Here is a 55,660-nt window from a genome sequence, read left to right as displayed (position 1 = left end):
GCTGCCGCCGACGCCGAACGGGCTGACGCGCACCTACGAGCAGTTCGTCGGCTTCACCGCGCTCAACTTCCTCTACCACCTGATGAACATGATCGCCGAGGGCGTCTTCGAGCGTTGGCCCACATGCAAGTTCGTCTGGGCGGACGGGGCCGCCGACATGCTGACGCCGTTCATCTGGCGGATGGACTGCTTCGGCAGGCCGCACCTGGAGCAGACGCCGTGGGCGCCCAAGATCCCCAGCGACTACCTTCCCGACCACGTGTTCTTCGTCCAGGGCGCCCTGGACGGACCCGGTGATGTCGAGTTCGCCGGTGAATGGGCCGGTTTCACCGGCAAGGACGACATGGTGATGTACGGCTCGAGTTATCCGCACTGGCAGCTCAACGAGTTGTCGGTGCCCAGTGCGTACACCGCCGAGCAGCGCGACAAGTTGTGCTGGCGCAATGCCGCCGAGCTCTACGGGATTCATTTACCGGTCAACACGTCCGCTGCTGCGGCACAGTAGAGGGAACCAGGAGGCTCTTCCATGACCGTCACCGCCAATCCACGAGTGCCCGCCGCCGAACGCATCGCCGTCCGGTGCGTCGACTCCGACGTCCATCCCGCTCCCCGAAGCGGTGAGCTCGGGCAGTACATCCCGGAACCGTGGCGCAGCAAGTACTTCGGCAACCACAAGGTCGGCGACCAGATCTACTACGACGCTCCCGACTACGCGCATTCGTTCGCGATGCGCGTCGACGCGTTTCCCCCGGATGGCGAGTTCGCCTGCAGCGACCCCGATCTGGCGTTCAAGCAGCTGATCATGGAGGCGGGCGCGGACGTCTGCATCCTGGAGCCCGCCGCGTATCCGGCGCGGATTCCCGAGGCCGAGCAGGCCATGGCGACCGCCCTCAACCACTGGCAGGCCAACCACTGGCTGGACAGCCGCAACAACTGGCACGGGCGCTGGCGGGGTTCCATCTGCGCGGCGATCCAAACCCCCGAGCTCGCCGTGGCCGAGATCGAGGACTGGGCCGGACATCCCTTCATGTCGCAGATCCTGATCAAGGCGGAGCCGCGACCCTCCTGGGGTAACCCGAAATACGACCCGATCTGGGCGGCGGCGACCAAGCACGACATACCGGTGAGCTGCCACCTGTCCCGCAGCCACTACGACGAGCTGCCCATGCCGCCGGTCGGGTTGCCCAGCTACAACCACGATTTCATGGTCACGTACTCGCTACTCGCTGCCAATCAGGTGATGAGCCTGATCTTCGACGGCACGTTCGACCGGCATCCGACGCTCAAGATCGTGTTCGTCGAGCACGCATTCACCTGGATCCTGCCGCTGATGTGGCGGATGGACGCGCTGTACGAGGACCGCAAGTCGTGGGTCGACATCAAGCGCAAGCCCAGCGAGTACGTCAAGGATCACATCAAGTTCACCACTCAACCGCTCGACTACCCCGAGGACAAGACCGAACTGACAAGGGCTTTCGAGTGGATGGAGTGCGAGAAGATCCTGCTGTTCAGCAGCGACTACCCGCACTGGACCTTCGATGATCCGCGCTGGCTCGTCAAGCACCTGCCCGAGCACGCCCGTGAGCCCATCATGTTCCGCAACGGGATGGCCACCTACCGCAACGTGCCGGAGACCGTGCCGGCACTCGAGGGTCAGGTCCGGGTCTTTTGATCGGCGGGCAGGAGCGCAGCGACTCGGGATTCGTCGACGAATGACCGAACCGAAGACGCCCCGGCTGGCGCAGGGGCGTGAGCATGTCGTCGCCACCGTCGACGAGATCCCGCCGGGCACACACAAGTTGGTTCCGATCGGGCGTCACGGCGTGGGTGTGTACAACGTCAACGGCACGTTCTACGCCATCGCGAACTACTGTCCGCACGAGGGCGGTCCGCTGTGCTCGGGACGCACCCGCGGCCTGAACGTCGTCGACGAGAACGTGCCAGGCGACTCGGTGATGGTCCGTGACAAGGAGTTCATCTTCTGCCCATGGCACCAGTGGGGTTTCGAGCTCGCCACGGGGACCACCGCGGTCAAGCCGGAGTGGAGCATCCGCACCTATCCCGTGCGGGTCGTCGGCGACGACGTACTCGTACAGGCCTAGACCCAACTTCGAGCCAGGGGAGCACTGTTGCCCAACAAGACCATCGAGATCAACGGCGGGAACGTCGTCTACGAGATCCTCGGTGCAAAGAACACAGCGGATGAGTACATCGTGCTGACCCCCGGCGGGCGGTTCAGCAAGGACATTCCAGGGCTGAAGCCACTCGCGCGCGCCTTGGTCAAGGGTGGTTACCGGGTGCTGCTGTGGGACCGACCGAACTGCGGCAAGTCCGACGTGCAGTTCTACGGACAGAGCGAATCCCACATGCGCGCAGAGACATTGGCGAAGCTCATCACCGAACTCGGCATCGGACCGTGCATCATCGCGGGGGGTTCCGGCGGAGCCAGGGACTCGATGATCACCACGATGCTCTACCCCGAACTGGTGACCAAGCTGGTGGTGTGGAACATCGTCGGCGGCGTCTACGGCTCGTTCGTGCTCGGCGGCCACTACATCACGCCGAGCATCCTGGCCGCCCGCGGAATGGGCATCAAGGGCCTGCTTCACGTGGCCGAGTGGAAGCAGCGCATCGAGGAGAATCCGGCGAACCGCGACCGCATTCTGGCGCTCGACCTCGACGACTTCCTCAAGGTCATGCTGCGGTGGCTCAACGCGTTCGTCTCGAAGCCCGGCCAGACCATTCCCGGCGTCCCGGACGAGATGTTCGACGAGATCAAGGTGCCCACGCTGATCATCCGGGGCGGTGAGAACGACTGGGACCACCCGAAGCGGACCTCGCTCGAGGTGAGCTGTCTGATCAAGGGTTCCACGCTGATCGACCCACCGTGGCCCGAGGACGCGTGGGAGCGTGCCGGCGAGAGGTTCGCCGCGAGCGGTGGGACGAAGTTCTGTCTGTTCGACACCTGGGTCCAGGCGGCGCCCGCGATTCTCGACTTCGTGAAGTCGTGACCGCCGTGCGCGCTCAGACCGAACGGATGTGGACCTCGCAGTTGAGCGAGGCCTCGAGCGCGGTGTGCACCCGACTCTCGGGCACCCGCCGCAGGTCCGAGGCGGGCAGCGTCACGGTGATCACGTCCCAGCCGTCGTCGCCTGCGACGCGTTCGATCTCGCCGCGCAGGCCGAGGCCGGCCAGCACTCCGTGTGCGTCGTCGTCGGTGCCGCGGCTCACGTACGTCAGCACGCCTGCCGCCGGCGTGCTTCCGAAGGTTCCGAAAGCCTTGGCGCACAATCCGACCGCCGTGCGCATGAGCTCATCGGGATCGTCGCCGGCGATCAGCACCTCGACCTGCCTGCGATTGGCCGGCATGGCGGCGAGATCGGCGGCCACGACGTCGAACCCGGCCTCGACCGCGAGCGCGCCCAGCGTCGCCATCCCGTCGCGTAACTGTGCGGGCTCCAGCAGCCCGGTCGGGTCGACGTCGACGCGCACCACCGCGGTTCTCATGTCCGTCAGCCTATCCGGGGGCAGGAGGGGTCAGTCATGACCGATAACGGCTTGGCCACCAGGGTGAGAGTCGCCGTCTGGCCGGGGCTCGAGCCCCGCCTGCTGCTCGCCTCGGACGAGCGCGAGGACCATGCGGCCTACGTATCGGCGGGCGGGTACCGGGATCTGGACGATCCCGCGGCCTTCCTCGACGACGTCGACCGCAGCGGCCTGCTGGGCCGCGGCGGCGCGGCCTTCCCCCTCGCCGTGAAGCTCCGTGCGGTGCGGGCCGCTCACGACGCCGGGCACCGAACCGTGGTGTTGGCCAACGGCGAAGAGGGTGAACCCGCCTCGGTCAAGGACAGGTGGTTGCTTCGTCATCGGCCGCATCTGGTGCTCGACGGGGTGCGCCTCGCGGCACGCGTCGTCGGAGCCGACCGCGCCTACGTGTACGTGTCCGACGTCGACGCCGCACAGGCGGTGAACGCCGCGCTGGCGGACGTCGGGGACGGTGGCGTCACCGTGAGCGTCGTGACCGTCGACCCCGGCTACGTGGCAGGCGAGGAGACGGCGGCCGTTCGCGCGGTCAACGGTGGACCGGCCAAGCCGACGGACAAGCCTCCGCGCCCGTTCGAGCAGGGCGTCAACGGGCTCCCCACCCTGGTGAGCAACGTCGAGACGCTGGCGAACCTGCCGTTCATCCTCCGCCGGGGCAGCGACGAGTACCGGGCACAGGGCACGTCGGCGTCGCCCGGCACCTTCCTCGCGACCGTGACAGTCGGGGGCCGACCACCCGCGCTGTACGAGTTGCCACACGGCACGCCGATGACCGAACTGCTTGACCACCACCGCATTTCCCGCGACGAGGTCACGGGGGTGCTGATGGGCGGCTACTTCGCGGGTCTGCTGAATCGTGAGGTGCTCGACGCCACGCTCGACCACGAGAGCATGCGTCGGCTCGGCAGCGGGCTCGGGTGCGGTGCCGTTGCTCTGATCACCGACGAGTGCCCCGTCGCCGTCGCGGCGTCGGTGCTGAGCTACTTCGACCGCGAGAACGCGGGCCAGTGCGGATCGTGTTTCAACGGCACGGCCGCGATGGCGGCGGTCGCCGGCGCCCTGCGCGACGGCATCGCGACGTCCGAGGATCTCGGCCGGCTCGAGCGGTGGTCGGTGGTGCTCCGCGGACGTGGCGCCTGCGCGACGCTCGACGCGGCGACCAACGTGGCGGCCAGCCTGCTGCGGGCGTTTCCGCAGGATGTTGCCCGACACCTGACCGGCGCGTGCGAACCGTGCCGGGCGGGCGCCTACTCGGCGAGCCGGCCCTACGAAGTGGAGATGGTGTCGTGAGTGACTCGATGCGAATCAGGCTCGACCGCACCATGTGCGACGGATTCGGCGCCTGCGCCAAGCACGCCCCCGAGTACTTCTCACTCGACGACTGGGGCTACGCGTCGCTGATCGGCGACGGCACCGTGCCCGAGTCGGACCGTCCCGCGGTGCTGCGTGCGCTGCTGGACTGCCCGGTGCACGCGATCATCGAGATGGGCGGGCATCCTCCGCTACCCGAGCGCAGCCACCCCGTTCCACACGAGGCCGCCGAACCCGATCTGTCGACGGCGGACAGCGAGGCGATGTCGGAGTTCGTCCGGTGACACGCCCTCTCCCCCAGCTCACCGTCCTCAACGAGTTCTTCTGGACCGCAGGCGCCGACGGCGAACTGCGCATCCAGGAGTGCACGAGCTGCCAGTCGCTGATCCACCCGCCCGCACCCGTCTGCCGGTACTGCAGGCAGACCAAGATGGGCGTGCGCGCGGTGTCGGGAAGGGGCACGCTCGCGGGGTTCTCGGTCAACCACCGCTTCGGCTTCCCCGACCTGCCGCCGCCGTACGTGGTGGCCGAGGTCGCGCTCATCGAGGACCCGCGAGTTCGGTTGACCACCAACATCGTCGACGCGGACCCCGACTCGCTGGCGATCGGCCAGCCCGTCGAGGTGACGTTCCAGCAGATCGACGACGTGTGGCTGCCGCTGTTCGTTCCCGCCGAAGACCCGGACGCGCCCACCGCGATGCCCGAGGATCTGATCCCGCCCGAGCGCTTCGCCGAGCACGTCCGTCCGATGCTCACCGCCGAGAAGTTCGAAAAGCACTCCGCCATCACCGGAATCGGCATGTCGACCATCGGGCGCAGGCTCATGGTGCCGCCGCTGTCGCTGACGATCGAGGCGGCCGAGAAGGCCGTCGCCGACGCGGGTCTGACGTTCGACGACATCGACGGCCTGTCGACCTATCCCGGACTCGACATGATGGGGATGGGCGAGGGCGGCGTCAGCGTGCTCGAGGGTGCGCTCGGTCTGCGACCCACCTGGATCAACGGCGGCATGGACACGTTCGGCCCCGGCGGTTCCGTGATCGCGGCGATGATGGCGATCGCGACCGGGATGGCCCGCCACGTGCTCTGCTTTCGCACGCTGTGGGAGGCGACGTTCCAGCAGCTGATGAAGGAGGGCAGGATGGCGCCCCCGATGGGCGCCCGCACCTCCAGCTTCCAGCATCCTTTCGGGGCGACGTCAGCCGCACACGTGTTGGCGCAGAACGCGAGTCGGCACTTCCACCGCTACGGCACGACGCGCGAGACACTCGGCTGGATCGCCCTGAACCAGCGGGCCAACGCCGCGCTGAACCCGACCGCTATCTACCGCGACCCGATGACGATGGACGACTACCTGTCGGCGCGGCCGATCACGACGCCGTTCGGCCTCTACGACTGCGACGTGCCATGCGACGGCGCGGTGGCGGTGATCGTCTCGGCGGCCGAGGCCGCCAAGGACGCGCCGAAGAAGCCGGTGTACTTCGAAGCCGTCGGTACCCAGATCATCGAGCGGCTCGACTGGGACCAGACCACGCTCACCCACGAACCCCAGGTGCTGGGCCAGAGCGCACACCTGTGGTCGCGAACGTCGTTGCGCCCCGGTGATGTCGACGTCGCCGAGCTCTACGACGGGTTCACCTTCAACTGCCTGTCCTGGCTGGAGGGATTGGGCTTCTGCGGGATCGGCGAGGCCAAGGACTTTCTCGACGGCGGCAGGGCCATTGCCCGCGACGGCGTCATCCCGCTCAACACGCACGGCGGCCAGCTGTCGCACGGCCGCACCCACGGCATGGGCCTGATCCACGAGGCCGTCACCCAGTTGCGCGGCGAGGCGGGCGAACGGCAGGTCGCCGGTGCGAAGGTCGCCGTCGCGAGCAGCGGTGGGCTCACCCCCAGCGGTGTGATGCTGATGCGGACCGACGCGTGACACCCGTTCCACAGCCGCGCATCGTCCTCGTCGACGGCGTGCCGATGTCGGCGCTCGTAACGACCGCACCGGAGCCGCGCGGGGTCATCGTCGCCGTGCACGGCGGGGCCACCATGGGAGCCTACTTCGACTGCCCCGGCAATCCGCGACTGTCGCTGGTGCGGGCTGCGGCGGCACACGGTTTCACCGCAATCGCCTTGGACAGGCCGGGTTACGGCTCGTCGGCGCTGTACGCCGAGGAGTTCGACGACCCCGATCGTCGCGTGAGCTTCGCCTACGGCGCCGTCGACACGATCCTCGGGAACACCGCTCGCGGCGCGGGCGTGTTCCTGATGGGACACTCCGCGGGGTGCGAACTCGCGCTGCGCATGTCCGTCGAGCGCGACGTCGTCGGGATCGAACTCGCGGGCACCGGACTGCGCTATCACGCGGACGCGCGGGCGGTCATCAAGCAGGCCACCTTGACGACGCGACCCGGACTGCGGGATCTGTTGTGGCAACCGACATCGCTGTACCCGCAGGAGGTGCTGACGAGCGTATTGTCAGCGCCCGGCGTGGCATACGAAATGGAGGTCACGACGCAGTGGGCGCGGCGGGATCTCCCCGAACTCGCGGCGCGGGTGACCGCACCGGTGCAGTTCAGCGTCGCCGATCACGAGGCGGTGTGGGACTCGACCCCCGAGGCGATCGCGTCGATCGTCGCCCTGTTCTCCGCGGCGCCCGGCGTCACCGTCAACGAGGTGGCCGACGCCGGACACAACATCAGCGTCGGACTCTCGGCCGACGAGTATCACCGGCGGGTGCTGGCATTCGCCGACGAGTGCTTTGCACGGATGGGAGCAGAGGCGGGCCGATGAGCGTGTGCGCGAAGAGGAGAACAGCATGAGAGTCGGATTCATCGGGTTGGGCAGCCAGGGCGGCCCCATGGCGCGTCGAATCGTCGAGGGCGGTTTCGATCTCACGCTCTGGGCGCGCCGAGCGGCGTCGCTCGAGCCGTACTCCGACACCGCCGCGAAGACCGCCGCGACACCGGCCGAACTCGGTGCGGCCAGCGACCTGGTGTGCCTCTGCGTCGTCGGCGACGACGACGTGCGGCAGGTGTTGCACGGTGACGAGGGCGTGCTGGCTGGGCTGCAACCCGGCGGCATCGTCGCAATCCACAGCACGATTCACCCCGACACGTGTCGTGAACTCGCGGAAGCCGCCGCCAAGCAGGGCGTTACGGTCATCGACGCCCCGGTTTCCGGCGGTGCGCCGGCCGTCGAGGAGGGCACGCTGATGGTGATGGTCGGCGGTGCTGACGACGTCATCGAGACGGTGCGTCCGGTGTTCGCCACGTACTCTGACGCCATCGTCCACCTCGGCGGATTGGGCGCCGGGCAGGTCGCCAAGATCCTGAACAACCTGCAGTTCACCGCGAACCTCGGCAGCGCGTTGAGCACGCTGGAGTTGGGCGACGCGCTCGGACTGGAACGGCAGCGGCTGTGCGAGGTACTCAACCGCGGCTCGGCGACCAGCAAGGCGATCAGCAGCATCACGATGTTCGGCGGCACGGTCGAGGGCCTCGCTCCGATCGCAGGCGGGTTGCTGCAGAAGGACGTTCGGCACGCGGCGAGCCTGGCCGCGGAGGCCGGCGCATCGGAGGGCACGGTGTTCACGGTCGCCGACACGGCACTGGAGAACATGGACCACGCTCGCTGATGAGCGCGTGCGCGAAGAGGAGACTGTTCTGATGGACGTGGGCTTCGTCGGAGCCGGGCGCATGGGCGCTCCGATGATCTCGCGACTCGTCGCCGCGGGACACTCGGTGCGCGCGGTCGGCCGTACCGACGAGAAGCGTGCCGCGGCAGCACAACTCGGCGCGACCCCGGTGTCGGAGATCGCCGAGGCGGTGACCGGTGCCGACGCCGTCATCGTGTGCGTTTTCACCGACGACCAGGTCAGGGAGCTATGCCTCGACGGGCCGCTCGTCGAGGCGATGGCGCCGGGCGCCGCGCTGGTCCTGCACACCACGGGTAGCCCGCGCACCGCCCAGGCCATCGCCGCCCGGTTCGGCCACGTCGACGTCGTCGACGCACCGGTCAGCGGCGGGCCGCACGACATCGCCGCGGGCTCGGTCACCCTGTTCGTCGGGGGTTCGGACGATGCGGTGGCGCGGCTGACTCCCCTGCTCGGCGCGTACGCGGACCCGGTCCTGCACGCTGGCGAGACCGGTGCGGGGCAACTGGTCAAGCTGGTCAACAACACGCTGTTCGCTGCGCAGATCGGCCTGGTCGCGGAGGGCACTCGCCTCGGCACCCGGTTCGGCATCTCGGAGGGACCGCTGCTGAACGCGCTGACCCACGGCAGCGCGCAGAGTCGGGTGCTCAGCATGATCGCCTCGGCGGGCTCGGCTGACGCGTTCATCGCGGCGGTCGGCGAGTTCATCGGCAAAGACGTGGCGGTCGTGCGCAAGACCGTCGCCGAACTGGGCGGCGACCTCGGCCCGCTGGACGCCGTGGTCAGAGCCGGGGCGCCGTCGTGAGCCGGTCCGAGCGGCTCGGCGATTCGGCTGACTTTCAAGACCGTATGTCGCATAATGGGTGCGTTACAGTCGCACAGCCTTTCGTAACGTATTCGGCCCTAACCACGGGTCCGAGGAGGACGCAGTGACAAAGCCCCAGGTCGTTTTCAGCCCGGTGTCGCAGGAGTACTTCGAGAACCCCTACGAGGTGTACAAGCGGATGCGCGACGAGGCGCCGCTGTACTACGACGAGGCCGAGGACTTCTACGCCCTGACCCGGCACGAGGACGTGGCGGCGGCGTTCAAGGACCACGAGTCGTTCTCGTCGGCACGGGGTTGCGATCTGGGCATGGTGCGCTCCGGCGAGGTTCCGCAGAAGTCGATCATCTTCATGGATCCGCCCGACCACCGGCACATGCGCAGCCTGCTCAACAAGGCGTTCACGCCTCGTGCCATCCAGTCGCAGCGCGAGACCGTCGTCGAACTCATCGAGCACTACCTCGGCAAGGCCGACCCGGACCACTTCGACGTCGTTCAGGACTTCTCCGGCCCGTTCCCGGTGGAGGTCATCACCCGGATGGCGGGCGTGCCCGAGGAGTTCCGTCAGCAGGTCCGGCACTGGATCGACAAGAGCCTGCACCGCAAGCCGGGTCAGATCGACCTCGACGACGACAACATGCAGGCCAACATCGACTCGGGCATGTACTACTACGGGCTGGTGCTGGAGCGCCGGGAGAACCCGCAGGACGACATGATCAGCCGCCTGATCGCCGCGGAGATCCCCGGCCCGGACGGCACGATGCGCAAGCTCGACGACATCGAGATCACCGGCTTCACCACGCTGCTCGGCGGCGCGGGCGCGGAGACGGTCACGAAGCTCGTCGGCAGCGCCGTGGTCGAGTTCGCCAAGCATCCCGAGCAGTGGCAGAAGCTGCTCGACGACCGCAGCAAGATCCCGGCCGCCGTCGAGGAACTGCTGCGCTGGGTCGGCCCGGTGCAGTACAACGTCCGCTACAGCGTGAAGGACGTCGAGGTGCCCAGCGGCGTCATCCCCGTCAACAAGCCGGTGTTCCTGATGGGCGCCGCCGCCAACCGCGACCCCCGCGCCTTCGACGACGGCGAGACGTTCGACATCGATCGCGACCGGAGCCAGGCGCAGAACCTCGGCCTCGGCTACGGCATCCACAGCTGCCTCGGCGCGGCGCTCGCCCGCATGGAGACCGCGATCGCCCTGGAGTACCTGCTGGACTTCATGCCGCGCTACGAGGTCGACTTCAACGGCCTCGAGCGGGTCAACATGCAGAACGTCGCGGGGTACCACCACGTCCCGGTGAAGGTGTTGAGGTGACGCAGAAGATCGAGGTCGACTTCGGCCTGTGTGAGAGCAACGGCGTGTGCATGGGCATCATCCCCGAGGTGTTCGACCTCGACGACAAGGACTACCTGCACGTGCTGCAGGACGAGGTCACGCCCGAGAACGAGCAGCAGGTCAAGGAGTCCGTGCGGCAGTGCCCACGGCAGGCGATCGCCATCGTCGACAAGTAACTCCGCCGGAATAGCATTCCTGGCTGTCACGTCAAGCTGTTGACAACTACGACGTCGGATTCGGCGAACGCGTCATCCTGCCCGCATGGGCATCGTCTTTCTGGGCAGTGAGGCACTCGACGGCGGAACGACGTGGGCTCAGCTGAGGACGCGGTCGCAGTACCGCAGGCTGTTCCCCGACGTCTACATGCCGCGCGTCACCGAGGAGTCGCTGTACTACAACACCGTCGGCGCGTGGCTGTGGTCCCGCCGTCGAGGGCCGATCACCGGACGCGCCGCAGCCGAGTTGCACGGCGCACAGTGGGTGGACCCGAAGGCGCCGATCGACCTGCTGTGGAACAACAATCGGCCACCGCCGGGAATCATCACGCACAGTGACCACTTCCTGGTCGAGGACATCCAGGAGATCGACGGCATGGCCGTCGCCACCGTTGCGCGCACCGCATACGACATGGGCAGGTACCTCCCCCGCGGTGCCGCGGTGGCGCACCTCGACGCTCTCGCGCGAGCCACCGGACTCAGGGCCGAACACGTTGCGCCGCTTATCGATCGGTACAAGGGAGCACATCACATCAGGCGATTGCGTACCGCTGTCGACCTGATGGACGGCGGCGCGCAGTCGCCGAAGGAGACGTGGTTGCGGCTGCTGTTGGTCGACGCCGGCTATCCACGCCCGACCACGCAGATCCCCGTATACGACGAGTTCGGGCACGCGTTCGCCCACCTCGACATGGGGTGGGAGCACGTCAAGATCGCGGTCGAGTACGACGGGGAGCACCACGGCACCGACGCCGATCAGTGGAAGTGGGACGTGAAGCGGCTACGACGAGTGCACGACCGCAACTGGTTGCACATCAAGGTGATCGGTGACGATCGCCCGAACGACATCCTCCCGCGGGTCGCCCGAGCATGGGCGCGCCGAAACAGTAGCCACAGCGGTTAAGCGGCCGTGCTGACGACCAGGATTACTATTCCGGCGGAAGGGGGGCGAGGCGTCAGAAGCCGGTGAGGATGGCGCCGTTGCAGTCGGCCGCGGCCTGGCGCAGCTTCAACGCCTCCTGGTAGGCGTCGGAGTAGTACCACTCCTTGGCCGCCTCAACGGATTCGAACTCCAGGAGCACGGTCTGGGTGCCGTGCCACTCGCCCTCGATCGTCTCCACCGGGGGGCCGAACGCCAGCACCGTCGCGGTCGCCATGGTCTGGCTGGCCAGCTTGGCGTACTCGCCCATCGCGGCCTGATCCTTGATGTCCTCGGTGATGATCACGTAACCCTTAGCCACTACTGCATCTCCTTTGATGTCAATCGATTTCGCGGATCGCCCGCTCGGGACAGTTGTCGATGGCCTCGCGGGCCGCATCCTCATACTCGGCGGGGACCTCTTCGGGGTCGGCCACCGCCCAGCCGTCGTCGTTCAACTCGAAGACCTCCGGGCACAGCGTCAGGCACATGCCGTGCCCCGCGCAGCGGTCCTCGTCGACGGTGACCCTCATTCGCGACCCCTCACTTGCTGTCGAACTCGATGTGCAACTGAGTCAGTCCGCGCAGGATGTAGGTCGGGATGTACTGGTAGTTCCTGGCACCGGCCGGCCCGTGATGCTTCTCGCTGATCCGCAGCTCGGTGGTCCGGTCGAGCAACCTCTCCAGCCCGACGCGCGTCTCGGCCCGCGCCAGCGGAGCGCCGGGGCAGCTGTGGATACCGCGACCGAACGCGAGGTGCTGTCGGGCGTTCTTGCGATCGGGGTCGAAGGTGTCGGGGTCCTCGAACCGGCGCGGGTCACGGTTGGCGGCGCCGTTGATGACCATCAAAGTCTTTCCCGCGCCGATGGATTGGTCGCCGATGGTCGTCGGCACCCGCGACAGTCGGAAGTCACCCTTGACGGGGCTCTCGATGCGCAGGCACTCCTCGATGAAGTTGCCGAGCAGGCTGCGGTCGTCGCGCAACCGCTGCTGGATCTCGGGCTGGTCACCCATCACCTTCATCGCGGTGCTCAGCAGCCTCACCGTGGTCTCCTGGCCCGCCGAGAACACGTTGGTGGCCACCCGGACGACGTCGCCGACCTCCGGCATGGTGCCGTCCGGGAAGGTCGCCGTCGCGAGTCCGGTCAGAACGTCGTCGCGCGGCTCGCGCCGCCGGTCCTCCACGTACTCCGCGAAGATGTCGTACAGGTACTCCAGCGGCGTCTTCGTCAGCGCCTTGTCGGCGTCGCCCAGCCCACCGCCGTGGGTGCCCTTCGCCAGCCGCTCCAGCAGCTCGGGGCGGTCGCCCTCCGGAACACCGAGCAGGTCGGCGATGACGCGCAGTGTGAACGGCGCGGCGAATCCGGCGATGAAGTCACCCTCACCGGGAGCCATGAAGTCGTCGAGGACGTCGTCGGCGATCTGCCACATCGCGTCCTCGTTCTCCTTGAGGCGCTTCGGCGTGATGAGGCGCATCAGCAGCGCCCTGTGGTTGGTGTGCGTCGGCGGATCGAGCGTCGGCAACTGGTCGCTGAACGGTATCTCGTCGCGGTGCTCGATGATCGTCTGAGTGACGTCGTCGCCCTCGAGGGGCACCGGGAAACCGGGGAACGGCCCCGTCACCGAGATGCACGACGAGAAGCTGTCCGCGTCGTTGTAGACGTCGACGGCCTCCTGCCAGCCGGTGACCATCGTGACGCCGTAGTGGTCCTCCCGTGTCACGGGGCACTTGTCGCGCAGTGCCGCGTAGAACCGGTACGGGTCGTCGGTCAGCCGACTGTCCCTGAAGAAGTCGGCGGTGGTCAGGTCTTCGGCCATGCTCGCTCCGTTTCGACGATCTCCGATCAAGAGAACGTGATTCTCATCTGCGGGTATTACATTTCCACAGCTCCTGGCCGTCGTCAACGCGCCTCGACGGTCAGTGCTCCTCGGGTTGGATTCCGAGGGCGTTCACCGTGACGGCCAGCACCTGGTAGCAGCCGATCGTGAAGATCAGATCCAGCACCTGCCGCTCGTCGAGGTGCTCGCGCACCAGAGCCCACGTCGCATCGGTCAGCGTCTTCGACTCGGCCAGCTCGTCGACCGCGCGCACGACGGCCGCGTCGACCCCGTCGGCCGCGGCGCCCACCCGCACGCCCTCGATGTCGTCGTCGGTGAGCCCGGCACGCTGTGCCAGCGGAACGTGGTGGTCCCACAGGTAATCCGACCGGCTCACCAGGGCCGCCCGGAGGATCGCGACCTCGCGCAGCCGTGCCGATAGCGTCGACTCGCGCAGCAGGTGGGCGTTGAACGTCAGGTACGCGTGCGTGAGCGGCTGATGTCGGACCAGGGTGCCCAGGATGTTGCCCGCGAAGTCGGGGGTGGCGTGCGACGCGGGCAGGAGCGGGCTCAGCGCGTGTCGCACCCCGTCGTCCCACTCGTCGGCGGGCAGCGGCGTCAACCTCGGTTCGGTGCTCACTGAATCGGCTCGTCGCCCAGCACCGTGGTGCGCAACATCAGCCGTTCCGAGTCGGCGGCGTAGCGCCCGGCCCGGTGCAGCACGCCGTTGTTGTCCCAGATGACCGTGTCACCCACCGTCCACCGGTGGCTGTAGACGAGTTCGGGGCGGGTCGCGCGCTCGAGCAGTTCGTCGAGCAGCGCGCGTCCCTCGTCGCGGTCCATCCCGACGACGTAGTCGGCCGACGCCCCCAGCACCAGCGACTTGCGGCCGCTGCGATGCGTCCACACCAGCGGATGCTCGTGGGTGGGACGAGCGCGCCAGCGGGCCAGTTCCTCGGACGACGGATCCGGGTTCACGCGACGCTGCGACGCCTCCAGGGAGTGCACGACCCTCAGCGCGCCGAAGCGCTGTTTCTCCTCATCGCTGAAATCCTCGTGTGCGGCATAGGAATTGGCGAACTGGGTGTCCCCACCGCTCGAGGCGACCTGCTTCGCCGAGAGCACGGTCGCCTTCTGCGGGCACTCGTCGTTCAGCGGGGTGCATCCGTCGATGTGCCAGTCGAACGTGGCGCGAAGATACGCCGCCGACGCGTTCTTGGACGTGTCCAGGGTCACCGGGTAGATGCCCGCGATCTCGTGGTGGCCGTCCGACGAGTGGTCGATCTCGCCGAGCCGTCGGCAGAACGCCACCTGCGCTTCGGGATCGAGGCCGAGGCCGGGGAACACCAGCACTCCACTGTCCTCCAGCGCATCGAGGATCGCGGCGCCCAGCGTGTCGTCGTTCGCGAGGCGGTCGGCGTCGATTGCGGTCACCTCGGCGCCCACCGACTCGGTGAGCTTGTTGATGGTCAGCACGGACATGGTCACGACCTTCCTCAGGGCACCGGTGCGCTGACGCGGTCGATGACGGCGTCGGCGGAATCGGCGGGCTTCTGGGTGCCGAAGACCTCAACGGCCATCGACACCATGATCATCGAGTAGACGAGGTGCAGCAGATTCAGCACGTCGTCCGGCAGCTCCTCGAGCGGAAACTTGTCGCAGTAGTCGATCGCCTCTTCGAAGCGCGGCGTGAACGCGTCGTAGAACTCGCGGATCTCCCGCATCGGTGTGCCCAGTCGCGCCTCCCAACGCTCGGGTTCGGTTGCCAGGCACCATTTCTCGGCGTACTTCTCGTACTCTGCGAAGGAGCTCGGCAGCATGCTCACACCTCCACCGCCTGCTCGGCCCGGTACCGCTCGACCCAGTCGACCGAGACCTTGTGCAGGTGCCGGACGAGGATCTCCTGATCGTTGAGCGGGTAGTCGTCGACGATCGGTTCGTCCAGCCCGTACTCCAGCGCCGCCTGCGTGCCGCCGAGCATGCCGGCATCCTGCAGTGCGAACTCCTTGAGTACCACCGAGGCGACCTCGTGCTCGATGCGCTCGCGCACGGTCGTCGCCGGGTGGAAGGCGTTGTAGGCCTCGAACCTGTGCGTGTTGTGCGATGTCGGCCAGTAGCGGTACAGCAGGTACCAGCCGTGGTAGATCAGGATCTCCAGGTTCGGGAAGATCTGGAAGTTCGTGATCCCCCACGGCTCGATGTTGCCGGGGTTGAGACCTGCGGACTGATGCGTCTCCGGTGTCCGCCACGGCCCGACGAGCCCACTGCGCGTTGCCCGTTCGACGGGATACATGAACTCCGGTGCGAGCAGCCACCGTCGCGTGCCCGCGGTGGAGACCAGACGATGAGGCCCGTCGAGCTGGAAATGCCCGCACTCGAAGGTCGCGTTCGGCTGCCGCACCTCGGCCGGCACCTGCTGCGAATGGAGCGACGGCACGTGGTAGTACTCCTGGAAGGCGTCGGCGAAGATCTTCCAGTTGCTGTTGTTGTGCGCGACGAAATCGTAACGCTCGGTCATCATCTCGAACGGGTAGTCATCGAGCGCGGTGATCATCGGGCCGAGGAACTCGCGCAGCGTCTGACGCGGCTCCTTATCGAAGTTGATGAAGACGAACCCGTTCCACACGTCGCACGCGACCGGCGCGAGGCCGTACTCGTCCTGCACCAGATCGAAGAACTCCCCCGGCTGCTGCACGAATTTCAGCTCGCCGCTCAGACCGTAGCGCCACCCGTGGTACTTGCAGGTGAACTGGCGGCAGGTGCCGCGCGTCTCCCGAACCGGGTAGTCGTTCCACACCAACTTGTTTCCGCGGTGCCTACAGATGTTGTGGAACGCGCGGATCTCACCGTCGCGGCCCTTCACCACGATCACCGAGGATTTGGCGACCTCGATCTCCTTGGTGAGGTAGCTCCCGGTGCGGGGAAGTTCCTCGACGCGAGCGACGTTGAGCCACGCCCGCTTGAAGACGGCCTCGCGCTCGAGTTCGTAGAACTCCGGCGAGGTGGAATCGCGGAACGACACCGGTCCGGTGCCGAGCTCCGGATAGTGCTCGGTCCAGCTGCCCTCTGCGGGCTTCGGCCACTTGGCCATGACTCACATCACCGACCCTCCGTTGACACCCAGCGTTTGGCCGGTGATGAAACCGGCCTCCTCCGAACACAGGAACCCGACCGCCGCCGCGATGTCCTCACCAGTGCCCAGATGGCCGAGCGGGATGCTGGCGGCCATCTGCTCGTTGGGGGGCAGGTTCCCGGCCGCCTGCCCCTGGTGCTGCATGGGTGTCTCGATGCCCGACGGCGGAATGTTGTTGACGGTGATGCCGATCGGGCCGTACTCGCGGGCGAAGGACTTCGTGAGCGAGATCAGGGCGCCCTTGGAGGCGGCGTAGTGGGCCATCCCCGGCGAACCGCGCTGCGCGCTGGACGACGAGATCATCACGATGCGACCCCATCCGGCGTCGATCATGTCCGGCAGAGCCGCCTGCGCGCAGAAGAACGTGCCCGTCAAGTTGACGTCGATGACCCGCTGCCAGGCCTGCGGGGTCAGCTCCACCGACGGTGCCCAGCCGACGATGCCCGCGCTCGTCACCAGCACGTGCACCGGCCCGAGTTCCGTCCGCACCTTGGCGAACGCCTCCGCCACCGCGGCGTGATCGCTGACGTCGACGCCGACGGCCAGCGCCGTTATGCCGTCTGTGCGCAGCTCCTCGGCAACCCGTTGCGCCGCTTCGCCGTTGAGGTCCAGCACCGCGACCTTGTGCCCTCGCCTGCCGAGCTCGTGACAGCTCGCCTCGCCCATCCCGGACGCGCCGCCGGTCACGACCGCGACCCGACCCGTCGTCGAGCTACTCATAGTTGATCCGGACCTTCCGACTGGTGGGCAGCGACTGACACGTCAGCACCCAGCCCTCTTCGACTTCGTCGTCATCGAGCGCGTCGTTGTTGAGCATGTGCGCGCTACCCTCCACCACGCGTGCCATACACGTTCCGCAGGAACCGGTTTCACAGGAGGCCGGTGCGCGCAGACCCGCCGATCGGACCGTCTGCAGCAGCGTGTCGCCCTTCCGGTAGGACGCGGTCGTGGACTGGCGGTCGAGTTCGATGACCACTTCCTCGGCGACACCCGACTGGTCGATCGCGCTCGGTGCCGCGGCGGCGACCGTGAACCGCTCGAGGTGCACTCGCGATTCCTTCACCCCCGCCGCCAGAAGCGTCCTCTCCACCGTGTCCATGAACGGGCCGGGCCCGCACACGTAGTAGTGCGCGTCGCCCGCCGGCGCGATGAACGCCTCAATGGCCGCGGACGCGACGACACCGTCGTCCTCGTCGAAGTGCTTGTGCAGCAGCACCCGGTCCCCGTGCTCGGCGACGAGCCGGTCCAGCGGGTCGGCGAAGATCACCGAGTCGCGTGCCCGGTTGGCGTAGAACAGTCGCACCCGACGGTCCGGGTCGTCGACCGCCGCGCGGGCCAGCGACATGATGGGCGTGATGCCGCTCCCGCCGGCGAACGCCACCACTTCCGTTGCGCCGCTGAGGTCTCCACGCAGGACGAACCGGCCCTCGGGCGGCGCCGCGTGGATCTGGTCGCCTTCGGCCGCGGTGTCGTTGATCCAGTTGGACACCAGGCCGCCGGGGTCGCGCTTGACCGTGATGCGGAGTTCGCCCTCGACCGGTGCCGACGACATCGAGTAGCAGCGCCGAACGTCCTGCCCGCCGACGTTGACGCGCAGTGTCAGGAACTGCCCCGCCTGATAGCGGAAGCGCCGCGAACTCCGCTCGGGTACGTCGAGTACGAGGGACACCGCGTCCGCCGTCTCGCGGACCACGCGCTTGATCCGCAGCGGTGCGAACCCGTCGACGTCGGCATCTCCAGTCATGATGGGTCGACAATATCAAGTAGTTGACATTATCGGCAATACCCTAGTAGCCCACCCTGCTCACGGAGGGAAGTGTGGGCTACTCGGGCGAGCCGATGCGGTCGCAGTCCACCAGATGACCGGTGCCCTGCTCGATGACGCGGCTCAGCAGCTCGCACAGCGTGGCCTGCTCCGCCGCGCTCAGCACGCCGAACACCTTGTGATGCGCGTCGATCGCGTCGCCCACGACCGATTCGGCGACCTCGCTCCCCTGCTCGGTCAGGTACGCCTGCAGGATGCGGCCGTGCTCCGGATCCTGCTTGCGCTCCACCAACTCACGCCGTTCCAGTTCTTTGAGCGCGAGCTGCGCACCCTGCGGACTGATCAGCAGCCGTCGCGCCAGCTCCGCACCCGAGAGCCCCGGCTCGTTAGCGAGCTGCCGCAGCATGCCGATCTGAGCGGTGCTGACACCGTGCTCGCTGACGGCGTCGTTGACCGTCGTCAGGGCGTAGTACCAGGCCTGCTTGAGCAGTGACAGGATGTTGTCGTTTTGTTCCATGCCGGCCCTTCCATTCCCCCGTCGCTCCGCTCGCCCCGTGGACCGTTCCCCGTCAGCGCTTGAACACCCGGCCATTCTTCATCACGAAGCGCACGTCCAGGGTGGTGGCTATGTCGCGGGACGGATCACCGGGGACGGCGATGACGTCGGCGAGGTAGCCGGGAGCCAGTCTGCCGAGTTCGTCTTCGGCGGCGATGAGTTCCGCGCTGGTGATCGTCGCGGCCCGCAGCGCCTGCATCGGCGTCATGCCGCGGGACACCAGCGCCACCAACTCCTTGGCGTTCTGCCCGTGCGGAATCGCGGGCGCATCGGTGCCGCACGCGATGCGCACACCCGCGGCGATCGCCTTCGGCAGCATCGCCTGCGCCTGCGGAAACACCACCTCGGCCTTCTTCCGCAGTTCCGGCGCGATGCGGTCGATCGCCATCGCCTCGGTGAGATACGTCGTCGACACCAGGAAGGTGCCCGTGTCGGCCATCAGCGCGATGGTGTCGTCGGTCGCGAGGAAGCCGTGCTCGATGCAGTCGATTCCGGCCCGAATGCAGGCGCGGATGGCGCTGTCCCCCACCGCATGCGCGGCGACGCGCACCCCGGCGCGGTGAGCCTCGTCTGCGATCGCGGCGAACTCGTCGTCCGAATACTGTTGCGCCCCCGGCGCGGTGCTGTGCGACATCACGCCACCGGACGCCGACACCTTGATCAGCTTGGCGCCGTGGCGGACCTGGTAACGCACGCACGCCCGCACCTCGTCGACGCCGTTGGCGATGCCCTCGGCGACCGACAGCGGCATGATTCCCGGAGCCAGTCGCTGGAAGACCGTCGGATCCAGGTGCCCGCCGTAGGGCGTCACCGCGTGACCGGCCGGATAGATTCGCGGCCCGACGTGCCAGCCCTGGTCGATCGCGCGCATCAGCGCGACGTCCAGCAGGTAGCCACCCGTCTTGACCATCAGGCCGAGGTTGCGCACAGTGGTGAAACCGGCCTCGAGGGTGGACCGCGCGTTCACCGCACCGCGCAGCGTCCGGTAGACGGGATCGTCCTGCACGCCGTGCATCGGGCTCGGCAGCCCCTCGGGTCCTCCCGGCCCGCCGATGAGCAGGTTCAGCTCCATGTCCATCAGACCGGGCAGCAGCGTGACGTCGCCGAGGTCGATCACCTCATCCGGATCATTCGGCTCCTCAACGGGATTCACCGCGGTGATCCGGTCGTCCTCGATCACCAGCACCGCGGGCGAGTGCACCTCACCGGATGCGACGTCGGCCCACCGCGCCGCCCGCAAGACGGTGGTCGTCACGGCACGGGCTCGGCGTCGCAGTCCAGCGACGTGGCACCGGAGTCGGGGACGCGCGGCTGCTTCCAGCACTCGACGGGAAACGACACCATGATCATCGAGTACAGCAGGTGCATCAGGTTCAGCACGTCCTCGGGCATGTCGTCGAGGGGGAACTTGTCGCAGTAGGAGATCGCCTCCTCCGCGCGCGGAGTGATCGCGTCGTAGAACGCCTGCATGTCGCGCATCGTGCTGCCGAGCCGTTTGGCGTACCGCTCCTTCTCCGAACCGAGACACCAGTCGGCGAAGGGTTCCAGATCGGCGAATTCCGTTGGCAACATGCTCGTCCGGGTCGTGGTCACGTCACACCTCCGCCGTCTTGCTGCGGTAGTCCTCGACCCAGGCGGCCGTCTCCTGGTGCAGATGCCGGATCAGCACCTCCTGGTCGCAGAGCAGGAAGTCGTCGAGCACTCGCGACTCGATCATGCTCTGGGTCGCCTCGAGGGTGTTGGCGTCCTGCAGTCCGTACTCCTTGAACGACACCGCGGCCAGCTCCTGCGCGATGCGCTCGCGCGGCGTGCGCGGCTGCGGGAAGTAGACGGTGCCCTCGAAGACGTGGGTGTTGTACGACGTCGGCCAGTAGTGGTAGGTCAGGTACCAGCCCTGCCCCCAGAACAGGATGACGAAGTTCGGGAACAGCTGGAACGAATCGAGCCCCCACGGGTCGCACTTGGCCGGGTTCAGCCCCTCGGGCATCTCGCCGAGGTCCGGCCCGTCCCACGGCCCGAAAAGTCCGCTCTGGCAGATGTCCTCGATCGGCTTGCGCATCTCGTCGGCCATCTCCCAGGCCCGGATACCCGATGTGCTGACCAACCGGTGCGGCCCCTCGATGCGGTAGTGCGGCGCCTCGAAGCCGGCCTCCGCGGCGGCTTTCGAGTAGGCGGTCGGCGACTGGTTCGCATGCAGTACGGGTGCGTGATAGAACTCCTGGAACGCATCCATGTAGAGCTTCCAGTTCGCCTTGACCTCGGACTGGTAGTGCCACCGCGACGTCATCCTGTCGAACGGGTAGCCCTCCAGATTCGTGATCATGGGCCCGAGGAAGTCGCGCAGCGTCTGCTCGGGCGCTAAAGCGAAGTTGACGAAGATGAAGCCCTCCCAGACGTCGCAGTGCACGCCCACCAGGCCGTAGCGACTCTTGTCCAGATCGAAGAACTCCCCCTCCTGCTGGACGAAGGCCAGGTTGCCGTCGAGGTCGTAGCGCCAGGCGTGGTACTTGCAGGTGAACTGCCTGCACACGCCGCTGGTCTCCGCCAGCGGCATGTCGTTCCACACCAGCTTGTTGCCGCGGTGCCTGCAGATGTTGTGGTACGCCTTCACCTCACCGGATCCGGTGCGCACCACGATGATCGACGTGTTGGCGACCTTCAGTTCCTTCGTGAAGTAGCTGCCCTTGCGCGGAATCCGTTCCACGCGACCCACGTTCAGCCACGCGCGCTTGAACACCGCCTTGCGCTCGACCTCGTAGTGCTCGGGGTCGATGGAGTCCTCGTAGGAGACCGGCGCGGTACCCAGTTGCGGGTAGTGCTCGGTCCAGCTGCCCTCGGGAGGTTTGGGAAATCGAGCCATGGACTGCTCCTGTCGACTCGGGCTGGGTCTTCGGAATTCCTGATCGGACGGTATATGCTCAGCGCAGTCAATCGCAAGTAGTTGATATTGGCGCAGTGTCGCGCTCGAGGAGATCTGACGTGCACCAGGACAAGCTGTTCATCGGCGGCGCGTGGTCGCCGGCCAGCACCGGCGAGCGCATCGAGGTCATCTCACCGTCGGCCGTGACGCCCGTGGCGCGCGTGGCCGCGGCGGCACCGGCCGATGTGGACGCCGCGGTAGCCGCGGCCAGGACCGCGTTCGACACTGGACCCTGGCCCCGGCTGGACCCGACCGAGCGCATCGCCGCCGTCCGCAGGCTCGCCGAACGCTACGGCGAACGCCGCACGGAGATGGCCGAATTGATCACCTCCGAGCTGGGTGCTCCGATCAGCTTCGCTCAGCGCGCGCAGGTCGCGATGCCGTGGAGCATGATCACCGCGTTCTGCGATCTCGCGGAGTCGTACCCGTGGCGGGAGGCCAGGCCCGGCAGGTACGGCTCCGACATTCAGGTCCTTCGCGAACCCGTCGGCGTCGCCGCGGCCGTCGTGCCGTGGAACATGCCGCAGTTCCTGATCGTCACCAAACTGGTTCCCGCCCTGCTGGCGGGCTGCTCGGTGATCGTCAAGCCCGCACCGGAGACGCCGCTCAACGCCCTGCTGCTCGCCGAGCTCATCGAGGAGGCGGAGTTACCGCCCGGTGTCGTCAGCGTTCTGCCGGGCGGCCGCGAGCTCAGCGAGTACCTGGTGCGACACCCCGGCGTCGACAAGGTCTCGTTCACCGGGTCGACGGGTGCGGGTAAGGCCGTCGCCGCCGCATGCGCCACCGATCTTCGCCGGGTGAGCCTCGAACTGGGCGGGAAGTCCGCGGCGATCGTCCTGGACGACGCGGACCCCGCCGCCGTCGCGACCGCGGTCCGGTCGGCGAGCCTGTCCAACAGCGGCCAGATCTGCAACGCCCTCACCCGGATCCTGGTGCCCGCCGGCCGGGCCACCGAGCACATCGACGCGCTGGCCGCGGAGATGAGCAGCCTCGTCGTCGGCGATCCGTACGATGCGGCCACCCAGGTGGGACCGTTGGTGGCGCAGCGCCAGCAGGACAGGGTCCGCGGCTACATCGACACCGGGATATCCGAGGGCGCCAGGGCCGTCATCGGTGGCACCGCCATGCCCGTCGGCGTCGACCGCGGCTGGTACGTCCAACCCACGCTGTTCGCCGACGCCGACAACTCCATGCGGATCGCGCGCGAGGAGATCTTCGGCCCGGTGCTCACCGTGATCGCCTACCGGGACGAGGACGACGCCTTGGCGATCGCCAACGACTCGGACTACGGCCTCGCGGGCTCGGTGTTCACCGACGACACCGACCGCGGCGTCGGCATCGCCGAACGCATCCGCACCGGGACGTTCGGGGTGAACCAGGGGTACACCATGGACCCCTTCGCTCCGTTCGGCGGTGTGAAGGCCAGCGGCTACGGCCGCGAGCTCGGCCGCGAGGGTATCGACGGCTACACCGACACGAAATCCATTGCCGTGGCGAAGAAGAAGGGGGCCTGACGAATGACGACGACCCAGCCCAGGGAGACGAACTTCGCTCGGCCGGTGGCACCGCATCGCGGCCGCATCTACCTGTACACCGGCCTGTTCACGTTCGCCGTCTTCCTCCTGATGACGATCGGCGTTCAACTCGGCGTCATCCCACCGACGTTCACCACCGACGTCATCGTCAACCTGATCTTCGGCGTGCCCGTCCTGCTCCTCCCCCTGGTCATCCTGTGGGATGCGCCCGGCGAGAACAGAACCCGACTCGACCGGGCCGCCGAACTCACCCTGTTCTACCTCCCGTACACGGCCGGCAGCCAGATCGGCTACGAGTTGATGTTCCTGATCGGCCATCCGCTGGGGCTGTGGACGCCGACCGACGACCCCGGCTGGAAGTGGCTGTGGTGGCAGTACGGACTGGCTGATACCCGCTACGTCAGCGGCAACCCGTGGATCTTCGCCCTCGAGGTCGTCGGCGTGCTCACCGGGACGACGGTGTTCGTCATGTGGACGCGACTGATCCGCCCGCAGTTGCCGACCGAGTCGCGGATCCGGTGCCTGTGGGTGACCTTCGCGGGCGTGGCGATTCTGATGAGCAGCACCGCCGTCTACTTCCTCTCGGAGGTCGGCGCCGGGTTCAGCAACATCGGGCAGGGCGCCTTCGGTCTCGGATTCAAGTTCATCGCCGAGAACATCCCGTTCATCGTGCTGCCGCCGCTGGTGCTCTACGCCACCTACCTGCAGATCGACCATCTCACCCGCCGGGCGGCCCGAGAGTCCGCTGCGCCATGACGCTGCGCGGCGAGAAGATCCTCATCACCGGAGCGACCGGCAAGATCGCCTTCCCCATCGCCCGCGCGCTGGCCGCCGACAACGAGGTGTGGGGCGCGGCCCGACTGCGTGACCCTGTGGACCGCGACCGCCTCGCCGCCGCAGGTGTCACGCCACTCGCCCTCGATCTCAGCGGCCGCGATTTCGGCACTCTGCCAAGTGATTTCACCTACGTCTTTCACGCCGCGGTCGATCCCGGTACCGACGACTGGGCCCGCTGCGTCGAGACCAACGCCCAGCGCTCGGGCGATCTGCTGCACCACTGCCGCACCGCGAAGGGCTTCGTGCTGTGCTCGACCGGGTCGATCTACGAATACCAGGGGCGACGCCCACTGACCGAGGACGACCCGCCCGGTGTGCCGCTGCGGGCCAACTACAGCTTCTCGAAGGTCGCCGCCGAGCAGGTCTGCACGTGGATCGCGGGTCGGTTCGACATCCCGCTGACGATCATTCGGATCTGCTCCACGTACGGTCCCGAGGGCGGCAGTGCGGCCGACCGGCTCGAGGCGATCCTGGCGGGTGAGCCGATCCGACTGCACCCCGACGCGCCCAACAACTACCACCCGATCTACGAGGACGACTACGTCGAACTCGGGATCCGGGCCATGGAGGTCGCCGATGTCCCGCCGGTGGTGGTGAACTGGGCGGGTAGCGAGACCGTGAGCGTCGAGGACTACTGCCGCTACCTCGGCGATCTGGTCGGGATCGAGCCGATCTTCGAGTACTCCGAGGACGCCCACACGCCGCTGTGGCCGGACGTCACCCGCATGCACGACGTTCTCGGTCGAACGAAAGTTCCGTGGCGTGAGGGCTTTCGGCGGATGGTCGCCGCCCGCCACCCCGAACTGGAGCTGTCGTGACGGAGCTGCCCGGAATCCCCTCCGATGAGGTCGCGGGCGTCCTCACCACCGGCCGCGGGGACGTCGGCACCCTGTTCGTATCGATGGCGCGTCGGCACCCCGAGGGCACCGATGCCGAGTACCTGCGCTGGCACACCCTCGATCACCGTCCCGAACAGCATCGCCTGTCCGCGGTGCGCGCGTCGCTGCGGTTGGTGTCGACACCGGAGTGCCGGGATGCACGGCTGTCCGGTGACGAGCGGTTCGACGCCGTCGACCACGTGATGACGTACTTCTTCACCGACCCCGGCGGCATGGCGGGTTTCCTCGACCTGTCGCGCGCACTGGGTAACGCGGGCCGCAAGCTTCCGCTGCTGCCACCGGTCGAGCGCGGCGTGTACGACGTTCGCGAGAAGCGCGCAGCGCCCCGCGTGAAGGTCGGCGCCGACGTCCTGCCGTGGTGGCCGGTGCGTGGGGCGTTCCTCATCGTCGAACGCGAATCATGGTCTCCTGAGCCCCTTCTCGACGTCGAGGGGGTGGCCGGGGTGTGGTCGACGACGGCGCTCGACGTCGGGCCGGAACTCGCCAGCGCCGCCGCGGGCCAGCACCTGACCTACTGCTTCCTCGACGACGACCCGGTGGCCACCGCGCACCGGCTACATCCGATCCTGGCGCCACGCGAACCGCGGTTCGCCGCGCCGTTTCATCCGGTGGTCCCCCATCAGTGGGACCGCCATGTGCCGTAGGAGGTGGGCATGCGCATCGGCCTGATGGTGGGCTCCGACAAGGAGCGCTCACGCGCCGATCGGCTGCCGGGATTGATCGACGACGGCACCCGCGCCGAAGTCGCCGGCTTCAGCTCGTTCTGGTTCCCGCAGGTACCCGGCTATGTCGATGCCATGACCGCCATGGCGCTGCTCGGCCGGGCCACGTCGACCATCGAACTGGGCACGGCGGTGGTGCCGATTCAGACCCGTCACCCGATGATCATGGCGCAGCAGGCCCTCACCACCGCGGCTGCCGCGGAGGGCCGCTTCACGCTCGGAATCGGGCCGTCGCACGACTGGATCATCGACGGCCAGTTGGGAATTCCCTACGACCGCCCGGTGCGCCTGCTGCGCGACTACCTCGAGGTGCTGTCGGCCGCGTTCGCGGCGCCCGGTGCCGTCGACGTCGAGAACGACACCTTCCGTGTGCACAGTCCCGTCGACGTCACCGACGTCGGCCCGGTGCCGGTGCTCCTCGCGGCGCTGGGCCCGACCATGCTGCGCATCGCCGGCGAACGGGCCGACGGCACCGTGCTCTGGATGGCCGACGAGCGGGCCATCGGCGAACACGTCGCACCGCGCATCACCGAGGCCGCGACCGCAGCCGGACGCCCGGCGCCCCGCGTGGTCGCCGGAGTACCCGTGGCCATGTGCGCCGATGCCGAGGCCGACGAGGCTCGCGCGCTGGCAAGCGAGGTCCTCGGCCACGCCCACTTCTCGCCCAACTACGTCCGACTGCTCGAACACGGCGACGCCGACGACGTCGGGGACACGATGGCGGCGGGCAGCGAGGCGACCGTGCTGGCCAGGTTGCAGCGTTACCGCGACGCCGGGGTGACCGATCTCGCCGCTCGCGTGGTGCCCGTCGGCGCGGATCCGGTAGCGCGGCAGGCGTCCCGGCAGCGCACCACGGAATTCCTGGCGTCGCTGAGCGGGAGCCTATAGGCTCGACTTTACACTTGATCGTGATCGTGTAACCCCAAGTGTGCCCGTGAGCAGCCAGCCCTCAGGAGATCGCCGATGACCGCCCCCACGGATTCCGAGCTCTACTACGACCCGTACAGCATCGACCTCAACATGAATCCGCACGCGGTCTTCGCACGGATCAGGGAGGAGGCCCCGCTCTACTACAACGAGGCGCACGACTTCTACGCGCTGAGCCGCTACGACGACGTCAACAAAGCCGTCATCGACCACGAGACGTTCATCTCCGGCCGCGGCGCCGTCTTGGAGATCATCAAGTCCGGCATGGAGATCCCGCCGGGCACACTGATTTTCGAGGATCCACCCATTCACAACATCCACCGCAACCTGCTGTCCCGGATGTTCACCCCGCGCAAGGTGCTCGCGCTGGAACCGCAGATCCGTGAGTTCACCGCCCGGTGCCTCGACCCCGTGGTCGGATCCGGCCGCTTCGACTTCGTCAACGACCTCGGCGAGCAGATGCCGATGCGCGTCATCGGCATGCTGCTGGGTATTCCGGAGGATCAGCAGCAGCAGATCACCGCGCACGGCGAGGCCGCCCTCGAGGGACAGACGGTCGACGCCCTCGCCACCGGGGAGGTGTTCTCCGAGTTCATCGACTGGCGCATCGCGCATCCTTCCGACGACATCATGACCGACCTCCTCAACGCGGAGTTCGAGGATGAAACCGGCACGCGGCGCAAGCTGGGCCGAGAGGAACTGCTGCTGTACTTGATCGTCATCGCCACCGCCGGTTCGGAGACCACCACGCGACTGATCGGCTGGGCGGGCAAGACCCTGGCCGACTACCCGGATCAGCGCCGTGCCCTAGCGGAGGACCACGGGCTGATTCCCCAGGCGATCGAGGAGATCCTGCGATGGGAGCCACCGGCGCTGCAGATCGCCCGCTACGTCACCCGCGACGTCGAGTACTACGGCCGAACGGTGCCGGAGGGTTCGGCGATGCTGATGCTCGTCGGCGCGGCCAACCGCGACCACCGCCGCTTCCCGCCCGACGGCGACGTCTTCGACATCCACCGGGAACCGCACTCCCACATGAGCTTCGGCGCCGGCACGCACTTCTGCATGGGTAACGCCCTGGCCCGACTCGAGGGGCGTATCGCACTGGAGGAGATCCTCAAACGCTTCCCGGAGTGGGAGGTCGACTGGGCGGGAGCCAGAGCATCGGAGACCGCCGCCGTGCGCGGTTGGGCCGCGATGCCGACCTTCGTCTCCTGACCGGCGCGGCATCCGAGGTCGCGGACCACCTCACCGACTTCTGGGCGGGCGCGTGGTGGTTCAGGACGTCCATTCGGGCCGGGCGGGTGTGAACCTTCGACATTCACACCGACGACCTCCCGGCCGAGGCGGACCCCTCGGGAAGGGAGTTCTGCGTGGTCTACGCGCTCAATCCCCAGCGTCCGCAGAGCGATCGCGACGACTTCGTGCGGAAAGCGAAGCCGATCAACTGAACTCCGCGGCGTTCAGTTCGACCAGGGCGTGCAGTTGCTCGAGGTAGTGGTCCAGCGAGCGGTGGACGAACCGGGCCGACAACGTCGTGGTGCCACCTGCTGCCAGCGTCCGCAGCACATCCCGCGTGATCTCGGGCTCTCCCACCGGATCCAGCGACTGCTCGGCGGGCATGACCACCTCGAAATCGTCGGGCACATCGAAGGACTGCAACCAGTCGGCGGCCTGCTCGATGGACACGTAGTACGGGCACCAGCCGTCGGCGAGGGTGACCGCCCTGCGCAGCGAGCGCTTGGTGCGCCCACCGATCCAGATCGGCAAGTGAGGTTGCACCGCGCACGGATCGACGGTGAGTCCGCCGAAGGAGTAGTACTCGCCGTCATAGGACGGCGTGTTGCACGGGAGCGCAGCACGTAACGCCCGTAGCGCGTCGTCACCACGGGCGCCACGGTCGTCGAACGGCGCGCCCAGCAGGTCGAACTCCTCCTTCAGCGAGCCGACTCCGACACCCAGGATCACCCGGCCACCTGTGACGTGATCGAGGGTGCCGTACCGCTTCACGATGGCCAGTGGATGGTGGTATCCCAGCACCAGCGTCATCGTCGCGAACCGGATCCTCGTGGTGCGGGCGGCGGCGTAGCCGAATGTCGCCAGCGGGTCCCAGTAGCGGGCGCCGCGCCGGCCGGTTTCGGTCGACGGCAGCCCGATGTGCTCGCTGCACGTCATGTGGTGGTAGCCCAACCGGTCGGCCGTTTCGGCGACCCGGCCGATCTCCTCGATGCCCGCGTCGCGCTCCCACTCCAGCGGTGCCCCTGCGACATTGGTGACGACGGGAGTCGCAATGCCGAGTTTCACTGCAGCGGTTCTTCACCCGCGAGGATCGTGCGGTGCATCAGCCGGCCGCTGTCCGCCGCATAGGGCATCGCCCGGTGCATGGTCCCGGTGTTGTCCCAGATGATGAGGTCGCCGACCTCCCACTGGTGACGGTAGACGTACTGCGGCTGCGTGGACCAGTCGCGGAGCCGTGCGAGCAGCGCTCGGCTCTCCTCGACCGGGTACCCGACCACGTAATCGGCGGTCGCGCCGAGCAGCAACGACTTTCGGCCCGACTGATGCGTCCACACGATCGGGCACGCCTTCGTCGGGGATTGCTGCCAGAACGCCACCTCGTCGTAGCTCATCTCCGGTTCGACGTAGTACTGCGAATGCTCCGCGCTGTGGACGACCCGCAGGTCGGCGATCAGGTCCTTGTCCGACTGCGGAAGGTCGTCGTAGGCCGCGTAGGTGTTGCAGAACTCGGTGTCGCCGCCGGTGTCGGACAGCTGCACCGCCTTCAACAGCGTGGCGAGGTTGGGGTACGGCTGCAGCGATCCGTCGAAGTGCCAGAACAGCGAGCCCTTGAGGTACTTGGCGCGCTGGTTGACTGAGGCGTCGAGCGAGATCTTGTAAATCCCCTCGTCACCCTCGTTGCCGACGATGGTGCCGAGCGTCCTGGCGATGGCGACCTGGTGCTCGTCGCTGATCTGCAGGCCGCGGAAGTAGACCACGCCGCGCTGTTCGAGGATCGCGCGGATGTTCGCGGCTTCGCGGCCGCTGAGGAGCGTATCGAGGTCGGTGACGAGCTCGCTGCCGATTCTCGGGGTGAGGTCGCGGACCTCCACCTGAGCGGAGGAAAGCGTCATGTGATCAACCCACTCTCGTCAAAACGGTGGTGGCGGAGTGCTTTACCCGTGGCTGCTTCCACAGCTCCACCGCCAGCGACACGGTGATCAGTGAGTAGAGCAGGTCGCGCAGGTTCGCGACGTCGTCCGGCAGCGGTTCCGCGTAGTCGAACTCGTCGACGTAGGCGACGGCCTCCTCGGCATACGGGAAGACCGCGTCGTAGAAGGCCTGGATCTCCTCCATCGTGCTGTTGACCCTCTTCGCGTAGCGCTCGTTCCCGTCCTCGATTGCCCACTCGGCGACGAGGTACTCGAGCTCCGAGAACTCCTGCGGCAGTGCACCGGTCATCGCGCAGCCTCTCCCGCGGCGACGTAGTCCCCGACCACCTTGTGCAGGTGCCGCAGCAGGATCTCCTCGTCGTTCATCGTGAAGTGCGTGAGCGCGCCGCTGTTCAGCATCGCCTGCAGCCCTTCGGACGGGCTGGCGTCCTCCAGGATGATGTCGTTGAGGTACGTCACCGTCAGTTCCTGCCCCAAGCGCTCCTTGTGGGTCCGCGGGGGCTGGTAGAACATCTCGGTTTCGAAGAGGTGCGAGTGCGGTCCGGTGGGCCAGTGCGTGTGCACCGTGAAGCCCGAGGCACCGAAGATCAGCACGAAGTTCGGGAAGAACTGGTACGAGTCGAAGCCGTACTTGTCCGAGCGCGTCGGGTTCATCCCCGGTGGCATCGGGCCGCGATCGGTGCGCTTCGTCCACGGGCCGGCCGCGCTGGCCTCCATCACGCATTCGATCGGCTTGGAGTACGGCGTCTTTCGGGACGGCTCCCCGGCGAAGGAGTACATCCGGTGCGGACCCTTCAACTGATAGCCCAGCGCGTCGGTGAAGGGATTGGGTTTGTTGAGCGCCTCCCGAGCCTCGGCGGTGACGCTGCCGAACGACGACGCATGCAGGTAGGGCCCGTGGTAGCTCTCGGCGAAGCCGTCGAGGAAGATCTTCCAGTTGCACTGCAATTCGGCACTGAACTTGTACACCTGATGCGGCCCCTCGAAGCGGTACCCCTCGAGCCCGTGGGCCAGTTCGCCGAGGTAGTCGCGCACGGATTCGGTGTTGTGCGGGTTGAGGTTGACGAAGATGAAGCCCTCCCACACCTCGCACTGGATGGCGGGCACCCGGCAGCTGTCGGCGTCGAAGTCCAGCAGTAGATCCTCTCGGGTCGCCGAATGCAGCGAGCCGTCGAGGTGATACCGCCAACCGTGGAATCGGCAGTACAGCAGCGGTGCTCGACCCTGCACCTCCTTGAAGGGATCGTCCTCCCACAGCATCTTGTTGCCGCGGTGCGGGCAGACGTTGTGCAGAGCCCGGATGACACCGTCCTTGCCGCGCACGACGATGATCGACGTGTTCAGGAACGCCAGCTCGCGGGTGAAGTAACTGCCGGAGCGCGGTGCCTGCTCCACCCGGCCCATGTAGAGCCACGTCTTCTTGAAGACGTGTTCGATCTCCTTGCGATAGAAGTCCTCGGACACGCAGTCCTCGAGGGACACTTGGCCGCGGCCCAGTTCCGGATACGCATCGGTCCAGTGTCCGCTCGCGGGCTTGGTGAGAACGGCTTCGTCGGTCATCGGCCTGAACGTACCGCCGCGGATGTGCCGGAAACAGATGCGCTCACGCAACACCGTGTTGCATATTTGGAACACCATGAAGTCCACCCCGAGTTTCGACCTCGACGCGCTGCTGGTGTTTGGCAAGGTCGTCGAGGTGCACAGCCTGTCGAAGGCGGCCGCCCTGCTCGGCATGCCGAAGTCCACCGTCAGCCGCAAGCTGAGCAAGCTGGAAGCGGACCTCGGTATCAAGCTGCTGCGCCGCAACACCCATCAACTGACCGTCACCGATCTCGGCGAGCAGGTGCACGCCCACGCGCTCGCGGTTCTCCACGAGGCGAACGCCGTCCGCGCGCTCGCCGAGGGCAGCAGACAGGAACCGCATGGAGAACTGCGCGTTGCGATTCCGGTGTTCGTCGGGATCGATTACGCGTCGCGGGTTGGTGCGACGTTCCTGCGGCGGTATCCGCATTCGCGGTTGGACATCCGCCTCGTCGACAACATGGTCGATCCCGTGCGGGACGGCTTCGACGTCGTGTTCGGCACCGGGCCGCTGCAGGATTCCACCCTGATCGCGCGCAAGGTGTTCGATCTGGACCTGTTCCTCTGCGCATCAGCGGACTTCGCGCGCGCGTGGACGCACCCCCTCACGAAGCCGAGCGAGTTGGCCGATGTGCCCTTCATCGACTTCGGGTTCTGCGGCCCCCGCAGGCTGGTGGTCCGCCGCGGCGGTCGGAGCATCGAGTTGTCGCCCCCGGTGCGTGCCCGCGCCAACAACTTTCAGGTCTGCAAGCAGTACATCCAGCAGGGCCTCGGATTCGGCGCCATGCCCACGCAGATCATCTGCACCGCGGAACTTCGCGAGGGCAGCATGGTGCCGATACTGCCGGACTGGACACCGGAGCCACTGGAAGTGCACATGATCTATCCGCACCTGCTGTCCTTCTCCACGTTGATCAGCGCGTTCTACGAAACCGCATGCGAGGTCATCGTCGAGAACATCGCGCGAGCCTGACCGAGGAAGCAAATCAGGGCAGCTTGATCGCCGACGTGTACATGTCCACGATCGGCCGGTAGAGGTCGATGCCGTCGAGCTCGCTACTCAGTACGATGGCGTCGCTCGTGGCGATGAGCACCTGCGCGAACGAGGTCGCCGGAATCGTCAGGGTGCCACCTAGTCGGTCGACCCCTTCGACTATGAACGCCGCCAGGCGGTCGACGACCTCCGATCGTTTACCGGCGACCCGCTCGCGGGCGTCCGGGTTCCGCAGTAGGTAGAGCGTGAACTCGTGGCCCAGCGCCGCGTGCTCGGCGCCGCGGTCGTGGCTGAGTTGTCGCCACCGGGCTGCTATCTCGTCGCGCTCGCGCGCTCCGACCTGGTCCGCCGCGGCCATCACTTCAGCGAAGTTGTCGAAGTATCGCCGCCAGTAGCGGTCACTGACAGCCAGGAACAGCTCTTCCTTGGTCGCGAAGTGTTTGTAGATCGCACCCTTCGTGTAGCCGGCAGCGTGCGCGATGTCATCGAGAGTCGCCGGAGCGAAACCTTTTTCGGCGAACACGTCCTCCGCCGCATCGAGCAGCAGCGAGCGCGTGTGCTCAAGACGACGCTCCCTCGTCCACCGCTCCGGCATGCCCGTAGTGTGCCACAGGGATCTGAGAAACTGATTGGCATCCTGGATACCGACTGGTATCTTTCGGCGGGTGAGCGATCTCTCGAATCGGAGGAAAACGCCGATCACCGAATCGGTGGGCAGCACCGCAGGACTCGGCACTGCGACGCCGCGAGCGTCGAGTGCCGTCAAGATCTGGGCGACTGTCGGTGCCGTCTTCCTGGCGTACACGCTGTACGTGTTCGTCCGGTGGGTCAGCGGACCGTACTTCGAGCCGGTGGCGGGAGGCCCCAGCGAGCCGCCGATGTACATGCAGATCCCGCTGATGGTCAATGCCATCGTGCTCTGGATCGGCCTGCCGTTCGCACTCTGGTTCTTCCTCATCCGGCCCTGGGTGCGGGAAAAGCGCATCACGCTCGACGGCATGCTGCTGGTGTCGATGGGCCTGATGATGTTCCAGGATCCGATGCTGAACTACTACAGCACCTGGTGCACCTACAACGCCTGGCTGTGGAACCGGGGCTCCTGGGCACCGCACATCCCCGGCTGGGTGGCGCACGAGGAACCGGGCCATACGGTGCCCGAACCCTTGCTGACCAACATCCCCGGCTACATGTACGGCGTGCTGCTGCTCACCATCGTCGGGTGTTGGATCATGCGACGGATCAAGAACCGTTGGCCCGCAATCAGCAATCTGAGACTGATCCTCGTCACCTACGCGATCGCATTCGTGTTCGACTTCATCATGGAGGCGTTGATCATGCTGCCGATCGGCTTCTACTCCTACCCCGGTGCCATCCAGTCCCTGTCGTTCAACGCCGGCACGTACTACCAGTGGCCGGTCTACGAGGGCTTGATGTGGGGTGGCGTCCAGGCGGCGCTGTGCTGCCTGCGATTCTTCACCGATGACCGCGGACGTACCGTTGTCGAACGCGGAATAGACAGTGTGCGAGGCGGTTTCGCCAAACAGCAGTTCGTTCGCTTCCTGGCGATCTTCGGCGGTGTCAGCGCGTGCTTCTTCCTGTTCTACAACGTGCCCGCGACCTGGCTCGGCATGCACGCCGATCCGTGGCCGGAAGACGTCCAGAAGCGCTCGTACTTCAACCCCGGCATCTGCGGCGAGGGAACCGACCGACCGTGCCCGAATCCCGATCTGCCGCTGCCGACCAAGCACTCCGGCTACAACAACCACCAGGGTCGACTGGTGCTCCCGGAAGGAGTCGCGATCCCGTCCGTCGTGCCGATCCAGCGCCCCGTCGGCGCCGACGGTGAATAACGTTGGGCCGGCGGCCGAAACGCGGTCACGCCCGCCGTTCTACCGTCCTACCGGTGACGAAGTGAAGGTGTTCCATGCGGCGGCCCGGCGCGGCCTCCCGGTGTTGATCAAGGGACCGACCGGATGCGGCAAGACGCGATTCGTCGAGGCGATGGCCCACGAACTCGGTCGTGAGCTGATCACCGTCGCGGGTCACGAGGACATGACGTCCGCGGATCTGGTCGGCCGGTTCCTGCTCAAGGGAGCCGAAACCGTCTGGGTGGACGGCCCGTTGACCAGAGCGGTCCGTCAGGGCGCGATCTTCTACCTCGACGAGGTCGTCGAAGCCCGCCAGGACACCACTGTCGTCATCCATCCAATCGCAGACCACCGGCGCGAGCTTCCCGTCGATCGGCTGGGCACCACGCTCAGTGCGGCACCGGGTTTCCAGCTGGTGATCTCCTACAATCCCGGCTACCAGAGTGTGCTGAAGAACCTCAAGGAGTCCACCCGTCAGCGATTCGTCGCGATCACCCTCGACTTCCCGCCCGCGGTGACCGAGACGGAGGTGGTGGCCCGCGAAGCCGACGTCGACATCGAGATCGCCGATGCGCTGGTCACTCTCGGCAACGCGATTCGACACCTCGACGCCTCACCGCTGCGTGAGGTCTCGTCAACGCGAATGCTGATTCTCGCCGGTGGCCTCGTCGCCGGAGGGCTCAGCCTGCGCAGCGCCGTGCAATCGGCGGTCGTCGAGGTGCTCTCCGACGACCCGGATGTCATTCGTGCGCTCGGCGAGCTCGTCGACGCCGTTCTGCCGACGCGGTGAGCGGCGTCCCGCAGAGTCCGGATCGCTTCCGGCTGTTGGCCACTCACGTCGCGGGCCGGGCGGTCGACATAGCCGTCGCCCCCCGGGGTGAGCTGGCGTTCACGGACGGCAGGGTCGTGTTCGTGGCGGCGGAGAGTTCGGCCGAGGATCAACGTCGGGAGGTACTGGTGCAGAGCGCACTGCTCGGCGCGGCGAGTCTCGACCGGCGGCTGATGCTGCCGCTGCGCGGACGTCCCGTACTGGCGCGCCGGTACCTCGCTGTCGAGGGCAGCCGGGTGCTCACCGAAGTGGCGGCGCGGACCTCACTCTCCGCGGCTCTGGCGGCAGGTGGCTCCGCGCGCACGACCACCCCGCAGGAGTCACTGGCAGTGGCACGTAGTCGCACGAAGATCGCAGCTCCCCCAGCGTGGTTCGGAAAGATCCGGCCGGTGCTCCTCACGTTGTCAGAGCCGAAACGCGGCCGGCCCACCGACTCCGACACGAGCCTGCAGACGATCGTCTCCGAAATGTCCGACGACGAGGATGCCGATGCCGACGATGCCGATGACGGAGAGAGCAAGATCCTCAAGCTCTTCTCTGCACCGGCGTTCACCTCCAGGGGATTGTCGGAGTTTCTGCGCAAGCTGATCGGCAACGCGCGATCCGGTGCCGACGATACGGCGGGCGGTGAGCTGCGTTCGGGCGCGATGCGCCGCAGCAGCACAGCCGGACCCGAAAGCCGACCGATGTCCACGCCCATCCGCTTCATCGACGACGACAGACCCGGCGCGGCGGTCGGCATCGGCGGTGCACTGCATCCCGAGTGGGACGTGCACGGCGGGCGATACCGGCCGGACTGGTGCCGCGTCCTCGACTTCCCACTCGACGTCGCCGCCGAGGTCTCCCCCTTCGCGGTGCCGTCCGACGACGTCTTACGCCGCCGGCTGTCTCGGATCGGACTCGGCCCTCGCGTCCTCCGACGTCGCCCCGACGGCGACGAACTCGACATCGAATCCCTCGTCGACCTGTTCGTCGATCTTCGTTCGGGTTACTCGCCGCCGGAGAAGGTGTACACAGAGCGCCGCATGATCGAGCGGAACCTGGGCGTTCTCATTCTGCTCGACGCCTCCGGATCCGTCACCGATGCCGACGTGAACGGCCTCGCCGTCCACGAGCACCAGTGCCGCGCAGCCGCAACCCTGGCTGCCACGCTCGACGAACTGGGCGACCGCGTGGCGGTTTACGCCTTCCGGTCGGAGGGCCGTCACGCGGTTCACCTGCTCGCCATCAAATCGTTCGAGCAGCGTTTCGGCTCGGTGCAGCTGGCCCGGCTGAACCGGCTGCAGCCGTCGGGCTACACCCGCCTCGGCGCGGGCATTCGCAGGGCCGGCGAGCTCCTCAAGACTCGAGCTGGCACACCGAATCGCCTGTTGCTCGTGCTTTCGGACGGTTATCCCTACGACCACGGGTACGAGGGTCGGTACGCCGAATCGGATGCGGCCCGAGCACTGGAAGAGCTTCGCATCGACGGCGTTGCGTGCCTGTGCCTCTCACTTGGCGTCGCTCCTGAGAAAGACGCCCTGGAACGCATCTTTGGTTCAGTGAGCCACGCGTGCGCGGCGACGTTGGCCGAACTCTCCCCTCGGATGGATGCGCTGTTCCTCTCCGCACTCGCGGACGTCAGCGCGCCGTTGGGTGCTCGGCGACGAACGCGATGAACTCGCGGCGGAATGCCTCGACGTCACGGACGTCGCCCCAGAAGGCTCGCCGTGACCACACTCCCGCCGACCGCCAATGCGAACACCCCGACCACCAGGTGGCGGCCGAAACCGCTTGCGACGAACGCCCACACCTGAAGTCCGCCCGCGGCCAGGGCGAGCACGCCGAATGCGAGTCCCGCCCAGCGATAGACGCTCACGTCGCCGTCGAGTGGCTGCGCATGACGACGTGATGAAGTTGCCTGGACACGGAACCTCCGCTGGAACATCGATCTAGTTAGACACTGGTCAACTAACTCTAGACCGGCTATCGTGCATTCCGTGCCCGATTCGGCCGATGCCATCACTGCTGACCGTGGTCAGCGCCGTGCGACTTTTCAGCGGGCGAAGTCGCACGAGACCAAGCGGATGCTGGTGCAGGCGGCGATGGCCCTGTGGCGCACGAAGGGCTATGCCACGACGACGGTGGCCGACATCTGCACCGCCGCCGGCGTCAGCAAGGCGCTCTTCTACTTCTACTTCCCCCGCAAGGAGGACGTGCTTTTCGAGGTCGGTGTCATGTCGACGCAGTCGGCGCACGCCACCATTCACGACCTGCTCGCCGGGCCCTACGAGATCGAAGCCGCGGTGCATGCCGCCATGACGACGCTGGAGCGGTCGATGGCGCGCAACCCGCGCGAACTCGTCATCGAGGCGATCCTCGAGGGCTACCGACACGAACACCGCATCCTGGCCGAAGGCACGCGGCCCGATGTCGACGCCGACATGTTCACCGAGTTGTTCAGCCGTGCGCAGGCGGACGGCAAGCTCGGTAGCGGCGTCGATGTGGCACACCTGGCCTACCTGGCCCTGACGTTCGTCAGCGAGGGCGCCAGGCACTGGGCGGCAGGCGCTTTCGGCGATCGCTCGTTCGCCGACGTCGTGACCGCCGACATCTGCACTCTCGTCAAGGGATACAGCGTTTAACCGGCAAGGAGGCCGCATGTGGGATTTCGAGACCGACCCCGACTACCAGGAGCTACTCGACTGGGCTGACGCGTTCGTGCGCGAGGAGGTCGAGCCGCTCGACCTCATCTGGCCACACCTGCAGTTCACCCCACTGACCGAGACGAGACGCAAGGTCGTCGACCCGCTGAAGGAACAGGTGCGCCAGAAGGGTTTGTGGGCAACCCATCTCGGCCCCGACCTCGGTGGCCAGGGTTACGGTCAGCTCAAGCTCGCGTTGCTGAACGAGATCCTCGGCAGGTCGCAGTGGGCGCCGATAATCTTCGGATGCCAGGCACCCGATACCGGAAACGCCGAGATCATCGCGCACTACGGCACGCCCGAGCAGAAGGAGCGCTATCTGCGGCCGTTGCTCGACGGCGAGCTGTTCTCGAGCTACTCGATGACCGAGCCGCAGGGTGGCGCCGACCCGACCCAGTTCAAGACCAGCGCCGTGCGCGACGGTGACGACTGGGTCATCAACGGCTGGAAGTACTTCTCCTCGAACGCCAATACCGCGGCGTTCCTCATCGTGATGGTCGTGACCAACCCCGATGTCAGCGCGTATCAGGGCATGTCGATGTTCCTGCTGCCGACCGATACGCCGGGCGTGAACATCGTTCGCAACGTCGGCCTGCACGGTGAGCGCGATGGCGAGGGGAGCCACGCGCTGATCCACTACGACAACGTCCGGGTACCGAACTCGGCGCTGCTCGGCGGCGAAGGGCAGGCGTTCGTGATCGCTCAGACCCGTCTCGGCGGCGGCCGCATCCACCACGCCATGCGCACGATCGGATTGTCGCAGAAGGCCATCGACATGATGTGCGAGCGGGTGCTGAGCCGCGAGACGGCGGGCAGCCTGCTCGCCGACAAGCAGACCGTGCAGGGCTATATCGCGGACTCGTACGCGCAGCTCAAGCAGTTCCGCCTCATGGTGCTTTACACCGCTTGGGAGATCGACAAGTACAACGACTACAAGAGGGTGCGCAAGGACATCGCGGCGGTGAAGGTGGTCATGCCCACGGTGCTGCACGACATCGCCTGGCGTGCGATGCAGGTGCACGGCGCGCTGGGCGTGACCAACGAGATGCCGTTCCTGGGCATGGTCACCGGGGCCGCGGTAATGGGCCTCGCCGACGGCCCCACCGAGGTGCACAAGACGACGGTCGCCAAACAGGTGTTGCGCGGATACACGGCGAGCGACGACATCTGGCCGTCGGAGTGGTTGCCGCGCAAACGGGATGCCGCCCGCGAGCGGTTCGCGGAGTACCTCGAACACGAGGCGGGCAATCAATGAGCGAGATCGACACCGAACGCCTCGCCGCGTGGATGGACGACGCCGCCCTGCCCGGTAAGGGCGAGCCGCTGCAGACCCGCTTCCTGTCGGGCGGAACGCAGAACGTCATCTACGAACTCGTCCGCGGCGACGATCGATGCGTGATCCGGATGCCACCGCCCGGCGCTCCGCCGGACCGCGACAAGGGGATACTGCGCGAGTGGCGCATCATCGAGGCACTCGACGGCACCGACGTGCCGCACACGGAAGCCGTTGGCGTGTGCGACGACGCGAGCGTACTGGGCCGACCGTTCTACCTGATGGGCTTCGTCGACGGCTGGTCCCCGATGGACACCCACGGCCGCTGGCCGGAGCCGTTCGACTCCGATCTCGACGCCCGCAAGGGGCTGAGTTACCAACTGGCTGAGGGCATCGCGCTGCTGTCGAAGGTCGACTGGGAGGCCAAGGGGTTGCAGGACCTCGGCCGGCCCGACGGCTTCCACGACCGCCAGGTCGCCCGCTGGATCGGCTTCCTGGACCGGATCAAGGCGCGCGAGATCCCCGGCCTCGAGGTCGCCACCACCTGGCTGCAGGAGCGCAAGCCGCTCGACTTCATCCCCGGCCTCATGCACGGCGACTATCAGTTCGCCAACGTCATGTACAAGCACGGTGCCCCAGCCCGATTGGCAGCGCTGGTCGATTGGGAGATGGGCACGGTCGGTGACCCCAAGCTCGACCTCGGCTGGATGGTGCAGAGCTGGCCCACCGACACCTGGGCGCCTGAGGCCAGTGAAATGGGCTACGTCGACATGCGCGGAATGCCCTCGCGGGATCAGGTGGTGGCGCACTACGCGGAGGTGTCGGGCCGACAGGTCGACGACCTCGACTACTACCTGGTGCTTGCGAAGTGGAAGCTCGCGATCGTGCTGGAGCAGGGTTTCCAGCGCGCCGGCGACGACGAGAAGCTGCTGGCCTTCGGCAAGGTGGTCACCGATCTGATGGCGTCGGCTGCCGATCTCGCCGAGTCCTCCGACTACCGGGGTTGAGCGACGGTGCGCGCCGCGGTATGCCCGGAGTACGGGCCCCCGGAGGTCGTCAGCATCGAGGACATAGCCGGCCCGACGGTGGCGGCGGATCAGGTCGGGGTACGCGTCGAGGCCGCTGCGGTGAACTTCCCCGACGTACTGCTCGTCGCGAACAAGTATCAGATCAGCGTGCCGCCTCCGTTCGTCCCCGGTAGCGAGTTCGCCGGTGTCGTCGACGAAGTCGGCAGCACAGCAAGCGGATTCGTGGTCGGTGACCGGGTGGCGGGTACCGGGATGTTCGGGGCGTTCGCCGAGCGCGTCGCCATCGATCCCGCCGCGCTGACGCCGATCCCGGACGGCGTCGAGTCCGCGACGGCCGCCGCGTTCGGTGTCGCGCACCGCACGGCCTACCACACGCTGCAATCGACAGCGGGGATCGAGGCGGGCGACGAGCTCGTCGTCCTCGGCGCAGGCGGCGGCGTGGGGTTGGCCGCGGTTCAGCTGGGCGTCGCGCTGGGTGCGCGCGTCACCGCGGTGGCGTCGTCGGCGGAGAAGCTCGCGGTGGCAGGAGAATACGGTGCGGCGTCACTGATCAACTACCGCGACGGTGAGCTCCGGGCGGCATTCAAGGACGCGCTGCCCGACGGCGCGGACGTCGTCGTCGACCCGGTGGGCGGCGAGCTGTCCGAACCCGCGCTGCGCGCGCTACGTCGCGGCGGCCGCTTCGTCACGATCGGCTACGCGTCGGGAGTCATTCCCCGCATCCCGCTGAATCTCGTACTGGTCAAGGGCGTTCACGTGCTCGGATTCCAGTTCCAGGACGTTCCGCCCGGCGAGTTCGACCGCAACGAAGCCGAGCTGCGCGAGATGCTGGCCTCGGGACGGATCGTGCCGCACGTCGGAGCCGTCTACGCCCTCGACGACGCGGCGAGAGCGCTTCGCCACGTTGCCGACGGTCGTGCTATCGGCAAGGTGTTGATCGAGACCTAACTCGCAGGCGTGAGATCCGCCGCGACCGACGGCAGGGCGGTCAGGCCGCACCGGAACGTCTCGGTCGCTTCGACGGAAGCGGCGCTCAGACCGGGGATGGCGGCGAGTGCCTGTGCCTTGAAAGCCCTTGCCGCAGCACTGAGTTCGTGGCGCACGGATCCGACCGCGGCGTTGAGCTCGGCGGGCCAGCTCTCCCCCCACAGCGTGACCTCGGTCATCCCCTGCTCGAGTGCACCGAGCACACCGCGTCGCACCCGCTCGTCCGCGGCGAAGAGATCGGCCGCGACCGCCACGGTCTGAGGGTGGGGACGTTCGGTCCAGTCCTCGAGGGCGGACTCCAGATCCTGGATCTGAACGCCGAGGATCTCCAGGGGCCGCAGATCGTCGTCGCCGGAGATGAGCACGGTGACGTCCCAGCCCGCCATCACCCGGTCGACGAGCCAGCCACCCGCGAACTGCACGACCTCGGACACGTCGCGCGCGACGACGTCCAGCCGGTATCTCATGTCGACGCTCCGCCCGACGGCGACGGGGTGGGTGCGAAGTCGCGAGCGAGCGCTTCGCCGTACCCCTTGAACACCTCGGCGAGAGGAATCGAAGGATCGAGCAGCCATGCGGTCTCCATTCCGTTGACGAAGGCGAGAATCTCGACGGCCTTGATGGCCGGGTCGAAGTCGGTGCGGTAGCGGCCGCATCGCTGCCCGCTGGCGATCAGCTCGGCGACGATGTCGACGGCGGCGCGCTGACGGGCGAGCAGCCGGTCGTGTAGTGGCGCGTCGGGCGAGATGTTCTCGATGAGCAGCACGGTGAACGTGCCGACGAGCTCGGGCGCGCGATCGAACCGCTCCGCTACCCGGCTGATCTCCGTGACGAGGTCACCGGAGCGGTCGGCGTGCGTGTCGTCGTCGGCGTCGCGCGCGTCGAGCACGGCGTTGAGCAGCTGCTCTTTCGATTCGAAGTGATGTAGCAGGCCGGCGGCGCTGACGCCGGCCTCCTTGGCGATCTGAGCGAGTGAGGTGTTCCGCCAGCCGTGCCGTGCCAGCAGCCGTTCCGCGACCTCGAGGATCCGCTGCTTGCGGTCCTCACCCTTGGCCAGCAGCGTCGCGTACGGCCTGGCCGCCGCCGGCGGTGTCGGCTCGTGCACCGCGGTCTCCGACCTCGTCACTGCGTTCTGTCACCCATCCGTCGATAACCAACCTAGTGAACACACAGTAGGTAGGTTTTCCGGCTGTGACAAGGGTCTCAGTGGAGCGATTCTTCGACACCGGTTTCCCCTCGCCGCGCCCGCCGCGTGACGGTTAACCACAGCGTGACGCCGTTTTACCAGCTCAACACACACGCTGGCGATACTCGACCGCATGGCTGAGCTGAACCACGTCCCGCCCACCACGTCGCCCGAGGAGATCTCCGACCTGCTGCGCCGCGACGGCTACGTGATCGTCGACGATCTCGCCTCCGCCGAGCTGATGGACGCCATCGAGGACGAGCTCGCGCCGCACCTCGACGCGACACCACTGGGCTACAACGCCATGATCGGAAGGAGGACGCGACGCACGGGCGCGCTGGTCGCCCGCTCCCCCGCCTGCCGCACGCTGATCCAGAACCCGACGATGATGGCCGTCTGCGGCGACTTCCTCGGCCACGCATCGGCGTTTCAGTTGATGCTCACGCAGGTCATCTCCATCGAGCCGGGAGAATCCGCCCAGGCGCTGCACCGCGATCAGAACGCGTTCGACTACTACCCGTTCCCCGACGACTACCACGTGCAGTGCAACACGCTGTGGGCGCTGTCGGACTACACCGCGGAGATGGGCGCCACCCGCGTCGTACCCGGTAGCCAGACCGGTGACAGGAAGCCGACCGACTACACCGACGACGAGTGCCTGCAAGCGGAGATGTCGCGGGGATCGGTACTCATCTACAGCGGCAAGATCGTGCACAGCGGCGCGGCCAACCGATCCGACCGGGTGCGCCGCGCGATCAACGTCAACTACTGCGTCGGTTGGGTGCGCCAGGAGGAGAACCAGTTCCTCTCCGTGCCGAAGGAGCTCGCCGAGACGCTCGACGACGATCTGCTCAAGCTCATCGGCTATCAGGAGGGCGCCTGGGCCATGGGCTACTTCCGAGACTTCGAGGATCCGCTGCGCGCCATCCGCGGCGACGCCGTCGAGTACGGCTTCGATGGCAGCCGACTCGCCGGCGATGCCAACGCCGCCTTCGTCGACTCGCTGACGCACAGCGAGTAGAGCAACGCGCGGCCGGCGCCAGCAGGGCGACGACGCGTGCGACAGGTCGCGGTAATGTCGACGTGAAACGTGTCGGACCTCGGCACTATTCAGTTCGTTAACCGTTTGCTGCGCATATTCTTTAGGTCTTTGTGATGCGGTTGAGCCCAAGCCGCCCTTTGCTCAGCGTTGAGTCTGCGCGGAAGGGAGCGCGTTAGGTGGCCCCTGCTCGGGACTTCGTGCGGAGGTGGATTCGTTCCGACGACCACTACTACTGGCTGACGTCGTACCTCGCCGCCAGGCAGCTTCAGCGGCCGACCTGCCGGATAGTCGCGATCACGATGCTGGGCCTGAGTGTGATCCCACTGATCCTCATGCTCAGCGACCGTGGCCCCACCGGCACCGTGAACCGGTTGTTGGCCGTCGCGGTGTCGATCTTCAGCGTGGCGATGGCCGCCCTGTGGCTGCGCCCGAGTTGGCCGAGCCGACTGCAGTCCCAGTCGTGTGTCGTCGTCGGCAGCATCTGCATCGCCATCGCGTGCCTCATCGAAGCCCACCCCGTTCTCGGGATGATGGGCACGGGCTCCTTCATCGTGTTGTCGGCATTCGCGGCCCTCTTCCACGACAATCGCCTGCTGGCCGTCATCTGGGTCGTCGGAGCCGCCACGTTGGTCACGCTCGCCGGCCGGTTCGTGGACGTCGATCCCTTCGTGACGGTCAGCGCGGTCGCGCTGTTCGTTCTCACCAACGTCTTCGTGGTGTTCGTGTGCCGCAGCGTGATTGGACTGATCGACCGGACCTTCCACCACAGCGAACTCGAGACGCTCACCGGGCTGTTGACCCGCGACGCGTTCATCGACCGCGCCGCCACGATGGTGGCCGCCCGCGATCGCAGTGACGACCGCTTCGTCGCCGTCATCGCCGTGAGCATGGACAGCTTCTCCCTGCTGACCGCGATGAACGGTACGGCAGGCGCCAACGAGGCCCGCGTCACCATCGGCCACCGGCTCACCGAGACACTGCGCCGCGACGCCGTGCTCGCCCACGTGGGCGAATCCGAATACCTGATCGCCGACACCTTCACCACCGCCGACGCGTCGGTCCTCACCGACCGGCTGCAACAGGTGGTGATCACCGCGCCGTTCCGGTTGTCGGCCAGCATCGGCGTGGTGACCACCCCCGTCCGGCCGCTCGCCGGGCTGCCTCCTCACGACATCGTCGAAGAACTCATCGCGATCGCCACGACGAACATGTACACGGCCCGTCGGGCAGGCGGTCAACGCACCGAGGCGACGTCGTGCCCGCCGCTCACGTCGACCGACAACGTCGACGATCTGGACCTCGACGACGCCCCGTAGTCAGGGGCCGGGACGGTAGCCGGCAGCCGAGTTCCGCAACTGCCAGATCTGTTCGGGGCACAGCGTCATCGCGTTCGACACCACGAAGTTCGCGGCCTGCTCGTCGTTGGGAAAGACGTCGCGCTTCGTGTCGGACAGGACGGCGGCGTACGGAATCCCCTGCCGCACCTTGTCGCAGATTCCGAAGCCGTAGGCCAGCGCGTCGTTGTTCGGGAAGTCGAAGTGCCGCCGCACCATCACGTTGTAGACGTACTCGATCTCGGGCCCCGGCACGGCGGCCGCCTGCGGCACGGAGACGAGACCCGCCCACGGCGCTGCTGCGGCCATCGCGATGACGGCGATCCGGCGCCGAGTTCGGCTCATCGACGAAGCTTCCCACAGGGAGGTGTCGAGAAACAGTTCAACAGCGTTTTCCCTCCCGTTGAGCAGAACAACGCGCAGATCCAACCCCTGACGCGATCGAGCGCACCGTGCATTCACGGTGCGCTCGGTCGGCGGGATGGGGTGGGGTCAGAACGTCTGGTTGAAGGTCTTCGACGTGCCGGTGTTGGGGCAGCTGATCGTCACCGTGTAGGTGGTGCCGGTCTGAATGCCGAAGATCTGCACGTTCGACGGCGTCGGACCGCTGAGCTGCACCGTGGTGAAGTACGGGAACAGGAACGGCGCCCCGGCGACGTGCGAGCTGTACGTGCAGATCTCGATGGCGCCGACCGGGTTCTTCGAGTCGGTGACGGTGACGGTCGTGCCGAGCCCGTTGTTCTGGTAGCTGGCGGTCACGGCGGCCTGCGCGGTGCCGGTCGCGCCGATTACGGCCGCGGCCGCGCCCAGCGCGATCGCTCCGCTTCCGATGAGCTTCTTGACGGTGGTCTTCACGGGTGTCTCCTCTGGGTGCGTCGGCGTGACTGCCGGTTGCTGTGGTGGCGCCAACACTGCGGCAGCCCACTTGGAGACTTCTCTGCGAATTCTTGGCCCGCCGATACCTTCTGCCGTGAACCATGCCAGGAGAAACACTCCGACGGGGACACCACATCAACAGTGAGGACATCATGAAGAAGAGGGTCGCGCTCGTGACCGGCGCCGCGGCGGGGATCGGGCGCCAGATCGGCCTCCGTCTGTCACGGGACGGGATCGCCATCGGCGTACTGGATCGTGAATTGGACGGCGCGGCAAGGGTTGCCGACGAGATCGTCGCGGCGGGTGGCGACGCCGTCGCCGTCGCCGCGGACATCTCACAACGCCATCAGGTCGATGCGGCCGTGGCGGAGGTGCGACGGGCACTCGGCCCCGTGACGATCGTCGTCAACAACGCGGGCATCTCCGCCCAAGTGCCGTTTCAGGACCTCACCGACGAGCAGTGGGACACCATGATGGCGGTGAATCTGAAGGGCACGTTCATCGTGACGCAGGTCGTGCTGCCCGACATGATCGCGGCCGGCGGGGGTCGCATCGTCAACATCTCGTCGTCGAGCGCACAGTCCGGCGCGGCGACGATGGCGCACTACTCCGCGTCCAAGGGCGGCGTCATCGCGCTGACGAAGACGCTGGCGCAGGAGTTCGGTCGGTACTCGATCACGGCCAACAACATCGCGCCGCGCTTCGTGATGAACACCGTCATGTCGGAGAAGCAGTTCACCGAGGATGCGACCCGTGACGCGATCATCAAGGCCGGGCCGATCCGCCGTCAGGGAGAACCCGAGGACATCGCCGGCGCGTGCGCCTGGTTGGTCTCCGATGAGGCCGGCTACGTGACCGGCCAGACCATCGGGGTCAACGGAGGCCGCTACATCTAGCGGGCCACCGCGTACACCGTCTGTGCCTCGGCCAGCCCCTTCAGTTCGACCCGACGCGACGGGTCGAACACGATGCCGTCGACGTCCCGAACCGCCTCCCGTACCGCCTCGCTGACGACGATCTCGCCGCCGTCGGCGGTGTCGGCAACACGCGACGCCATCGCGACGTCGAGCCCGAACAGGTCGTCACCGCGCCGCACGGACGTGCCGACGTGTGCGCCCATCCGCACCCTGATGCCGCGCGAATCCCGCTCCAGCGCCTGCTGCACCGCGATGCAGCACCGCACGGCGTCGACGGGTTCGCTGAACGCGAGCATGAAGCCGTCGCCCTGGTTCTTCACCACGTACCCGCGGTGGTCGGCGACGAGTCGCGCGATCAACTCGTTGTGCTCGTCGAGCAGCCTGACCCATTCGCGATCGCCCAGTGCCGCATTGCGTTCGGTCGAGCCCTCGATGTCGGAGAAGACCAGCACCACCCGACCGTCCGCCGACACGATCCTCGCGAGATCGGGCTTCTCGACGCGCGCCCACCCGGCCAGATCTTCGATCGAACTTCGCACCGATCCGCCGATGCCCCTGCGGATGATCGCGTCGGCGGTGTGCACGGTGTTCAGCACCGTCTTGACCGCCAACGGCGCGACCCCGATCGGCTTGCGCCGCGGGCGCGGCGGTTCATCGCGGCGCCGCTCGCGTTCCAGTGCCTTCCGCGTCGTCGTCAGCGACCGCCGCGACACGATCAGCACGACACTCAGCGCGATCAGTCCGGCGGCTTCGAGCAGGACGATGATCGACAGCGCGAGGGTCACCCGTCAGTTCCGCCCCAGCAGCGCAAAGAACCGATACGACGGATCATCCGGCCCGAGGGTTCCCTTCGGCGAATCCCGGACGATCGGATGGCTCAGGTCCACCGACGACGGGTCGTGCACGTGGGCCCAGTCGGTGACGATGGAGCGCTCGAGGAACTTCCATGTGCCGTGACGCTTCTCGTACTTGTCGAGATACCGTCCGCCGACGATGACCTCGGTCTCGCCGCGTTTGTCGGCGAAGGTGTGGGTGGCGATGCTGTAGATCTCACCCTCCGCGACGTCGTCGCTGATCGCGAAGTTCGTGGTGGTGACGTGGTGCTGCGTCGACCGCAGGTGTGGCCGGGATGCGGCGAGCCTGTGCAGGAAGGCGTCGACCGAACCCGACGAGAAGGCGCCGTGCTGGTCCTCGGCGTCCTGGTGGTAGAGGTCGCGCAGCGTCTCGAGGTCGCCGCGGTCCACCGCTCGGCAGTACAGGTGAACGAGCTTGCGCAGCGCGTGCTCGTCGAGCATCTCCTGCAGGACCGGGTCTGGTGACAACGAGGACATCATGCCAAGGTATCGGAATGCCGTTCACCCACATCGTCACGTTCAAGTGGAGCGACGAGAGCTTCGACGCCGTTCCCGTCGCCGAGGCACTGCACGCCGTCGTCGGCACGGCCGACGGCGTGCAGTCATACACCTGCGGACCGGACATCGGCATGTCGCCGGGCAGCTTCGATTTCGCGGTGGTCGGGGTATTCAACGACCGCGACTCCTACGTCGCATACCGCGACAACCCGGAGCACCTTCGGATCATCCGCGAGATGATCACGCCGCACCTGGATTCCAGAACCGTGGTGCAGCTCGAGGGCTGATCGCGTGACTCCCCCCCGTCCGCGCCCCTTCACGCAGGTCGACGTCTTCGGTCGGTCGCCCTATCTCGGCAACCCGGTCGCGGTCGTCGTGGACGCCGACGATCTCGATGCCGAGCGCATGCAGCGACTGGCCCGCTGGACGAACCTGTCGGAGACCACCTTCCTGCTTCCGCCCTCGAATCCGGGCGCCGACTATCGCGTTCGGATATTCACCCCCGGCGGCGAGCTTCCCTTCGCCGGTCACCCCACCCTCGGATCGGCACGAGCATGGCTCAACGCCGGCGGGACTCCGAGGCGCGACGACGTCGTGGTCCAGGAGTGCGCGGTCGGACTGGTGTCGGTACGCATCCTCAGCGACACGCTCGCCTTCGAAGCCCCACCACTGCTACGCGAGGGCCCGCTCGACGAGCAGTACCTCGAGTCGACCGTGCGAGCTTTCGGCATCACGCGCGATGACGTCGTCGCACACCAGTGGGTCGACAACGGGCCAGGGTGGGCGGTGGTCATGCTCCACTCGGCCGACGAGGTCCTGGCGCTCGAACCCGATCTCGCGCAGATCCCCGATGCCATGGTCGGCGCCGTCGGGCGGTACCCGGCCGGCTCCGAGCACGACTTCGAACTGCGCACGTTCGCACCGGGAATGGGCGCCCCCGAGGACCCGGTGTGCGGCAGCATGAACGCCTCGGTCGCCCAATGGCTCATAAGTACAGGCGCGGCTCCGTCGGCGTATCGGGTCTCTCAGGGCACGCGTATCGGTCACGCCGGAACGATCGAGATATCCACCGACGCACAGGGCGCGGTATGGGTGGCCGGGACGGCGACCGCCTACATCGACGGGCGTATCACGCTCTGACCACGTAATCCCTACAGTCCCAACGACTTCGCGATCATCACCTTCATGACCTCACTGGTGCCCGCGTAGATGCGGGCGACTCTGGCGTCGGTGTACAGACGCGCGATCGGGTACTCCATCATGTAGCCGTATCCGCCGAACAGCTGCAGGCAGCGATCGATGACGCGCTGCTGCATCTCGGTGCAGAACAGCTTCGTCCGCGCGGCGTCGGCCGGTGACAGTTCACCGTCGACGTGCAGCTGAACCGCGCGGTCGAGCATCGCCTGCGCCGCCTCGACCTCGGTCGAACACGCCGCCAGTTCGAACTTCGTGTTCTGGAACGAAGCCACCGGCGTGCCGAAAGCCTTGCGGTCCTTGGTGTAATCAATGGCGGCGTGGATCGCGGAACGCGCTTGCGCCACCGATCCGACCGCTACCGTCAGCCGCTCCTGCGGCAGGTTGTGGCCCAGATAGCCGAACGCCTCGTCGACCTCGCCGAGCACGTTGGCCGCAGGCACCCGCACGTCGACGAACGACAGCTCCGCGGTGTCCTGCACCTTGCAGCCCATCTTCTCCAGCTCGCGGCCGCGGGTGAAGCCCGGCATGCCGTCCTCGACCACCAGCAGCGTCAGGCCGCGACGTCGGTTGTCGGGATCCGTCGACGTGCGGGCCACCGTGATCACCAGGTCGGCCTGCATGCCGCCGGTGATGAACGTCTTCGCACCGTTGACGATGTAGTCGTCGCCGTCGCGCACAGCGGTGGTGCGCATCCCCGCCAGGTCCGACCCCGTGCCGGGCTCCGTCATCGCGACGGCCGTCAGCAGGGTGCCTGCGGCCAGGCCGGGGAACCAGCGCTGGCGCTGCTCGTCATTCGCGTAGTGCAGGAAGTACGGCAGGATCACTTCGAGCTGGGTGCGCACCGTCGACAGGGTGACGAGCGCCTTCGCCGCCTCCTCCTGCAGTACCACGTTGTAGCGGTAGTCGGGCTCCCCTCCGCCGCCGTACTCCTCCGGGATCGCCATGCCGAGCATGCCGAGCGAACCCATCTGCTCGAAGACCTCGCGGGGCATCCGACCGCCCTTCTCCCAGTCGGGATAGTGCGGCACCACCTCCTTCTCGACGAACTCGCGTGCGAGCTCACGGAATGCCTCGTGATCCTCGGTGAAAAGGTTGCGCTGCAAGAGATCTCCTACGCCATCAGCTCGACGATGGTGGCGTTGGCGGTGCCGCCGCCCTCGCACATCGTCTGCAGTCCGTACCGAATTCCGTTGTCCCGCATGTGATGGATCATCCGGGTCATCAGTACGGCGCCGGACGCACCGAGCGGATGCCCCAGCGAGATCGCGCCGCCCAACGGGTTGAGCTTCGCCTCGTCGACACCGGTGTCGGCCAGCCACGCCAGCGGAACCGGGGCGAACGCCTCGTTGACCTCGAACACGCCGATCTCCTCGATACCGACGCCGGACTTGTGCAGCACCTTCTCGGTAGCCGGGATCGGACCGGTCAGCATCAGGATCGGATCGGCACCCGTCACCGCGCCGGCGCGATAGCGGACCAGTGGCGTCAGGCCGAGGTTCACCGCGTTCTCCAAGGTGGTGACCAGAAGTGCTGCGGCACCGTCGGATATCTGTGACGAGTTGCCCGCGTGGATGACGCCGTCGTCCTGGAACGCGGGCTTGAGACCGGCCAGCTTCTCGACGGTGGTCCCCCGCCGGATGCCCTCGTCGTCGGTGACGACACCCCCCTCGGTGAACACCGGCATGATCTGATCGATGAAGGCACCCGCATCCTGAGCGATCGCGGCACGCTCGTGCGACTGCGCCGAGTACTCGTCCAATCGGCTGCGCGAGAGGTTCCACTTCTGTGAGATCAGCTCGGCGGAGATACCCTGGTTGAACGCGAAACCGTCATACCGGGCAAGGGCTTTCGGCCCATACGGCTGGCCCGTCGCCCGCGCCGAGCCGAGCGGCACCCGGCTCATGACCTCCACACCCCCGGCGACCACCACGTCCTGCTGGCCCGACATCACGGCCTGCACTGCGAAGTCGAGCGCCTGCTGGCTCGACCCGCACGCGCGGTTCACCGTGGTGCCGGGAATGTGCTCGGGCCAGCCCGCCGCCAGCACCGAGTAACGGCCGATGTTGCTCGACTGATCGCCGACCTGCGATACGCAGCCCCACACGACGTCGTCGATGATCTCCGGATCCACGCCGGTGCGCTCGACGAGTTCGTTGAGCACCAGCGCGGACAGGTCGGCCGCGTGCTGTTCGGACAGCCCGCCGTTGCGCTTACCGACGGGCGTGCGCACCGCCCCGACGATCACGGTCTCCCGCATTACCTCTCCTCCTCCGATTCGGCGGCATACAGGGCCCACGACCCGCTGAACTCCGCGTCGCGCTTGGCCGCGAACGCGGCGTACGCCTCTCTCGAGTCTGCCGTGGCGAAATTGCCCGGCTGCGCGCGGGCTTCGTTGGCGAGCGCCTCGCGCAGCGTGGAATTCGCGCCGTCGTTCAGCAGCGCCTTGCTCTGCGCCAGCGCGAACGGCGGACCCGCCGCCAGCCGACCGCTCAACTCGTCGACGAACGCATCGATCTCGTCGGCCGCCTTGACCCACGTGACCAGACCCAGTCGGTGCGCCTCGTCGGCCTCGATCATGTCGGCGAGCAGGACCAGCCGCTTGGCCTGTTGTAAGCCGACCAACTTCGGCAGCAGCCACGACCCGCCGAGGTCGACCGACAGCCCGCGCTTGGAGAAGATCTGGCAGAACCGCGACTCCGGCGTCGCGACCACGAGGTCGCAACCCAAGGCCAGGTTCCAGCCCGCGCCGACGGCGATGCCGGTGACCTTCGCAACGGTCGGCACGGCGAGTTCGTGCAGCGCCAGTGCGACGTCGGTCAGCCGGTCGAGCTTGTACCGGGGGTGGATCTCCTCGCCGGTGCCGATGTCGGCTCCCGAACAGAACGCGCCGCCCGCCCCGGTGAGCACCAGCGCCCGCAACTCGCGGTCCCGTTTCGCCGTCCGCAGTGCATCCGCCAGCTCGACCCACAGCTGCGCGTCGAGCGCGTTCCTGCGCTCCGGCCGGTTCAGCGTCAGCGTCCGCACTCCGTTGCGGTCCCCGGTCAGCAGGACGTCGCTCACGCGATCACACCGTCTGCCCGCAGTTGCGCCACGTTGGCTGCCGAGAAACCCAGTTCGGTGAGCACCGCGTCGGTGTGCTCCCCGAGACCGGGTACCGCACCCATCGGCTGCTCGAAGCCGCTGATCACCGGCGGCGGGCGCAGGGCGCGGATGTCACCCTTGGGGGTACCGACGGTGCGCCAGCGATCCCGCGCCGTCAGCTGAGGGTGTGCGACCACCTCGCTCGGCAGGTTGTACCGCGAGTTGCCGATTCCCGCGGCGTCGGCGATGGTCTGAATATCGGCGAGATCGTGCTGCGCACACCATGATCCGATGGCCTCCTCCAGCACCTCCCGATGCGCGCACCGGTCGCTGTTGGTGGCGAAGCGCGGATCGTCGGCCAGATCCGGGCGGTCGATGATCTCGCGGGCGACCCGCTGCCACTCGCGGTCGTTGGTGGTGCCGAGCACCACGGTCTGGCCGTCGCGGGTCGGGAACGCGCCGTACGGTGCCACGGCCGGCGAGCCGACGCCGAGCGGCTGCTGATCGATGCCCGAGTGCTGGGTGTAGGTCAGCGCGTAGCCCATGACGTCGGTCATGACGTCGAACAGGCTCAATTCGACGTGGGGCGCCGCGCCGTCGAACGGCCGCTCGGCCCGCCCGACGAGAAGGGCCAGGATCGAGATCGCCGCGTAGAGACCGGTGGTGAAATCGGCCATCGCCGGGCCGGGCTTGGCGGGCATACCGGGGTACCCGGTGACGGCGCAGGATCCCGACTCCGCCTGCACCAGAAGGTCGTACGCGCGCTTGTGCGAGATCGGTCCGCCCGGCCCGTAACCGTCGATCTCAACGGGGATGACGTTCGGATGCCGTTCGGCGAGATCGGCCGCCGCGATGCCCAGCCGACCCGTGGCGCCGGGCGCGAGATTGGAGACGAACGCATCGGCCCGATCCAGCAGGCGATGCAGGATGTCCATTCCGGCAGGTGATTTGGTGTTGAGTGTGACGGATTCCTTGCCGCGGTTGCACCACACGAAATGCGCGGCGAGTCCACCGGGGCCGTTGACGACGTCGTCGTAATCGCGGGCGAAATCGCCGCCCTTCGGATTCTCCACCTTGATGATCCGAGCACCGAAGTCGGCGAGCACTCGCGTGCACATCGGTGCCGCGACGGCCTGCTCCATCGCGACCACCGTGATCCCCGCCAACGGCGCAGACCGGGTCACATGACCATCCCGCCGTCGACCGGCAGCACCTGTCCCGTGATGTACGACGCGGCGTCCGACGCCATGAACACGAACGCCCCCGCGACCTCCTCCGGCCCCGCCCACCGCTTCAGTGGGATGCGGTTCATCATGTTGGCGGCGAACTTTTCGTTGGTGCGGATGGTCTCCGTCATCGGCGTCGCCGCGAGCGGAGCCAGCGCGTTTACCATGATGTTCTTCGAAGCCAGTTCGCGAGCAAGGGATTTCGTGAAACCGATGAGACCCGCCTTGGCCGCCGAGTAGTTGACCTGCCCGAGCGTGCCGGTGAGACCGGCCGCCGAGGTGACGTTGATGACCCGGCCGGTGCCGTCGGTCGGGATGTACGGTAGCGCCGCCTGCGTGCAGTGGAAGGTGCCCATGACGTGGATGTCGAACGTCAGACGGAACGTCTCGTCGGTGAGCTTCGGGAACATCGCGGGCGCCGTCACGCCGGCGTTGTTGACCAGGATGTGCAGCGCTCCCCCGCCGAGTCCGGCCGCCTGTTCGGCGGCGGCATCGGCGGCGGCCCGGTCGCCGACGTCCAGCGCGCAGGAGTCGGCCTTGCCGCCCGCCGCCCGAATCCGTTCGGCCACCGCGGCGGCGGCATCCGGGTTGATGTCGGTGACCAGCACCGCGGCACCCGCGTCGGCGAGAGCGGCGGCCACGGCTGCACCGATTCCGCCGCCGGCGCCAGCGCCCGTAACCAGCGCGGCGCGGCCCGTCAGATCGAAGTACCCCATCGTGAACGCTTCGCCTCTCAGTAGCTCTTGGGCAGGCCGAGAACGTTGGCGCCCAGGAAGTTCAGAATCATCTCCTGGCTCACCGGCGCGATCTTCATGAGCCGGGACTCACGGAAGAACCGGGAGATGTTGTACTCCTCCGAGTAGCCCATTCCGCCGTGCGTCTGCAGGGCGCGATCGGCGGCGTCGAATCCCGCGTCCGCACACAGGTATTTGGACATGTTCGCCTCCCGACCGCACGGCTTGCCGTTGTCGTAGAGCCAGGTGGCCTTGCGCAGGATCAACTCCGCGGCGTCCAGGCGGGCCAGCGAGTCGGCGAGCGGGAACTGGATGCCCTGGTTCATGCCGATCGGCCGGTCGAAGACCACCCGCTCGTTGGCGTACTTGACGGCCCGGTCCAGCGCCACCCGTCCGATGCCCAGCGCCTCGGCCGCGATCAACATCCGCTCGGGGTTCAGCCCGTGCAGGATGTAGCTGAAACCCTTGCCCTCGTCGCCGATTCGGTGCTCGGCGGGGATCCGCAGGTCGTCGATGAAGAGCTCGTTGGAGCTGACGGCGTTGCGGCCCATCTTCCTGATCGGCCGGATGTCGACGTGGTCGCGGTCGAGGTCGGTCAGGAACAGCGACAGGCCGTCCGTCGGCCTCGCCGAATCCTCGCGGGGTGTCGTGCGCGTCAGCAGCAGGATCTTCTCGGACTCCAACGCCTTGGAGATCCAGACCTTGCGACCGTTCACCACGTAGTCGCCGCCGTCCCGCTTGGCGAACGTCGTGATGCGCGAGGTGTCCAGTCCCGCAACCGGTTCGGTGACACCGAAGCAGACGTGCAGGTCACCGTTGACGATGCGCGGCAGGGTCTCGGCCTTCATCTCGTCCGAGCCGTACACCACCACCGGCTGCATTCCGAAGATCGACATGTGAATCGCGCTGGCGGCGTTCATCCCGCCACCCGACCGAGCCACCTCCTCGGCCAGGATCGTCGCCTCGGTGATGCCGAGACCGTGGCCGCCGTACTCCTCGGGGATCGTCATCCCCAGCCAGCCACCGCTCGCTATCGCGTCGTAGAACTCCTGCGGGAACTCGTGGTTCTGGTCCTTCTCCATCCAGTAGTGGTCGTCGAACCTGCCCGCCAGTTCGGCGACGGACTTGCGGATCAGTTCCTGATCCTCGGTGAGCTCGAAACTCATTCCATTCGGAGTCGAGGCCACAAATTCCTTCTCCCTTAATCGTTGGCGCACAGTCGAACGCGCCGGTGCGAACGCTCAATCCGCACCGGCGCGCCGTCAGCTTGCGACCGGCTAGACCGTTCAGTCCTTGTTGCCGGTCAATTCCTTGGCGTTGGCGGCGAAGTCCTGGAAGCTGGCGCCCCCGTGGTCGTGCTTGGACAGCGCCTGGATCGAGACGTCGTGACCCTCGGCGGACT

General features: G+C 67.1%; 65 protein-coding genes (2 of these 65 running past the window's edge). 32 read left to right on the top strand and 33 right to left on the bottom strand.

All coding sequences use genetic code 11. The features are described 5' to 3' along the window. The 4 genes in view from NM203_RS14120 to NM203_RS14105 are tightly spaced (at most 40 nt apart) and all read left to right on the top strand, a layout consistent with a single transcriptional unit that may run on beyond the window. On the top strand, window positions 1–505 hold the 3' end of the coding sequence (locus tag NM203_RS14120; protein WP_255060607.1) for an amidohydrolase family protein. It extends 608 nt beyond the left edge of the window; only the last 505 of its 1,113 coding nucleotides appear in the window; its start codon lies beyond the left edge, outside the window; it ends in the stop codon at window positions 503–505. 21 nt (window positions 506–526) lie between these two features. Beyond that, complete coding sequence (locus NM203_RS14115) at window positions 527–1,672, top strand: amidohydrolase family protein (RefSeq protein WP_255060606.1); 1,146 nt, start codon at window positions 527–529, stop codon at window positions 1,670–1,672. Window positions 1,673–1,712: 40 nt separating this feature from the next. Beyond that, window positions 1,713–2,102, top strand: coding sequence for a Rieske (2Fe-2S) protein (locus NM203_RS14110; RefSeq protein ID WP_255060605.1), 390 nt, complete (start codon window positions 1,713–1,715; stop codon window positions 2,100–2,102). A gap of 27 nt (window positions 2,103–2,129) precedes the next feature. Then, complete coding sequence (locus NM203_RS14105; RefSeq protein WP_255060604.1) at window positions 2,130–3,011, top strand: alpha/beta fold hydrolase; 882 nt, start codon at window positions 2,130–2,132, stop codon at window positions 3,009–3,011. 13 nt (window positions 3,012–3,024) lie between these two features. Here NM203_RS14105 and NM203_RS14100 read toward each other — a convergent pair whose 3' ends face one another. Then, window positions 3,025–3,507, bottom strand: a complete 483-nt coding sequence (locus NM203_RS14100) for a hypothetical protein (protein WP_255060603.1) — start codon at window positions 3,505–3,507, stop codon at window positions 3,025–3,027. Between the two features lie 36 nt (window positions 3,508–3,543). Here NM203_RS14100 and NM203_RS14095 point away from each other — a divergent pair, with 36 nt between their 5' ends. The 9 genes from NM203_RS14095 to NM203_RS14055 all read left to right on the top strand — a co-directional run bounded on the left by NM203_RS14095 (window position 3,544) and on the right by NM203_RS14055 (window position 11,772). Further along, window positions 3,544–4,833: an NADH-ubiquinone oxidoreductase-F iron-sulfur binding region domain-containing protein gene (locus NM203_RS14095; RefSeq protein WP_255060602.1), complete on the top strand. Its 1,290-nt coding sequence runs from the start codon at window positions 3,544–3,546 to the stop codon at window positions 4,831–4,833. Window positions 4,834–4,841: 8 nt separating this feature from the next. Beyond that, window positions 4,842–5,138 (top strand): ferredoxin, encoded by a 297-nt coding sequence (locus tag NM203_RS14090; RefSeq protein WP_255060851.1) that lies wholly within the window; start codon window positions 4,842–4,844, stop codon window positions 5,136–5,138. Next, window positions 5,135–6,781: a thiolase C-terminal domain-containing protein gene (locus NM203_RS14085; RefSeq protein ID WP_255060601.1), complete on the top strand. Its 1,647-nt coding sequence runs from the start codon at window positions 5,135–5,137 to the stop codon at window positions 6,779–6,781. Before NM203_RS14090 ends, NM203_RS14085 begins: the two co-directional genes overlap by 4 nt. Continuing rightward, complete coding sequence (locus NM203_RS14080; RefSeq protein WP_308212830.1) at window positions 6,778–7,638, top strand: alpha/beta hydrolase; 861 nt, start codon at window positions 6,778–6,780, stop codon at window positions 7,636–7,638. Before NM203_RS14085 ends, NM203_RS14080 begins: the two co-directional genes overlap by 4 nt. Before the next feature lie 25 nt (window positions 7,639–7,663). Next, a complete protein-coding gene (locus NM203_RS14075; RefSeq protein WP_255060600.1) occupies window positions 7,664–8,482 on the top strand; it encodes an NAD(P)-dependent oxidoreductase in 819 nt (272 codons plus the stop codon). Window positions 8,483–8,513: 31 nt separating this feature from the next. Then, window positions 8,514–9,305 (top strand): NAD(P)-dependent oxidoreductase, encoded by a 792-nt coding sequence (locus NM203_RS14070; protein ID WP_255060599.1) that lies wholly within the window; start codon window positions 8,514–8,516, stop codon window positions 9,303–9,305. A gap of 124 nt (window positions 9,306–9,429) precedes the next feature. Then, window positions 9,430–10,632 carry a cytochrome P450 gene (locus tag NM203_RS14065; protein WP_255060598.1) on the top strand — a complete coding sequence of 401 codons (1,203 nt, stop codon included), beginning with the start codon at window positions 9,430–9,432 and terminating at the stop codon, window positions 10,630–10,632. Further along, window positions 10,629–10,829 (top strand): ferredoxin, encoded by a 201-nt coding sequence (locus NM203_RS14060; RefSeq protein WP_255060597.1) that lies wholly within the window; start codon window positions 10,629–10,631, stop codon window positions 10,827–10,829. The genes NM203_RS14065 and NM203_RS14060 overlap by 4 nt, the downstream gene beginning before the upstream one ends. An 85-nt stretch (window positions 10,830–10,914) precedes the next feature. Beyond that, a complete protein-coding gene (locus NM203_RS14055; RefSeq protein WP_255060596.1) occupies window positions 10,915–11,772 on the top strand; it encodes a putative endonuclease domain-containing protein in 858 nt (285 codons plus the stop codon). A 52-nt stretch (window positions 11,773–11,824) separates the two neighbouring features. Here the strand turns inward: NM203_RS14055 and NM203_RS14050 are convergent, their stop codons facing one another. The 13 genes from NM203_RS14050 to NM203_RS13990 all read right to left on the bottom strand — a co-directional run bounded on the left by NM203_RS14050 (window position 11,825) and on the right by NM203_RS13990 (window position 21,919). Then, a complete protein-coding gene (locus tag NM203_RS14050) occupies window positions 11,825–12,109 on the bottom strand; it encodes a DUF1330 domain-containing protein (RefSeq protein ID WP_255060595.1) in 285 nt (94 codons plus the stop codon). Between the two features lie 19 nt (window positions 12,110–12,128). Further along, a complete protein-coding gene (locus NM203_RS14045) occupies window positions 12,129–12,320 on the bottom strand; it encodes a ferredoxin (protein ID WP_255060594.1) in 192 nt (63 codons plus the stop codon). A 10-nt stretch (window positions 12,321–12,330) separates the two neighbouring features. Then, window positions 12,331–13,605: a cytochrome P450 gene (locus NM203_RS14040; protein WP_255060593.1), complete on the bottom strand. Its 1,275-nt coding sequence runs from the start codon at window positions 13,603–13,605 to the stop codon at window positions 12,331–12,333. Between the two features lie 100 nt (window positions 13,606–13,705). After that, window positions 13,706–14,245: a carboxymuconolactone decarboxylase family protein gene (locus NM203_RS14035; RefSeq protein WP_255060592.1), complete on the bottom strand. Its 540-nt coding sequence runs from the start codon at window positions 14,243–14,245 to the stop codon at window positions 13,706–13,708. Further along, window positions 14,242–15,087 carry a TauD/TfdA dioxygenase family protein gene (locus tag NM203_RS14030; RefSeq protein WP_255060591.1) on the bottom strand — a complete coding sequence of 282 codons (846 nt, stop codon included), beginning with the start codon at window positions 15,085–15,087 and terminating at the stop codon, window positions 14,242–14,244. The genes NM203_RS14035 and NM203_RS14030 overlap by 4 nt, the downstream gene beginning before the upstream one ends. A gap of 14 nt (window positions 15,088–15,101) precedes the next feature. Next, window positions 15,102–15,425, bottom strand: coding sequence for a hypothetical protein (locus tag NM203_RS14025; protein WP_255060590.1), 324 nt, complete (start codon window positions 15,423–15,425; stop codon window positions 15,102–15,104). A gap of 2 nt (window positions 15,426–15,427) precedes the next feature. Then, on the bottom strand, window positions 15,428–16,696 hold the full coding sequence (locus tag NM203_RS14020; protein ID WP_255060589.1) for an aromatic ring-hydroxylating oxygenase subunit alpha: 1,269 nt from the start codon (window positions 16,694–16,696) through the stop codon (window positions 15,428–15,430). A 3-nt stretch (window positions 16,697–16,699) separates the two neighbouring features. Beyond that, on the bottom strand, window positions 16,700–17,458 hold the full coding sequence (locus NM203_RS14015) for an SDR family NAD(P)-dependent oxidoreductase (RefSeq protein ID WP_255060588.1): 759 nt from the start codon (window positions 17,456–17,458) through the stop codon (window positions 16,700–16,702). Beyond that, entirely contained in the window at window positions 17,451–18,482 is a 1,032-nt protein-coding gene (locus NM203_RS14010; RefSeq protein WP_255060587.1) for a ferredoxin--NADP reductase, read from the bottom strand. Before NM203_RS14010 ends, NM203_RS14015 begins: the two co-directional genes overlap by 8 nt. Window positions 18,483–18,561: 79 nt before the next feature. Beyond that, window positions 18,562–19,020: a MarR family winged helix-turn-helix transcriptional regulator gene (locus NM203_RS14005; protein WP_255060586.1), complete on the bottom strand. Its 459-nt coding sequence runs from the start codon at window positions 19,018–19,020 to the stop codon at window positions 18,562–18,564. Between the two features lie 52 nt (window positions 19,021–19,072). Next, a complete protein-coding gene (locus NM203_RS14000; protein WP_255060585.1) occupies window positions 19,073–20,314 on the bottom strand; it encodes a metal-dependent hydrolase family protein in 1,242 nt (413 codons plus the stop codon). Continuing rightward, window positions 20,311–20,631, bottom strand: coding sequence for a hypothetical protein (locus tag NM203_RS13995; protein WP_255060849.1), 321 nt, complete (start codon window positions 20,629–20,631; stop codon window positions 20,311–20,313). The genes NM203_RS14000 and NM203_RS13995 overlap by 4 nt, the downstream gene beginning before the upstream one ends. A 22-nt stretch (window positions 20,632–20,653) precedes the next feature. Beyond that, a complete protein-coding gene (locus NM203_RS13990) occupies window positions 20,654–21,919 on the bottom strand; it encodes an aromatic ring-hydroxylating oxygenase subunit alpha (protein ID WP_255060584.1) in 1,266 nt (421 codons plus the stop codon). A gap of 119 nt (window positions 21,920–22,038) precedes the next feature. Between NM203_RS13990 and NM203_RS13985 the strand changes: the two genes are divergently transcribed. From NM203_RS13985 to NM203_RS13960, 6 genes are all read left to right on the top strand, one after another. Next, a complete protein-coding gene (locus NM203_RS13985) occupies window positions 22,039–23,493 on the top strand; it encodes an aldehyde dehydrogenase (protein WP_255060583.1) in 1,455 nt (484 codons plus the stop codon). Window positions 23,494–23,496: 3 nt separating this feature from the next. Further along, window positions 23,497–24,270 carry an emopamil-binding protein gene (locus NM203_RS13980; protein WP_255060582.1) on the top strand — a complete coding sequence of 258 codons (774 nt, stop codon included), beginning with the start codon at window positions 23,497–23,499 and terminating at the stop codon, window positions 24,268–24,270. Further along, complete coding sequence (locus tag NM203_RS13975; RefSeq protein WP_255060581.1) at window positions 24,267–25,169, top strand: NAD-dependent epimerase/dehydratase family protein; 903 nt, start codon at window positions 24,267–24,269, stop codon at window positions 25,167–25,169. Before NM203_RS13980 ends, NM203_RS13975 begins: the two co-directional genes overlap by 4 nt. After that, on the top strand, window positions 25,166–25,894 hold the full coding sequence (locus tag NM203_RS13970) for a hypothetical protein (RefSeq protein ID WP_255060580.1): 729 nt from the start codon (window positions 25,166–25,168) through the stop codon (window positions 25,892–25,894). Before NM203_RS13975 ends, NM203_RS13970 begins: the two co-directional genes overlap by 4 nt. Window positions 25,895–25,903: 9 nt before the next feature. Then, window positions 25,904–26,860 (top strand): TIGR03564 family F420-dependent LLM class oxidoreductase, encoded by a 957-nt coding sequence (locus NM203_RS13965; protein ID WP_255060579.1) that lies wholly within the window; start codon window positions 25,904–25,906, stop codon window positions 26,858–26,860. A 75-nt stretch (window positions 26,861–26,935) separates the two neighbouring features. Next, a complete protein-coding gene (locus NM203_RS13960; RefSeq protein WP_255060578.1) occupies window positions 26,936–28,117 on the top strand; it encodes a cytochrome P450 in 1,182 nt (393 codons plus the stop codon). Window positions 28,118–28,342: 225 nt separating this feature from the next. Here the strand turns inward: NM203_RS13960 and NM203_RS13955 are convergent, their stop codons facing one another. The 4 genes from NM203_RS13955 to NM203_RS13940 are packed head-to-tail and all read right to left on the bottom strand — an operon-like array spanning window position 28,343 to window position 31,629. Further along, complete coding sequence (locus NM203_RS13955; protein ID WP_255060577.1) at window positions 28,343–29,203, bottom strand: TIGR03619 family F420-dependent LLM class oxidoreductase; 861 nt, start codon at window positions 29,201–29,203, stop codon at window positions 28,343–28,345. Further along, window positions 29,200–30,030, bottom strand: coding sequence for a TauD/TfdA dioxygenase family protein (locus NM203_RS13950; RefSeq protein ID WP_255060576.1), 831 nt, complete (start codon window positions 30,028–30,030; stop codon window positions 29,200–29,202). The genes NM203_RS13955 and NM203_RS13950 overlap by 4 nt, the downstream gene beginning before the upstream one ends. A gap of 4 nt (window positions 30,031–30,034) precedes the next feature. Further along, complete coding sequence (locus tag NM203_RS13945) at window positions 30,035–30,358, bottom strand: hypothetical protein (protein WP_255060575.1); 324 nt, start codon at window positions 30,356–30,358, stop codon at window positions 30,035–30,037. Beyond that, the gene (locus tag NM203_RS13940) at window positions 30,355–31,629 is read right to left on the bottom strand and encodes an aromatic ring-hydroxylating oxygenase subunit alpha (protein WP_255060573.1); all 1,275 of its coding nucleotides are present in this window, start codon (window positions 31,627–31,629) and stop codon (window positions 30,355–30,357) included. Before NM203_RS13940 ends, NM203_RS13945 begins: the two co-directional genes overlap by 4 nt. Window positions 31,630–31,705: 76 nt before the next feature. Between NM203_RS13940 and NM203_RS13935 the strand changes: the two genes are divergently transcribed. Then, window positions 31,706–32,623: a LysR family transcriptional regulator gene (locus tag NM203_RS13935; protein WP_255060572.1), complete on the top strand. Its 918-nt coding sequence runs from the start codon at window positions 31,706–31,708 to the stop codon at window positions 32,621–32,623. Between the two features lie 13 nt (window positions 32,624–32,636). On the opposite strand, the gene NM203_RS13930 is transcribed toward NM203_RS13935, so the two are convergent. Beyond that, window positions 32,637–33,239: a TetR/AcrR family transcriptional regulator gene (locus tag NM203_RS13930; RefSeq protein WP_255060570.1), complete on the bottom strand. Its 603-nt coding sequence runs from the start codon at window positions 33,237–33,239 to the stop codon at window positions 32,637–32,639. Between the two features lie 70 nt (window positions 33,240–33,309). Here NM203_RS13930 and NM203_RS13925 point away from each other — a divergent pair, with 70 nt between their 5' ends. From NM203_RS13925 to NM203_RS13915, 3 genes are read left to right on the top strand one after another with little or no spacing between them, the layout of a single operon-like run. Then, on the top strand, window positions 33,310–34,494 hold the full coding sequence (locus NM203_RS13925) for a spirocyclase AveC family protein (RefSeq protein WP_255060569.1): 1,185 nt from the start codon (window positions 33,310–33,312) through the stop codon (window positions 34,492–34,494). Continuing rightward, window positions 34,487–35,302, top strand: a complete 816-nt coding sequence (locus NM203_RS13920) for a CbbQ/NirQ/NorQ/GpvN family protein (protein ID WP_255060568.1) — start codon at window positions 34,487–34,489, stop codon at window positions 35,300–35,302. Before NM203_RS13925 ends, NM203_RS13920 begins: the two co-directional genes overlap by 8 nt. Continuing rightward, window positions 35,299–36,999, top strand: a complete 1,701-nt coding sequence (locus NM203_RS13915) for a nitric oxide reductase activation protein NorD (RefSeq protein WP_255060567.1) — start codon at window positions 35,299–35,301, stop codon at window positions 36,997–36,999. The genes NM203_RS13920 and NM203_RS13915 overlap by 4 nt, the downstream gene beginning before the upstream one ends. 23 nt (window positions 37,000–37,022) lie before the next feature. On the opposite strand, the gene NM203_RS13910 is transcribed toward NM203_RS13915, so the two are convergent. After that, window positions 37,023–37,199: a hypothetical protein gene (locus NM203_RS13910; protein WP_255060566.1), complete on the bottom strand. Its 177-nt coding sequence runs from the start codon at window positions 37,197–37,199 to the stop codon at window positions 37,023–37,025. Window positions 37,200–37,320: 121 nt separating this feature from the next. Between NM203_RS13910 and NM203_RS13905 the strand changes: the two genes are divergently transcribed. From NM203_RS13905 to NM203_RS13890, 4 genes are read left to right on the top strand one after another with little or no spacing between them, the layout of a single operon-like run. Continuing rightward, window positions 37,321–37,965, top strand: coding sequence for a TetR/AcrR family transcriptional regulator (locus NM203_RS13905; RefSeq protein ID WP_408633349.1), 645 nt, complete (start codon window positions 37,321–37,323; stop codon window positions 37,963–37,965). 16 nt (window positions 37,966–37,981) lie between these two features. Next, complete coding sequence (locus NM203_RS13900; RefSeq protein WP_255060565.1) at window positions 37,982–39,280, top strand: acyl-CoA dehydrogenase family protein; 1,299 nt, start codon at window positions 37,982–37,984, stop codon at window positions 39,278–39,280. Then, window positions 39,277–40,305 (top strand): phosphotransferase family protein, encoded by a 1,029-nt coding sequence (locus NM203_RS13895; protein ID WP_255060564.1) that lies wholly within the window; start codon window positions 39,277–39,279, stop codon window positions 40,303–40,305. Before NM203_RS13900 ends, NM203_RS13895 begins: the two co-directional genes overlap by 4 nt. A 6-nt stretch (window positions 40,306–40,311) precedes the next feature. Further along, window positions 40,312–41,274: an NADPH:quinone oxidoreductase family protein gene (locus tag NM203_RS13890; RefSeq protein WP_255060563.1), complete on the top strand. Its 963-nt coding sequence runs from the start codon at window positions 40,312–40,314 to the stop codon at window positions 41,272–41,274. Here the strand turns inward: NM203_RS13890 and NM203_RS13885 are convergent. Beyond that, entirely contained in the window at window positions 41,271–41,780 is a 510-nt protein-coding gene (locus tag NM203_RS13885) for a hypothetical protein (RefSeq protein ID WP_255060562.1), read from the bottom strand. The two genes, NM203_RS13890 and NM203_RS13885, sit on opposite strands and share 4 nt — an antisense overlap. Then, complete coding sequence (locus NM203_RS13880) at window positions 41,777–42,439, bottom strand: TetR/AcrR family transcriptional regulator (protein ID WP_255060561.1); 663 nt, start codon at window positions 42,437–42,439, stop codon at window positions 41,777–41,779. Before NM203_RS13880 ends, NM203_RS13885 begins: the two co-directional genes overlap by 4 nt. 193 nt (window positions 42,440–42,632) lie before the next feature. On the opposite strand from NM203_RS13880, the gene NM203_RS13875 reads away from it, so the two are divergent. Together NM203_RS13875 and NM203_RS13870 are read left to right on the top strand one after the other, a co-directional pair. Then, a complete protein-coding gene (locus NM203_RS13875) occupies window positions 42,633–43,520 on the top strand; it encodes a phytanoyl-CoA dioxygenase family protein (RefSeq protein ID WP_255060560.1) in 888 nt (295 codons plus the stop codon). Between the two features lie 197 nt (window positions 43,521–43,717). Further along, window positions 43,718–44,857 carry a GGDEF domain-containing protein gene (locus NM203_RS13870; RefSeq protein WP_255060559.1) on the top strand — a complete coding sequence of 380 codons (1,140 nt, stop codon included), beginning with the start codon at window positions 43,718–43,720 and terminating at the stop codon, window positions 44,855–44,857. Here NM203_RS13870 and NM203_RS13865 read toward each other — a convergent pair whose 3' ends face one another. Together NM203_RS13865 and NM203_RS13860 are read right to left on the bottom strand one after the other, a co-directional pair. Next, on the bottom strand, window positions 44,858–45,220 hold the full coding sequence (locus NM203_RS13865; RefSeq protein WP_255060558.1) for a DUF732 domain-containing protein: 363 nt from the start codon (window positions 45,218–45,220) through the stop codon (window positions 44,858–44,860). A gap of 147 nt (window positions 45,221–45,367) precedes the next feature. Then, window positions 45,368–45,730, bottom strand: a complete 363-nt coding sequence (locus tag NM203_RS13860; protein ID WP_255060557.1) for a hypothetical protein — start codon at window positions 45,728–45,730, stop codon at window positions 45,368–45,370. A gap of 173 nt (window positions 45,731–45,903) precedes the next feature. Between NM203_RS13860 and NM203_RS13855 the strand changes: the two genes are divergently transcribed. Beyond that, window positions 45,904–46,647, top strand: coding sequence for an SDR family NAD(P)-dependent oxidoreductase (locus NM203_RS13855; protein ID WP_255060556.1), 744 nt, complete (start codon window positions 45,904–45,906; stop codon window positions 46,645–46,647). Here the strand turns inward: NM203_RS13855 and NM203_RS13850 are convergent. Then, a complete protein-coding gene (locus tag NM203_RS13850) occupies window positions 46,644–47,453 on the bottom strand; it encodes an adenylate/guanylate cyclase domain-containing protein (protein WP_255060555.1) in 810 nt (269 codons plus the stop codon). The two genes, NM203_RS13855 and NM203_RS13850, sit on opposite strands and share 4 nt — an antisense overlap. Window positions 47,454–47,456: 3 nt before the next feature. Continuing rightward, window positions 47,457–47,990 (bottom strand): nuclear transport factor 2 family protein, encoded by a 534-nt coding sequence (locus NM203_RS13845; protein ID WP_408633348.1) that lies wholly within the window; start codon window positions 47,988–47,990, stop codon window positions 47,457–47,459. 26 nt (window positions 47,991–48,016) lie between these two features. On the opposite strand from NM203_RS13845, the gene NM203_RS13840 reads away from it, so the two are divergent. Then, a complete protein-coding gene (locus tag NM203_RS13840) occupies window positions 48,017–48,307 on the top strand; it encodes a Dabb family protein (RefSeq protein WP_255060553.1) in 291 nt (96 codons plus the stop codon). Between the two features lie 4 nt (window positions 48,308–48,311). After that, window positions 48,312–49,160 (top strand): PhzF family protein, encoded by an 849-nt coding sequence (locus tag NM203_RS13835; protein WP_255060552.1) that lies wholly within the window; start codon window positions 48,312–48,314, stop codon window positions 49,158–49,160. Window positions 49,161–49,171: 11 nt separating this feature from the next. Here the strand turns inward: NM203_RS13835 and NM203_RS13830 are convergent, their stop codons facing one another. The 7 genes from NM203_RS13830 to NM203_RS13800 all read right to left on the bottom strand — a co-directional run. Beyond that, window positions 49,172–50,320 (bottom strand): acyl-CoA dehydrogenase family protein, encoded by a 1,149-nt coding sequence (locus NM203_RS13830; protein WP_255060551.1) that lies wholly within the window; start codon window positions 50,318–50,320, stop codon window positions 49,172–49,174. Window positions 50,321–50,328: 8 nt separating this feature from the next. Beyond that, entirely contained in the window at window positions 50,329–51,474 is a 1,146-nt protein-coding gene (locus tag NM203_RS13825) for a thiolase family protein (RefSeq protein ID WP_255060550.1), read from the bottom strand. Further along, window positions 51,474–52,277: an enoyl-CoA hydratase/isomerase family protein gene (locus tag NM203_RS13820; RefSeq protein ID WP_255060549.1), complete on the bottom strand. Its 804-nt coding sequence runs from the start codon at window positions 52,275–52,277 to the stop codon at window positions 51,474–51,476. The genes NM203_RS13825 and NM203_RS13820 overlap by 1 nt, the downstream gene beginning before the upstream one ends. Next, window positions 52,274–53,482 carry a CaiB/BaiF CoA transferase family protein gene (locus NM203_RS13815; protein WP_255060548.1) on the bottom strand — a complete coding sequence of 403 codons (1,209 nt, stop codon included), beginning with the start codon at window positions 53,480–53,482 and terminating at the stop codon, window positions 52,274–52,276. The genes NM203_RS13820 and NM203_RS13815 overlap by 4 nt, the downstream gene beginning before the upstream one ends. Further along, window positions 53,479–54,240, bottom strand: a complete 762-nt coding sequence (locus NM203_RS13810) for an SDR family NAD(P)-dependent oxidoreductase (RefSeq protein ID WP_255060547.1) — start codon at window positions 54,238–54,240, stop codon at window positions 53,479–53,481. Before NM203_RS13810 ends, NM203_RS13815 begins: the two co-directional genes overlap by 4 nt. A gap of 17 nt (window positions 54,241–54,257) precedes the next feature. Continuing rightward, window positions 54,258–55,424 carry an acyl-CoA dehydrogenase family protein gene (locus NM203_RS13805; RefSeq protein ID WP_255060546.1) on the bottom strand — a complete coding sequence of 389 codons (1,167 nt, stop codon included), beginning with the start codon at window positions 55,422–55,424 and terminating at the stop codon, window positions 54,258–54,260. Window positions 55,425–55,544: 120 nt separating this feature from the next. Then, window positions 55,545–55,660, bottom strand: partial view of an amidohydrolase family protein gene (locus NM203_RS13800; RefSeq protein ID WP_255060545.1) — the 3' portion only. 1,177 nt of this gene lie beyond the right edge of the window; only the last 116 of its 1,293 coding nucleotides appear in the window; its start codon lies off the right edge, out of view; the stop codon is at window positions 55,545–55,547.

It is taken from the genome of Mycolicibacterium arenosum (assembly GCF_024320865.1).
Lineage (GTDB): Bacteria > Actinomycetota > Actinomycetes > Mycobacteriales > Mycobacteriaceae > Mycobacterium > Mycobacterium arenosum.
The sequence above is the reverse complement of the archived record's forward strand: the minus strand, read 5'-3'. Positions and strand labels throughout refer to the sequence as shown.

Bases quoted from the DNA above. Each gene is read 5' to 3' on its own strand.
- NM203_RS13865 (WP_255060558.1), bottom strand. From the start codon at position 45,220: ATGAGCCGAACTCGGCGCCGGATCGCCGTCATCGCGATGGCCGCAGCA.
- NM203_RS13975 (WP_255060581.1), top strand. From the start codon at position 24,267: ATGACGCTGCGCGGCGAGAAGATCCTCATCACCGGAGCGACCGGCAAG.
- NM203_RS14090 (WP_255060851.1), top strand. From the start codon at position 4,842: ATGCGAATCAGGCTCGACCGCACCATGTGCGACGGATTCGGCGCCTGC.
- NM203_RS14100 (WP_255060603.1), bottom strand. From the start codon at position 3,507: ATGAGAACCGCGGTGGTGCGCGTCGACGTCGACCCGACCGGGCTGCTG.
- NM203_RS14015 (WP_255060588.1), bottom strand. From the start codon at position 17,458: ATGAGTAGCTCGACGACGGGTCGGGTCGCGGTCGTGACCGGCGGCGCG.
- NM203_RS14020 (WP_255060589.1), bottom strand. From the start codon at position 16,696: ATGGCCAAGTGGCCGAAGCCCGCAGAGGGCAGCTGGACCGAGCACTAT.
- NM203_RS14110 (WP_255060605.1), top strand. From the start codon at position 1,713: ATGACCGAACCGAAGACGCCCCGGCTGGCGCAGGGGCGTGAGCATGTC.
- NM203_RS14005 (WP_255060586.1), bottom strand. From the start codon at position 19,020: ATGGAACAAAACGACAACATCCTGTCACTGCTCAAGCAGGCCTGGTAC.
- NM203_RS13965 (WP_255060579.1), top strand. From the start codon at position 25,904: ATGCGCATCGGCCTGATGGTGGGCTCCGACAAGGAGCGCTCACGCGCC.
- NM203_RS13885 (WP_255060562.1), bottom strand. From the start codon at position 41,780: ATGAGATACCGGCTGGACGTCGTCGCGCGCGACGTGTCCGAGGTCGTG.
- NM203_RS14055 (WP_255060596.1), top strand. From the start codon at position 10,915: ATGGGCATCGTCTTTCTGGGCAGTGAGGCACTCGACGGCGGAACGACG.
- NM203_RS13990 (WP_255060584.1), bottom strand. From the start codon at position 21,919: ATGGCTCGATTTCCCAAACCTCCCGAGGGCAGCTGGACCGAGCACTAC.
- NM203_RS14040 (WP_255060593.1), bottom strand. From the start codon at position 13,605: ATGGCCGAAGACCTGACCACCGCCGACTTCTTCAGGGACAGTCGGCTG.
- NM203_RS13840 (WP_255060553.1), top strand. From the start codon at position 48,017: ATGCCGTTCACCCACATCGTCACGTTCAAGTGGAGCGACGAGAGCTTC.
- NM203_RS13950 (WP_255060576.1), bottom strand. From the start codon at position 30,030: ATGACGCTTTCCTCCGCTCAGGTGGAGGTCCGCGACCTCACCCCGAGA.
- NM203_RS13805 (WP_255060546.1), bottom strand. From the start codon at position 55,424: ATGAGTTTCGAGCTCACCGAGGATCAGGAACTGATCCGCAAGTCCGTC.
- NM203_RS13875 (WP_255060560.1), top strand. From the start codon at position 42,633: ATGGCTGAGCTGAACCACGTCCCGCCCACCACGTCGCCCGAGGAGATC.
- NM203_RS13995 (WP_255060849.1), bottom strand. From the start codon at position 20,631: ATGTTGCCAACGGAATTCGCCGATCTGGAACCCTTCGCCGACTGGTGT.
- NM203_RS14030 (WP_255060591.1), bottom strand. From the start codon at position 15,087: ATGTCCGTGCTGACCATCAACAAGCTCACCGAGTCGGTGGGCGCCGAG.
- NM203_RS13960 (WP_255060578.1), top strand. From the start codon at position 26,936: ATGACCGCCCCCACGGATTCCGAGCTCTACTACGACCCGTACAGCATC.
- NM203_RS13900 (WP_255060565.1), top strand. From the start codon at position 37,982: ATGTGGGATTTCGAGACCGACCCCGACTACCAGGAGCTACTCGACTGG.
- NM203_RS13940 (WP_255060573.1), bottom strand. From the start codon at position 31,629: ATGACCGACGAAGCCGTTCTCACCAAGCCCGCGAGCGGACACTGGACC.
- NM203_RS13895 (WP_255060564.1), top strand. From the start codon at position 39,277: ATGAGCGAGATCGACACCGAACGCCTCGCCGCGTGGATGGACGACGCC.
- NM203_RS13945 (WP_255060575.1), bottom strand. From the start codon at position 30,358: ATGACCGGTGCACTGCCGCAGGAGTTCTCGGAGCTCGAGTACCTCGTC.
- NM203_RS13935 (WP_255060572.1), top strand. From the start codon at position 31,706: ATGAAGTCCACCCCGAGTTTCGACCTCGACGCGCTGCTGGTGTTTGGC.
- NM203_RS14095 (WP_255060602.1), top strand. From the start codon at position 3,544: ATGACCGATAACGGCTTGGCCACCAGGGTGAGAGTCGCCGTCTGGCCG.
- NM203_RS13825 (WP_255060550.1), bottom strand. From the start codon at position 51,474: ATGCGGGAGACCGTGATCGTCGGGGCGGTGCGCACGCCCGTCGGTAAG.
- NM203_RS14115 (WP_255060606.1), top strand. From the start codon at position 527: ATGACCGTCACCGCCAATCCACGAGTGCCCGCCGCCGAACGCATCGCC.
- NM203_RS13930 (WP_255060570.1), bottom strand. From the start codon at position 33,239: ATGCCGGAGCGGTGGACGAGGGAGCGTCGTCTTGAGCACACGCGCTCG.
- NM203_RS13980 (WP_255060582.1), top strand. From the start codon at position 23,497: ATGACGACGACCCAGCCCAGGGAGACGAACTTCGCTCGGCCGGTGGCA.
- NM203_RS14075 (WP_255060600.1), top strand. From the start codon at position 7,664: ATGAGAGTCGGATTCATCGGGTTGGGCAGCCAGGGCGGCCCCATGGCG.
- NM203_RS14070 (WP_255060599.1), top strand. From the start codon at position 8,514: ATGGACGTGGGCTTCGTCGGAGCCGGGCGCATGGGCGCTCCGATGATC.
- NM203_RS14010 (WP_255060587.1), bottom strand. From the start codon at position 18,482: ATGACTGGAGATGCCGACGTCGACGGGTTCGCACCGCTGCGGATCAAG.
- NM203_RS14045 (WP_255060594.1), bottom strand. From the start codon at position 12,320: ATGAGGGTCACCGTCGACGAGGACCGCTGCGCGGGGCACGGCATGTGC.
- NM203_RS14025 (WP_255060590.1), bottom strand. From the start codon at position 15,425: ATGCTGCCGAGCTCCTTCGCAGAGTACGAGAAGTACGCCGAGAAATGG.
- NM203_RS13810 (WP_255060547.1), bottom strand. From the start codon at position 54,240: ATGGGGTACTTCGATCTGACGGGCCGCGCCGCGCTGGTTACGGGCGCT.
- NM203_RS13855 (WP_255060556.1), top strand. From the start codon at position 45,904: ATGAAGAAGAGGGTCGCGCTCGTGACCGGCGCCGCGGCGGGGATCGGG.